The sequence below is a fragment of the Streptomyces sp. NPDC031479 genome, from assembly GCF_055581065.1.
This window is the reverse complement of record NZ_JBVIKC010000015.1, coordinates 109726-164592: the sequence shown is the minus strand read 5'-3', so window position 1 is coordinate 164592 and position 54867 is coordinate 109726. Positions and strand designations below refer to the sequence as shown.

The 54867-nt window shown below is 73.6% G+C and carries 53 protein-coding genes, 1 pseudogene and 1 riboswitch (2 of these 55 cut by a window edge); of the genes and pseudogenes, 27 read left to right on the top strand and 27 right to left on the bottom strand.

Annotation, left to right across the window (positions count from 1 at the left end; genetic code table 11):
• Window positions 1–2379: the 3' portion of a sacsin N-terminal ATP-binding-like domain-containing protein gene (locus ACZ5D2_RS19260; protein ID WP_468930693.1), read on the top strand. The gene continues 705 nt to the left of window position 1, outside the view; only the last 2379 of its 3084 coding nucleotides appear in the window; its start codon lies off the left edge, out of view; the stop codon is at window positions 2377–2379.
• A 12-nt stretch (window positions 2380–2391) separates the two neighbouring features.
• Here the strand turns inward: ACZ5D2_RS19260 and ACZ5D2_RS19255 are convergent, their stop codons facing one another.
• Together ACZ5D2_RS19255 and ACZ5D2_RS19250 are read right to left on the bottom strand one after the other, a co-directional pair.
• Window positions 2392–4851, bottom strand: coding sequence for an HAD-IC family P-type ATPase (locus tag ACZ5D2_RS19255; RefSeq protein WP_371677352.1), 2460 nt, complete (start codon window positions 4849–4851; stop codon window positions 2392–2394).
• Between the two features lie 142 nt (window positions 4852–4993).
• The gene (locus tag ACZ5D2_RS19250; protein ID WP_371677353.1) at window positions 4994–5326 is read right to left on the bottom strand and encodes a DUF2530 domain-containing protein; all 333 of its coding nucleotides are present in this window, start codon (window positions 5324–5326) and stop codon (window positions 4994–4996) included.
• 139 nt (window positions 5327–5465) lie between these two features.
• On the opposite strand from ACZ5D2_RS19250, the gene ACZ5D2_RS19245 reads away from it, so the two are divergent.
• Window positions 5466–6893, top strand: coding sequence for an NCS2 family permease (locus ACZ5D2_RS19245; protein WP_371677354.1), 1428 nt, complete (start codon window positions 5466–5468; stop codon window positions 6891–6893).
• Window positions 6894–6919: 26 nt separating this feature from the next.
• On the opposite strand, the gene ACZ5D2_RS19240 is transcribed toward ACZ5D2_RS19245, so the two are convergent.
• On the bottom strand, window positions 6920–7102 hold the full coding sequence (locus ACZ5D2_RS19240; RefSeq protein WP_030239290.1) for a ribbon-helix-helix protein, CopG family: 183 nt from the start codon (window positions 7100–7102) through the stop codon (window positions 6920–6922).
• Between the two features lie 119 nt (window positions 7103–7221).
• Here ACZ5D2_RS19240 and ACZ5D2_RS19235 point away from each other — a divergent pair, with 119 nt between their 5' ends.
• The 5 genes from ACZ5D2_RS19235 (at window position 7222) to ACZ5D2_RS19215 (ending at window position 11409) form a co-directional block, all read left to right on the top strand.
• Window positions 7222–7659, top strand: a complete 438-nt coding sequence (locus tag ACZ5D2_RS19235; RefSeq protein ID WP_030239287.1) for a MarR family winged helix-turn-helix transcriptional regulator — start codon at window positions 7222–7224, stop codon at window positions 7657–7659.
• Between the two features lie 25 nt (window positions 7660–7684).
• A complete protein-coding gene (locus ACZ5D2_RS19230) occupies window positions 7685–9064 on the top strand; it encodes an MFS transporter (RefSeq protein ID WP_371677355.1) in 1380 nt (459 codons plus the stop codon).
• Window positions 9065–9161: 97 nt separating this feature from the next.
• On the top strand, window positions 9162–9716 hold the full coding sequence (gene thpR, locus ACZ5D2_RS19225) for an RNA 2',3'-cyclic phosphodiesterase (protein WP_371677356.1): 555 nt from the start codon (window positions 9162–9164) through the stop codon (window positions 9714–9716).
• 243 nt (window positions 9717–9959) lie between these two features.
• Window positions 9960–10850, top strand: coding sequence for a dimethylargininase (ddaH, locus tag ACZ5D2_RS19220; RefSeq protein ID WP_468930622.1), 891 nt, complete (start codon window positions 9960–9962; stop codon window positions 10848–10850).
• 34 nt (window positions 10851–10884) lie between these two features.
• On the top strand, window positions 10885–11409 hold the full coding sequence (locus ACZ5D2_RS19215) for a YbaK/EbsC family protein (RefSeq protein WP_371677358.1): 525 nt from the start codon (window positions 10885–10887) through the stop codon (window positions 11407–11409).
• Here the strand turns inward: ACZ5D2_RS19215 and ACZ5D2_RS19210 are convergent.
• The 3 genes from ACZ5D2_RS19210 to ACZ5D2_RS19200 form a co-directional block, all read right to left on the bottom strand.
• Window positions 11337–12401, bottom strand: a complete 1065-nt coding sequence (locus ACZ5D2_RS19210; protein WP_371677359.1) for an MmcQ/YjbR family DNA-binding protein — start codon at window positions 12399–12401, stop codon at window positions 11337–11339. The two genes, ACZ5D2_RS19215 and ACZ5D2_RS19210, sit on opposite strands and share 73 nt — an antisense overlap.
• Window positions 12402–12581: 180 nt before the next feature.
• Window positions 12582–13571, bottom strand: a complete 990-nt coding sequence (locus tag ACZ5D2_RS19205; RefSeq protein ID WP_371677360.1) for an aldo/keto reductase — start codon at window positions 13569–13571, stop codon at window positions 12582–12584.
• Between the two features lie 59 nt (window positions 13572–13630).
• Complete coding sequence (locus tag ACZ5D2_RS19200) at window positions 13631–14323, bottom strand: GDSL-type esterase/lipase family protein (protein WP_371677361.1); 693 nt, start codon at window positions 14321–14323, stop codon at window positions 13631–13633.
• 76 nt (window positions 14324–14399) lie between these two features.
• Between ACZ5D2_RS19200 and ACZ5D2_RS19195 the strand changes: the two genes are divergently transcribed.
• Together ACZ5D2_RS19195 and ACZ5D2_RS19190 are read left to right on the top strand one after the other, a co-directional pair.
• On the top strand, window positions 14400–15467 hold the full coding sequence (locus ACZ5D2_RS19195; RefSeq protein WP_468930616.1) for a WD40 repeat domain-containing protein: 1068 nt from the start codon (window positions 14400–14402) through the stop codon (window positions 15465–15467).
• A gap of 111 nt (window positions 15468–15578) precedes the next feature.
• Window positions 15579–16547 carry an AraC-like ligand-binding domain-containing protein gene (locus tag ACZ5D2_RS19190; protein WP_371677363.1) on the top strand — a complete coding sequence of 323 codons (969 nt, stop codon included), beginning with the start codon at window positions 15579–15581 and terminating at the stop codon, window positions 16545–16547.
• Between the two features lie 185 nt (window positions 16548–16732).
• On the opposite strand, the gene ACZ5D2_RS19185 is transcribed toward ACZ5D2_RS19190, so the two are convergent.
• Entirely contained in the window at window positions 16733–18265 is a 1533-nt protein-coding gene (locus ACZ5D2_RS19185; RefSeq protein ID WP_468930614.1) for a flotillin family protein, read from the bottom strand.
• Between the two features lie 158 nt (window positions 18266–18423).
• Here ACZ5D2_RS19185 and ACZ5D2_RS19180 point away from each other — a divergent pair, with 158 nt between their 5' ends.
• Window positions 18424–18951 (top strand): MepB family protein, encoded by a 528-nt coding sequence (locus ACZ5D2_RS19180; protein ID WP_371677364.1) that lies wholly within the window; start codon window positions 18424–18426, stop codon window positions 18949–18951.
• On the opposite strand, the gene ACZ5D2_RS19175 is transcribed toward ACZ5D2_RS19180, so the two are convergent.
• Both ACZ5D2_RS19175 and ACZ5D2_RS19170 read right to left on the bottom strand, forming a co-directional pair.
• Window positions 18936–19163, bottom strand: coding sequence for a hypothetical protein (locus ACZ5D2_RS19175; RefSeq protein ID WP_371677365.1), 228 nt, complete (start codon window positions 19161–19163; stop codon window positions 18936–18938). The genes ACZ5D2_RS19180 and ACZ5D2_RS19175 overlap by 16 nt on opposite strands.
• A gap of 38 nt (window positions 19164–19201) precedes the next feature.
• A complete protein-coding gene (locus ACZ5D2_RS19170; protein WP_371677366.1) occupies window positions 19202–20122 on the bottom strand; it encodes a DUF3027 domain-containing protein in 921 nt (306 codons plus the stop codon).
• 315 nt (window positions 20123–20437) lie between these two features.
• On the opposite strand from ACZ5D2_RS19170, the gene ACZ5D2_RS19165 reads away from it, so the two are divergent.
• The 4 genes from ACZ5D2_RS19165 to ACZ5D2_RS19150 all read left to right on the top strand — a co-directional run bounded on the left by ACZ5D2_RS19165 (window position 20438) and on the right by ACZ5D2_RS19150 (window position 24118).
• Window positions 20438–21820 (top strand): MFS transporter, encoded by a 1383-nt coding sequence (locus ACZ5D2_RS19165; protein ID WP_371677367.1) that lies wholly within the window; start codon window positions 20438–20440, stop codon window positions 21818–21820.
• A 233-nt stretch (window positions 21821–22053) separates the two neighbouring features.
• Complete coding sequence (locus ACZ5D2_RS19160) at window positions 22054–22542, top strand: DUF2771 domain-containing protein (RefSeq protein ID WP_371677368.1); 489 nt, start codon at window positions 22054–22056, stop codon at window positions 22540–22542.
• Between the two features lie 12 nt (window positions 22543–22554).
• A complete protein-coding gene (locus ACZ5D2_RS19155; RefSeq protein WP_371677369.1) occupies window positions 22555–23280 on the top strand; it encodes a futalosine hydrolase in 726 nt (241 codons plus the stop codon).
• Entirely contained in the window at window positions 23267–24118 is an 852-nt protein-coding gene (locus ACZ5D2_RS19150; RefSeq protein ID WP_371677370.1) for a 1,4-dihydroxy-6-naphthoate synthase, read from the top strand. Before ACZ5D2_RS19155 ends, ACZ5D2_RS19150 begins: the two co-directional genes overlap by 14 nt.
• An 80-nt stretch (window positions 24119–24198) precedes the next feature.
• Here the strand turns inward: ACZ5D2_RS19150 and ACZ5D2_RS19145 are convergent, their stop codons facing one another.
• Window positions 24199–24582 (bottom strand): cold-shock protein, encoded by a 384-nt coding sequence (locus tag ACZ5D2_RS19145; RefSeq protein WP_356212774.1) that lies wholly within the window; start codon window positions 24580–24582, stop codon window positions 24199–24201.
• A 177-nt stretch (window positions 24583–24759) separates the two neighbouring features.
• On the opposite strand from ACZ5D2_RS19145, the gene ACZ5D2_RS19140 reads away from it, so the two are divergent.
• Window positions 24760–25014, top strand: a complete 255-nt coding sequence (locus ACZ5D2_RS19140; RefSeq protein WP_371677371.1) for a hypothetical protein — start codon at window positions 24760–24762, stop codon at window positions 25012–25014.
• A 15-nt stretch (window positions 25015–25029) separates the two neighbouring features.
• On the opposite strand, the gene ACZ5D2_RS19135 is transcribed toward ACZ5D2_RS19140, so the two are convergent.
• Both ACZ5D2_RS19135 and ACZ5D2_RS19130 read right to left on the bottom strand, forming a co-directional pair.
• On the bottom strand, window positions 25030–25689 hold the full coding sequence (locus ACZ5D2_RS19135; protein WP_371677372.1) for an HAD family hydrolase: 660 nt from the start codon (window positions 25687–25689) through the stop codon (window positions 25030–25032).
• Between the two features lie 282 nt (window positions 25690–25971).
• Window positions 25972–26991, bottom strand: a complete 1020-nt coding sequence (locus ACZ5D2_RS19130; protein WP_371677373.1) for a hypothetical protein — start codon at window positions 26989–26991, stop codon at window positions 25972–25974.
• A 133-nt stretch (window positions 26992–27124) separates the two neighbouring features.
• Here ACZ5D2_RS19130 and ACZ5D2_RS19125 point away from each other — a divergent pair, with 133 nt between their 5' ends.
• Window positions 27125–29554 (top strand): helicase C-terminal domain-containing protein, encoded by a 2430-nt coding sequence (locus tag ACZ5D2_RS19125; protein ID WP_371677374.1) that lies wholly within the window; start codon window positions 27125–27127, stop codon window positions 29552–29554.
• A 43-nt stretch (window positions 29555–29597) separates the two neighbouring features.
• Entirely contained in the window at window positions 29598–30251 is a 654-nt protein-coding gene (locus ACZ5D2_RS19120; RefSeq protein ID WP_371677375.1) for a DUF4291 domain-containing protein, read from the top strand.
• On the opposite strand, the gene ACZ5D2_RS19115 is transcribed toward ACZ5D2_RS19120, so the two are convergent.
• On the bottom strand, window positions 30236–30703 hold the full coding sequence (locus ACZ5D2_RS19115) for an N-acetyltransferase (protein ID WP_371677376.1): 468 nt from the start codon (window positions 30701–30703) through the stop codon (window positions 30236–30238). The two genes, ACZ5D2_RS19120 and ACZ5D2_RS19115, sit on opposite strands and share 16 nt — an antisense overlap.
• Window positions 30704–30977: 274 nt before the next feature.
• Between ACZ5D2_RS19115 and ACZ5D2_RS19110 the strand changes: the two genes are divergently transcribed.
• Window positions 30978–32621 (top strand): DNA repair helicase XPB, encoded by a 1644-nt coding sequence (locus ACZ5D2_RS19110; RefSeq protein ID WP_356212795.1) that lies wholly within the window; start codon window positions 30978–30980, stop codon window positions 32619–32621.
• Here ACZ5D2_RS19110 and ACZ5D2_RS19105 read toward each other — a convergent pair.
• Together ACZ5D2_RS19105 and ACZ5D2_RS19100 are read right to left on the bottom strand one after the other, a co-directional pair.
• A complete protein-coding gene (locus tag ACZ5D2_RS19105; protein WP_371677377.1) occupies window positions 32587–33426 on the bottom strand; it encodes a glycosyltransferase family 87 protein in 840 nt (279 codons plus the stop codon). The genes ACZ5D2_RS19110 and ACZ5D2_RS19105 overlap by 35 nt on opposite strands.
• A gap of 64 nt (window positions 33427–33490) precedes the next feature.
• On the bottom strand, window positions 33491–33676 hold the full coding sequence (locus ACZ5D2_RS19100; protein WP_371677378.1) for a hypothetical protein: 186 nt from the start codon (window positions 33674–33676) through the stop codon (window positions 33491–33493).
• 405 nt (window positions 33677–34081) lie between these two features.
• Here ACZ5D2_RS19100 and ACZ5D2_RS19095 point away from each other — a divergent pair, with 405 nt between their 5' ends.
• Window positions 34082–36055, top strand: coding sequence for a HelD family protein (locus tag ACZ5D2_RS19095; protein WP_468930690.1), 1974 nt, complete (start codon window positions 34082–34084; stop codon window positions 36053–36055).
• Window positions 36056–36162: 107 nt separating this feature from the next.
• Here the strand turns inward: ACZ5D2_RS19095 and ACZ5D2_RS19090 are convergent, their stop codons facing one another.
• A complete protein-coding gene (locus tag ACZ5D2_RS19090) occupies window positions 36163–36849 on the bottom strand; it encodes a copper homeostasis protein CutC (protein ID WP_371677379.1) in 687 nt (228 codons plus the stop codon).
• A 119-nt stretch (window positions 36850–36968) separates the two neighbouring features.
• Between ACZ5D2_RS19090 and ACZ5D2_RS19085 the strand changes: the two genes are divergently transcribed.
• Both ACZ5D2_RS19085 and ACZ5D2_RS19080 read left to right on the top strand, forming a co-directional pair.
• Window positions 36969–37631: an HD domain-containing protein gene (locus tag ACZ5D2_RS19085; protein ID WP_371677380.1), complete on the top strand. Its 663-nt coding sequence runs from the start codon at window positions 36969–36971 to the stop codon at window positions 37629–37631.
• Window positions 37632–37745: 114 nt separating this feature from the next.
• Window positions 37746–38966: a Cmx/CmrA family chloramphenicol efflux MFS transporter gene (locus tag ACZ5D2_RS19080; protein ID WP_468930687.1), complete on the top strand. Its 1221-nt coding sequence runs from the start codon at window positions 37746–37748 to the stop codon at window positions 38964–38966.
• A gap of 57 nt (window positions 38967–39023) precedes the next feature.
• Here ACZ5D2_RS19080 and ACZ5D2_RS19075 read toward each other — a convergent pair whose 3' ends face one another.
• Together ACZ5D2_RS19075 and ACZ5D2_RS19070 are read right to left on the bottom strand one after the other, a co-directional pair.
• Complete coding sequence (locus ACZ5D2_RS19075; protein ID WP_030232506.1) at window positions 39024–39290, bottom strand: DUF4031 domain-containing protein; 267 nt, start codon at window positions 39288–39290, stop codon at window positions 39024–39026.
• A gap of 7 nt (window positions 39291–39297) precedes the next feature.
• Entirely contained in the window at window positions 39298–39675 is a 378-nt protein-coding gene (locus ACZ5D2_RS19070; RefSeq protein ID WP_030232504.1) for a hypothetical protein, read from the bottom strand.
• 228 nt (window positions 39676–39903) lie between these two features.
• Between ACZ5D2_RS19070 and ACZ5D2_RS19065 the strand changes: the two genes are divergently transcribed.
• The 3 genes from ACZ5D2_RS19065 to ACZ5D2_RS19055 are packed head-to-tail and all read left to right on the top strand — an operon-like array spanning window position 39904 to window position 43268.
• Window positions 39904–40791, top strand: coding sequence for a MurR/RpiR family transcriptional regulator (locus tag ACZ5D2_RS19065; protein ID WP_468930684.1), 888 nt, complete (start codon window positions 39904–39906; stop codon window positions 40789–40791).
• Complete coding sequence (gene murQ / locus ACZ5D2_RS19060) at window positions 40788–41711, top strand: N-acetylmuramic acid 6-phosphate etherase (RefSeq protein ID WP_371677382.1); 924 nt, start codon at window positions 40788–40790, stop codon at window positions 41709–41711. The genes ACZ5D2_RS19065 and murQ overlap by 4 nt, the downstream gene beginning before the upstream one ends.
• 57 nt (window positions 41712–41768) lie before the next feature.
• Window positions 41769–43268, top strand: coding sequence for a PTS transporter subunit EIIC (locus ACZ5D2_RS19055; protein WP_371677383.1), 1500 nt, complete (start codon window positions 41769–41771; stop codon window positions 43266–43268).
• A 29-nt stretch (window positions 43269–43297) separates the two neighbouring features.
• On the opposite strand, the pseudogene ACZ5D2_RS19050 reads toward ACZ5D2_RS19055, so the two are convergent.
• The 7 genes and pseudogenes from ACZ5D2_RS19050 to thrC all read right to left on the bottom strand — a co-directional run.
• Window positions 43298–43711 (bottom strand): annotated as a pseudogene (locus tag ACZ5D2_RS19050) (S8 family serine peptidase); the annotation flags it as partial.
• 309 nt (window positions 43712–44020) lie between these two features.
• The gene (locus ACZ5D2_RS19045; RefSeq protein ID WP_371677384.1) at window positions 44021–44761 is read right to left on the bottom strand and encodes a LamG domain-containing protein; all 741 of its coding nucleotides are present in this window, start codon (window positions 44759–44761) and stop codon (window positions 44021–44023) included.
• Window positions 44762–44803: 42 nt separating this feature from the next.
• Window positions 44804–45418 (bottom strand): phosphoribosylanthranilate isomerase, encoded by a 615-nt coding sequence (locus ACZ5D2_RS19040; RefSeq protein ID WP_371677385.1) that lies wholly within the window; start codon window positions 45416–45418, stop codon window positions 44804–44806.
• Between the two features lie 665 nt (window positions 45419–46083).
• Window positions 46084–47706: a chaperonin GroEL gene (gene groL, locus ACZ5D2_RS19035; protein WP_266840732.1), complete on the bottom strand. Its 1623-nt coding sequence runs from the start codon at window positions 47704–47706 to the stop codon at window positions 46084–46086.
• Between the two features lie 319 nt (window positions 47707–48025).
• On the bottom strand, window positions 48026–48235 hold the full coding sequence (locus ACZ5D2_RS19030; protein ID WP_030232479.1) for a cold-shock protein: 210 nt from the start codon (window positions 48233–48235) through the stop codon (window positions 48026–48028).
• 384 nt (window positions 48236–48619) lie between these two features.
• Window positions 48620–48895 (bottom strand): MoaD/ThiS family protein, encoded by a 276-nt coding sequence (locus ACZ5D2_RS19025; RefSeq protein ID WP_371677386.1) that lies wholly within the window; start codon window positions 48893–48895, stop codon window positions 48620–48622.
• 34 nt (window positions 48896–48929) lie between these two features.
• Complete coding sequence (thrC, locus tag ACZ5D2_RS19020) at window positions 48930–50219, bottom strand: threonine synthase (protein WP_371677387.1); 1290 nt, start codon at window positions 50217–50219, stop codon at window positions 48930–48932.
• Window positions 50220–50236: 17 nt separating this feature from the next.
• Window positions 50237–50395, bottom strand: a riboswitch (SAM riboswitch).
• Between the two features lie 195 nt (window positions 50396–50590).
• On the opposite strand from thrC, the gene ACZ5D2_RS19015 reads away from it, so the two are divergent.
• Window positions 50591–51541, top strand: coding sequence for a glucosyl-3-phosphoglycerate synthase (locus ACZ5D2_RS19015; protein WP_468930590.1), 951 nt, complete (start codon window positions 50591–50593; stop codon window positions 51539–51541).
• Window positions 51542–51603: 62 nt separating this feature from the next.
• The gene (locus ACZ5D2_RS19010) at window positions 51604–53067 is read left to right on the top strand and encodes an alpha,alpha-trehalose-phosphate synthase (UDP-forming) (protein WP_371677389.1); all 1464 of its coding nucleotides are present in this window, start codon (window positions 51604–51606) and stop codon (window positions 53065–53067) included.
• On the opposite strand, the gene ACZ5D2_RS19005 is transcribed toward ACZ5D2_RS19010, so the two are convergent.
• Window positions 53040–53762, bottom strand: coding sequence for a hypothetical protein (locus tag ACZ5D2_RS19005; RefSeq protein WP_468930586.1), 723 nt, complete (start codon window positions 53760–53762; stop codon window positions 53040–53042). The two genes, ACZ5D2_RS19010 and ACZ5D2_RS19005, sit on opposite strands and share 28 nt — an antisense overlap.
• 93 nt (window positions 53763–53855) lie before the next feature.
• Between ACZ5D2_RS19005 and ACZ5D2_RS19000 the strand changes: the two genes are divergently transcribed.
• Window positions 53856–54479, top strand: a complete 624-nt coding sequence (locus ACZ5D2_RS19000) for a TetR/AcrR family transcriptional regulator (protein WP_468930583.1) — start codon at window positions 53856–53858, stop codon at window positions 54477–54479.
• An 81-nt stretch (window positions 54480–54560) separates the two neighbouring features.
• On the opposite strand, the gene otsB is transcribed toward ACZ5D2_RS19000, so the two are convergent.
• Window positions 54561–54867, bottom strand: partial view of a trehalose-phosphatase gene (gene otsB / locus ACZ5D2_RS18995; protein WP_371677392.1) — the end only. The gene runs 551 nt beyond the window's last position; the window shows 307 of its 858 coding nt (coding positions 552–858); its start codon lies off the right edge, out of view; the stop codon is at window positions 54561–54563.

Sequence of the window (54867 nt, the reverse complement as noted above, 5' to 3'; positions counted from 1 at the left end):
ACCCTGTACCGGCGCACCGAGGGCCCGTACACCGTCATCGAGGACTCCGCCTCCGGCACCCACCGCTGGCGCACCGTCCGCCACAGCGGCCCCATCGAGCGGGAACTCCTCGCCGACCGGCCCGTGGAGGAGCGGCTGCGGCCCGTCTGGACCGTCACCTGGGCCGTGCCCGTGGACCCCGACGGCGCGCCCGAACGCCCCCGTACCGCCCCCGTCGTCCACGCGCCGACCCCCACCGACGAACCCCTCGGCATCCCCGCCCTGCTCATCGCCTCCCTGCCGCTGGACACCTCCCGCCGCCACCCCGCGCCGGGTCCGCTGACCGACTTCCTCGTCGCGCGCGCGGCGGACGCGTACGCCGAACTCCTCGGCGCCTGGGACCCGGTGGGCACCGGCCTGGTCGACCTGGTGCCCGGCCCGCTCGGCAAGGGCGAACTCGACGGGGCCCTGCGCGCCGCCGTCCTGACGCGCCTGCCCCGCACCGCCTTCCTCGCCCCGGCCGCCCCCTCCGAGGAGCTGACCCGGCTGCGCCCCTTCGAGGCCGAGGTCGTCGAGGGCGCGGGCGCCGACACCGTACGGGTCCTCGCCGAGGTGCTCCCGACCCTGCTCCCCGCCGGCCTGGAGCGGCGCCCCGAGCTGCGCACCCTGGGCGTGGGCCGGCTGCCGCTCGGCGACGCCATCGAGCGGATCGCCGGCATCGAGCGCACCCCGGACTGGTGGCACCGCCTGTACGACACCCTGGCCGGGGTGGACCCCGACCGGCTGTCCGGGCTGCCCGTCCCCCTCGCCGACGGCCGCACCACGATCGGCCCGCGCCACGTCCTGCTGCCCTACGCCGACACCCCCGCGTCGCTGGCCCGCCTGGGGCTGAAGGTGGCCCACCCGGACGCCGCGCACCCGCTGCTGGAGAAGCTCGGCGCCCTCCCCGCCACCGCGCGCGCCGTCCTGACGACCCCGCAGGTCCGGGCCGCCGTGGCGGGCTCGCTGGACGCGGGCGAGATCTGGGACGAGGACGCCGACGCCCTGGACGCCGAGGAACTGGCCGAGGTGGTCCTCACCCTGGTCCGCGACTCCGCCCTGGCCCCCGGCGACGAGCCCTGGCTGGGCGCGCTGGCCCTGCCCGACGAGGACGGCGAACCGACCCCGGCCGGTGAACTCCTCCTCGCCGGCAGCCCGCTGGCCTCCGTACTGCGCGAGGACGAGATCCCGTACCTGGACGCCGACCTCGCCGAGCGCTGGGACGCCGACGTACTGGCCGCCTGCGGCGTGCTGACCGCGTTCCAGCTGGTCCGCGCCACCGACGTGGTCCTGGACCCGGACGAGCTGGAGCCCCGCGACGGGGACTTCGCCGAACCGGACGACGCGGGGCTGCTCGACGCGGTCGACGTGTGGTGCGAGGACCTCCTCGACCAGCTGCCCGAGACCCCGGTGCCCCCGGTGGCCACCGAGCTGATCGCCGTGCGCGACCTGGACCTCGTCGATGACGACCACTGGCCCCGGGCCCTGGCGATGCTCGCGCAGCCCCCGCTGCGCGACGCCCTGACCCAGCCGGTGCGGATCCTGCTCCCGGACGGCACCACGCAGTCCGTGCGCCCGTACACCGCCTGGTGGCTGCGCGACCACCCCGTGCTCGACGGCCGCCGCCCCGCCGGACTGCGCGCCGCCGGCGGCGACCCGCTCCTGGAAGGGCTCTACACCCCGGCCGACGCCGCCGGCTTCGAGGACGAGCAGGTCCTGCGCGCCCTCGGCGTGCGCACCACGGTCACCGCGCTCCTGGACGAGCCCGGCGGCGCCGCCGAGCTCCTGTCCCGCCTCGCCGACCCGGACCGCGAGGTGACCGGCCGCCAGCTGCACGGCCTCTACGGGGCCCTGGCCGATCTGGATCCCGAGCAGGTCACCCTCCCCGACGAGCTGCGGGCGGTGGTCGACGGGGAGGTGGTCGTGGTGGACGCGGCCGACGCCCTCGTCGCCGACGCCCCGGACCTGCTCCCCCTCGCCGGGGGCCTGCCGCTCCTGCCGGTCGCCCCGGCCCGCGCGGCCGACCTGGCGGAGCTCCTCCAGGTGCGCCGCCTCTCGGACACCGTCCCGGCGGAGGTGACCACCCCGGGCGAGGAGCACGAGGTACCGGAGGCCGTACGGATCCTCCTGGGCCCGGCCACGCCGCCGACGTACGTCGAGCACGAGGAACTGATCGCCGGCGGCACGGAACTGGACTGGCGCCGCACCCCGGACGGCACCCTCCACGCGGCCACGCTGGAGGGCGTGGCGGCCGGCCTCGCCTGGTCCGCGGGCCAGTGGCCCCGCCGCTTCGAGGTGGCGGCCCTCCTGGAGGACCCGTCCCGCACGGCGGAATTGGCCCGCGACCGGTGGTTCGACTGACGGGCGGCCCCGTCAGGCCGGGAACCTGCGGCCCACCCACCGGAAGGTGAACTCGATCAGGGCGGCCGCGGCCGCCGCGATCGCCACCGCGATCCACGGCATCGTGACGCCCACCAGCTTGAGCTGGAAGAACTCCTGGAGCCACGGCACGACGAGGACGATCAGGAAGGCCCCGCCCATCGCGCCGACCAGCGCCACCCGCCACCAGGTGTACGGGCGGGCGATGATCGCCAGCACCCACATCGAGGTGAGGAACAGGGTCAGCGTCGCCGCGCTGGTCTCGGCCTGGAGGGCGTCCGGGCCGCTGTAGTGGGCGCGGGCGATCAGGTAGGTGACGAAGGTGGCGACGGCCGCGATCACCCCGCCGGGGATCGCGTACCGCATGACCCGCTTCACGAAGTTCGGCTTCGCGCGTTCCGTGTTCGGCGCCAGGGCCAGGAAGAAGGCGGGGATGCCGATGGTGAGCGTGGACAGCAGGGTCAGGTGGCGGGGCAGGAAGGGGTACTCGACCTGGGAGCAGACCACCAGGACGGCGAGGAGGACCGAGTAGACCGTCTTGGTGAGGAAGAGGGTCGCGACGCGCGTGATGTTGCCGATGACGCGGCGCCCCTCGGCGACCACCGAGGGGAGGGTGGAGAAGCTGTTGTTGAGGAGGACGATCTGCGCGACGGCGCGGGTGGCCTCCGAGCCCGAGCCCATCGAGACGCCGATGTCGGCGTCCTTGAGGGCGAGGACGTCGTTGACCCCGTCGCCGGTCATGGCGACCGTGTGGCCCCTGGACTGGAGGGCGGCGACCATCTCCCGCTTCTGCTGCGGGCTGACGCGGCCGAAGACGGCGTTCTCGTCGAGGACGGCGGCCATCCCCTCGCGTTCGGCGGGCAGCTTGCGGGCGTCGACGGTGTTCTGGGCGCCCGGCAGCCCGAGCTTCCCGGCGACGGCGCCCACGGAGACGGCGTTGTCGCCGGAGATGACCTTGGCCTTGACCTCCTGGTCCGCGAAGTAGCGCAGGGTGTCGGCGGCGTCGGGGCGCAGCCGCTGTTCCAGGACGACGAGGGCGGTGGGTCTGCTGCCGGTGGCCACGGCGGCGTCGTCGAGCTCGCGGGCCGAGCGGGCCAGCAGGAGGACCCGCAGGCCCTGCTCGTTGAGGCCCTCGATCTCCTCCAACGCCGGGTCCCCGGCGGGCAGCAGCACGTCGGGGGCGCCGAGCAGCCAGGTGTTGTTCTCGCCGTCGCCCTCGCTGAAGCTGGCGCCGCTGTACTTGCGGGCGGAGGAGAAGGGCAGGGACTCGGTGCAGCGCCACTCGGCGCTGTCGGGGTAGGCGTCGATGATGGCCTGGAGGCTGGCGTTGGGGCGCGGGTCGGACTCGCCGAGGGCGCCCAGCACCTTCCTGACGTAGGCCTGGTCCGCGCCGCCCAGGGGGCGCAGCTCGGTGACGTCCATGCCGCCCTCGGTGAGGGTGCCGGTCTTGTCGAGGCAGACGACGTCGACGCGGGCGAGGCCCTCGATGGCGGGGAGCTCCTGGACGAGGCACTGCTTGCGGCCGAGCCGGATGACGCCGACGGCGAAGGCGACGGAGGTGAGGAGGACGAGCCCCTCGGGAATCATCGGGACGATGCCGCCGACGGTGCGGGCGATGGCGTCCTTGACGTTGTTCTGCTTGACGACGAGCTGGCTGACGATCAGGCCGATCGAGGTCGGGATCATCATCCAGGTGACGTACTTGAGGATGGTGGAGATGCCGCTGCGCAGCTCGGAGTGGACGAGGGTGAAGCGGGAGGCCTCTTCGGCCAGCTGGGCGGCGTAGGCCTCGCGGCCGACCTTGGTGGCGGTGAAGGCGCCGCCCCCGGCGACGACGAAGGACCCGGACATGACCTGGTCGCCGGGCTTCTTGAGGACGGGGTCGGCCTCGCCGGTGAGCAGGGACTCGTCGATCTCCAGTCCGTCGGCCTCGCCGACGGTCCCGTCGACGACGACCTTGTCGCCGGGGCCGAGTTCGATGACGTCGTCGAGGACGATCTCGGAGGTGGAGATCTCCGCCGTGGCGCCGTCCCGGCGGACGCTCGGTTTGGCCTCGCCGATGACGGCCAGCCCGTCGAGGGTCTTCTTGGCGCGCATTTCCTGGATGATGCCGATGCCGGTGTTCGCGACGATCACGAAACCGAAGAGGCTGTCCTGGATGGGCGCGACGATGAGCATGATCACCCAGAGGACGCCGATGATGGCGTTGAAGCGGGTGAAGACGTTGGCGCGGACGATCTCGGCCGTGGAGCGGGAGGAGCGGACGGGCACGTCGTTGACGTCGCCGCGGGCGACCCGCTCGGCTACCTCGGCGGTGAGGAGGCCGCCCGGCTTGAAGCGGGGGGCGGGGGGCTTCACCGGGTGGACGGGATCCAGCTCCGCTCCCGCGTCGATGGCGGGGCCGGCGCCGGAGCGCTCCGGCCCGTCATGGTCGATCTTCGCCCGCTGCGTCATGCTTTCGACGGTAAAGGGCGCCGGGACGGTTCACCCGCCGAGAAGTCGGAAGATCCGACTTCAGGATGAGTGGAATCGTCCCTTGGTCGGGGTCGGGGTCGGGGTCGGGGTCGGGGTGGAGGCCGGGGCCGGCGTCCGGGCCCTAGCCCTCGGAGCCGGGCGCACCACCGGGCGTGCCGGGGGACGCGGGGTCCGCTCCGGCGCCCCGGGCGGCAGCAGCGGCCGCCTGCTCGGCGGCGTGGCGCTTGAGGGCGGCGTCGCGGCCCCGGACGTACCAGATGCCGATGAGACCGAGCCCGCCGCCGGCCGCGCAGGTCCACACCCACCACAGCAGGTCCCGGTCCGAGAACCACCCGTAGAAGGGCAGCTGGACGAGGAACATGGCGAACCAGAGGATCGTGCCGCCGGTGATGGTGGCGACCACCGGGCCCTCAAGGGGCTCGGGCGCCTCGTGCTGAGCAGTCCACTTCGCCATGGGGACCAGTCTAGGTGGCCGGATTTGGGGTCTACGCGCGGAGATGGACTGCCTCTCGTTCATGTGTTCATACTGAAACGGTTTGCCTACGGCCGGTTTCGTTCGTATGAACCACCCAATCAACCCGTTTGAGGACCGCATGAGCACCTCGGCACCCGCCGCGGCCCCCACCACCAGCCTCGACCGCTACTTCAAGATCTCGGAGCGCGGTTCGACCGTGGCCCGGGAGTTCCGGGGCGGCTTCGCGACCTTCTTCGCGATGGCCTACATCATCGTGCTGAACCCGATCATCCTGGGCAGCGCGAAGGACATGTACGGCCACCAGCTCGACAGCGGCCAGCTCGTCACGGCCACCGTGCTGACGGCGGCCTTCACCACCCTCCTCATGGGCGTGATCGGCAACGTCCCGATCGCCCTCGCGGCCGGCCTCGGCGTCAACACCGTCGTCGCCCTCCAGCTCGCCCCGCGGATGAGCTGGCCCGACGCCATGGGCATGGTGGTCCTGGCGGGCTTCGTGGTGATGCTGCTGGTCGCCACCGGCCTGCGCGAGCGGGTCATGAACGCGGTCCCGCTGGGGCTGCGCAAGGGCATCGCGATCGGCATCGGCCTGTTCATCATGCTGATCGGCCTGGTCGACTCCGGCTTCGTCACCCGCATCCCGGACGCCGCGCACACCACGGTCCCGCTCCAGCTCGGGAGCAACGGCCACCTGCACGGCTGGCCGGTCCTGATCTTCGTGGCCGGGGTCCTGCTCACGCTCGCCCTGCTGATCCGCAAGACGCCCGGCGCGATCCTGATCTCCATCGTGGTCATGACCTTGATCGCCGTCGCCGTACAGGCGGTCGCCGACCTGCCGGACCTGGCCTGGGGCCTGACCGTGCCGCAGTGGCCCGGCAACCCGGTGGCCGCGCCCGACTTCGGCCTCGTCGGCCAGGTCAGCCTGTTCGGCGGCTTCGGCAAGGTCGGCGTGCTGACCGGCGTGCTCTTCGTCTTCACCGTGCTGCTGTCCTGCTTCTTCGACGCGATGGGCACGATCCTCGGCGTCGGCGACGAGGCCAAGCTGACGAAGCCGGACGGCACCTTCCCCGGCATCAACCGGGTCCTGCTGGTGGACGGCCTGGCCGTCGCCGCCGGCGGCGCGACCTCCTCCTCGGCCACCACCTGCTTCGTGGAGTCCACCGCGGGCGTCGGCGAGGGCGCCCGCACCGGTCTGGCGAACATCGTGACCGGCGGCCTCTTCACCGTCTCGCTCTTCCTGACCCCGCTGGCCACCATGGTGCCCTCGCAGGCCGCCACCCCCGCCCTCGTGGCGGTCGGCTTCCTGATCCTGGCCGGCTCGGTCAGGGACATCGACTGGAACGACTTCACCATCGCCGTCCCGGCCTTCCTGGCCATGGTGATGATGGCGTTCACCTACTCGATCACCAACGGCATCGGCATCAGCTTCATCAGCTTCAGCGTGCTGCGCCTGGCGACCGGCCGGGGTCGCGAGGTCCCGGCGGCGATGTACGTCGTCTCGGCGGTGTTCGCCTTCTACTACGCGATGCCGGCCCTCGGCCTCACGTAGCCGCCCCTTCACCGCGGGCGGTCAGGTCAGGTCAGACCGTAGAACTTCTCCGTCTCGTCGACCGCGGTCTTGAACCGCTCGTCGAAGTCATCGCGAATGAGCGTCCGGACGACATAGTCCTGGACGCTCATTCCGCGTTTGGCGGCATGGTTCCGGAGCCGCTCCAGCAGCTCCCCGTCTATGCGCACGCTCAGCACATGTGTCCCCATGCCGAAAGGGTCGGGCCAGACGGCGTGGACGCGTGTCACTTTCCGCCGCCGACTCACCCGTACGAGTGACGACCCCCACCCGGTGTTCCTTAGGAAAAGTAATGAGTTATTCTAAGTACATGCCTGACCTCTCCCATGGCGACGACGCTGCCGCCGTGAACGACCTCCGCTCCGCCGTCATGCGGCTGGGCCGGCGCCTGAAGCACCAGCGCGTCGACGAATCGCTGAGCCCGACCGAGATGTCGGTCCTCGGCACCCTCGCCCGCTGCGGCCAGGCCACCCCCGGTGAGCTGGCCCGGCGCGAGCACGTCCAGCCCCCGTCGATGACGCGCATCGTCGCCCTGCTGGAGGCCAAGGGACTGGTCAGGCTGGAGCCGCACCCCGAGGACCGCCGCCAGAAGGTGGTCAGCCAGACCGAGGAGGCCGAGGCGATGCTCGAAGAGAGCCGTCGCAAGCGCAACGCCTTCCTGGCCGGGCTCGCGGCCGAGCTCACCGAGGACGAATGGGCCAAGCTCCGCGAGGCCGCACCCGTCCTGGAGAAGCTCGCGCACCTATAGGAACGACGCCAGGAGGCGAACGCTTTTGAGTACGGGAACCGGAGCAGACTCCGCACCCGGCCACACATCCACCCCCTCCAACGCAGTCCCCCCGGGCAGGAACCCGGGAACGCCTCCCGGCGCCGGCCGGGGGATGTTCAGCTCGCTGCGGATCCGCAACTACCGGCTCTTCGCGGCCGGCCAGGCAGTCTCGAACACGGGCACCTGGATGCAGCGCATCGCCCAGGACTGGCTGGTCCTCTCCCTGACCGGCTCGGCCTCCGCGGTCGGCATCACCATCGCCCTGCAGTTCCTGCCGATGCTCGTGTTCGGCCTCTACGGGGGCGTCCTCGCCGACCGGCTGCCCAAGCGGCCGCTGCTCCTGGCCACCCAGGGCGCCATGGGTCTGACCGGCATCGCGCTCGCCGTCCTCACCCTGGCCGGACACGTCCAGGTCTGGCACGTCTACCTCGCGGCCTTCCTGCTCGGCCTGGTCACCGTCCTCGACAACCCGGCCCGGCAGACGTTCGTCTCCGAGATGGTCGGTCCCGCGCAGGTCGCCAACGCGGTCAGCCTGAACTCCGCCAACTTCCAGTCCGCGCGGCTGGTCGGCCCGGCGATCGCCGGCGTGCTCATCACCGCCGTCGGCTCCGGCTGGGCCTTCCTGCTGAACGGGCTGTCCTTCGCGGCGCCCATCGCGGGCCTGCTGATGATGCGGACGCGCGAACTGCACCCCGTCACACCGCAGCCGCGCGCGAAGGGACAGCTGCGGGAGGGCCTGCGGTACGTCGCGGGCCGGCCGGAGCTGGTGTGGCCCATCGTGCTGGTCGGCTTCATCGGCACCTTCGGGTTCAACTTCCCGATCTGGCTGTCGGCCTTCGTCGGCGACGTCTTCCACGGCGACGCCGACACGTACGGACTGTTCAACACCCTGATCGCGGCGGGCTCCCTGGTCGGCGCCCTGCTGGCCGCGCGCCGGGGCCAGGCCCGGCTGCGGGTGCTGGTGACGGCCGCGGTCCTCTTCTCCGCCCTGCTGCTGGTGACGGCGATCGCACCGTCCTTCTGGCTGTTCTCGGCGCTGCTGGTGCCCGTCGGGATGTTCGGCCTGACCGTGAACGTGGTGGCCAACTCCAGCGTCCAGATGGCCACCGACCCCGAGATGCGGGGGCGGGTCATGGCGCTGTTCATGATGGTCTTCACCGGCGGCACCCCGGTCGGGGCGCCGCTCGTGGGGTGGATCACCGACACCTACGGAGCCCGCCTCGGCATGGCCGCCGGCGGCCTGGTCTCCCTCGCGGCGGCGCTCGGCGTCGCGGTGGTCCTCTCCCGGGTCGGCAACCTCCGCCTGAGCGTGAACCGCCACGGGATCGCCTTCGTCCCCGCCGCCCGCACCGACCGCGCCCGCGCACTGGTCAAGGCGGCGTAGCCCTTCCCCCGGCCGGGGCCCGGCCGGGGCCCGGTCGGGGGCCGGCCGGGGCCCGGTCGGGGGCCGCGGAGCCCGCGCGCGGGGATATCGTCGGGGCATGAGGCTGTTCGCCGCCGTGTTGCCGTCCGACGGGGCCGTCGAGGAACTGCGGGCCGCGCTCGCCGGGGTGCCCCGCGGGGACGGGCTGCGGTGGACCGCCGAGGAGGGCTGGCACTTCACGCTCGCCTTCCTCGGCGAGGTCCCCGCCCGGCTCCTCCCCGACCTGCACGCCCGCCTCGCCCGCGCGGCCACCCGTACCGAGCCCTTCGCGCTGCGCCTGCACGGCGCGGGCCACTTCGGCGACCACGCCCTGTGGACCGGAGCCGCCGGCGGCCTCGACGCCCTGCGGCTGCTCGCCGAGCGGGCCGACGCCGCCGCCCGGCGGGCCGGGATCCCGATGGAGCAGCACCGCCGCTACACCCCCCACCTCACCCTCGCCCGCAGCCGGGGCGCCGCCGACCTGCGGCCGTTCCTCGACGCGCTCGCGGGCTTCGAGGGCACGCCCTGGCGGGTCGACACCCTCAGCCTCGTCCGCAGCAACCTCCCCACCAGCGGTGTCCCCGGTGAGCAGCCTCGGTACGAGGTCGTCGAGGCCTGGCCCCTGACGGGCTGAGCGGGCCCCGTCCCCTGGCGCCCCGTCCCGCCCGGCCCCGTCGCGCCCCGCCCCACCCCCGGGCCGGTGAAGCGCAGGGTTCCGGGACGGTTCATGTTCCGGTGGCCCGGACTTCGGGGCGCGGAATCCGGATTCCGGTGAAAAAGGAGCAGTAGAGGCGATCCCGGCATGCTCACGCCGAGTACCCGCCCGCCTCCGCCCGCTGACGCACCGTGCCCCGATGACGGCCGCCCACCCCATCCCATGGGCGGCCCGGCCCCTCCAGTCACCCTTGAAGGAGTCCCCGTGCCGTTCACCGAGCCCACCGCCACCCTCCCGGTCCCGTCCCGCGTCGCCACCCGGCGGAGGCTGCTGATGTGCCGTCCCCAGCACTACGACGTCACGTACTCGATCAACCCCTGGATGCACCCGGAGCAGCGCACCGACACCGCCCTCGCCCTCCGCCAGTGGGAGCGGCTGCGCGACCTGTACCTCGACCTCGGCCACCTCGTGGAGGAGATCGACCCGGTCGGCGGCCTCCCCGACATGGTGTTCGCCGCCAACGGCGCCACCGTGGTCGACGGCAAGGTCTACGGGGCCCGCTTCCGGCACGCGCAGCGCACCGCGGAGGGTCCGGCGTACCTCGACTGGTTCGAGCGCCGGGGCTACCGCGAGGTGCTGTGGCCCGAGTTCATCAACGAGGGCGAGGGCGACATCCTCACCGTCGGCCGCCGGCTGCTGGCCGGCACCGGCTTCCGCACCGATCCGCGCTCGCACGCCGAGGCCCAGGAGTTCTTCGGCCTGCCGGTGACGAGCCTGACCCTCGTCGACCCGGAGTTCTACCACCTGGACACGGCACTGGCCGTGCTCTCCGACGACGAGGTCATGTACTACCCGGCCGCCTTCTCCGAGGGCAGCCGGTCCGTGCTCCGCACGATGTTCCCCCGGGCGATCCTCGCCACCGCCGAGGACGCCGCGGTCTTCGGGCTGAACGCCTTCTCCGACGGCCGCCACGTGCTGCTGCCGGAGGCGGCGACCGGTCTGCGGGCCCAGCTCAGCGAGCGCGGCTTCGAGCCGATCGGGGTCGACCTCTCCGAGCTCCTCAAGGCGGGCGGCAGCGTCAAGTGCTGCACCCTGGAGCTGCGCGACCGCTGAGTCACCGCCAACGAAGTTTCCGGAAAGGACCGTTGTGACCTCTGCGACCGCGATCGCGGACAGCTACACCCGCCTGCTCGACCTCCTGGGCGACGGAGGGGCCGACTACCGGCTGCTCCACCACGCCCCGGAGGGCCAGACCGAACTCGCCAGCCTCATCCGCGGCCACCGCCTCGAAGAGGCCGCCAAGTGCCTGGTCATCAGAGTCGCGCTGGGACGCAAACGACGCCGCTACGTCATCGCCGTGGTGCCGGGGCACCGGCGCGTCGACCTGGAGGCGGTGCGGGCGGCGTACGGGGGCACGAACGCCTCCTTCGCCGTGCGGGCGGTCGCCGAGGAGCTGACGGGCTGCGCCAGCGGTTCGATCATGCCGGTGAGCTTCGACCCGTCGGTGGAGGTGGTGGTCGATCCGGAGCTGCTGGAGCGGGAGGAGATCTGGTTCAACGCGGGCCGGCTCGACGTGTCGGTGGCCCTGCGCACGTCGAGCTACGTCGCGTTGGCCCGGCCCCGGCCGGCCCGGATCACCGAGGAGCCCGCACTGGTGACCGCGGCCGGCTGAGCGCGCCCGGCCGGGTCGGGGGCGTCGCCGCCCCGGTGGCTGAGGGTGACGTACAGGTACTCGTCGAGGACCTTGGCCAGCGGGAGTCCGGGCCGGCCCAGCCAGGCGGTCAGCGCGTCCTCGTCCAGGCCGCTCCCGGCGAGCGCGGCCTGCGCCCAGGCCCTGCCGGTGCGCAGGTGCCGGTCGAAGGCGGCGGCGTCCCGCGCGCCGTGCATGCGGGTCGCGATCGCCGCGTCCCAGGGCATCACGGTGCGCGGCCGCAGCGCGAACAGGGCCTTGGCGGCGGCGGTCGGCCCGAGGGTGCGGCGGCCGAGCGGGAGCGCGGCCAGGTCCCCGTACGCGGCCGCGAGCCGGGCGACGTCCCGGTCGGCCAGCGCCGCGAGCGGGGCCCCGGGCAGGCTGTGCCGGCCCCACCAGGCGTCGAGCCCGGTCCCCAGCGGGTCGGGCTCGCCGTCCCGGGGGTAGCGGATGCGGCAGCCCCAGGCGTTGAGCCAGCGGTGCAGGGCGGTGCGGTGCGCGGCCCGGGACAGGTCGAGGCCGGGGGCGGTGTCGGCGACCAGCGCCCGCCAGCTGCGGTCGACTCCGGGGAAGGCCCCGAACACCGCGGCGGCCTCCCGCAGCCCGTCGAGGCCGGGCGCGGGCGGCAGCCCGCCCTCCAGGTGGGCGCGGGCCACCTTCGCCGGTACGCACATCCGCCAGGCGTCGGTGACCAGCTCGGCCAGCTCCCCGTGGCCGAGGGCGGACATCCGGGCGTGCACCCAGTTGTAGCGCAGGTCACCGGCGCCGGGCAGGGAGAACTTCGCCGGCTCGGACGCGACCAGCGCGGCCCGCTCCTCCTTGGGAAAGGCGAACCCGAGCTCGCTCTCGTCCCGGGAGAGGGCGAGGTAGACGATCCGCCCGATCCGGAACTTCACCCGGTCGCGGACGAGGTGCTCCTCGGTGCGCGGCAGCGCGAGCGCGAGCCGCCGTACGTCTTCCACGGTCACCACCATGGCGAAAGTCTCGCAGCCCCCGGCGCCGGGGGCGGGGGCGGTCACGTTAGTCTCGACGGGTGGACCCGAAGACCAGAAACCGTGTCATGGCCGGTGTGCTCGTGCTGATGTTCGTCGTCGTCGCCGTGGCGGCCGCCGTCGGACAGTAGGACCCGCCCGGCGGCCGCCCCGGCCGGCCCGCTACCAGGCGAAGGCCTCCGGCGAGGCCCCCGGCCCCGGGAAGACCTCGTCCAGGGAGGCGAGGAGTTCCCCGGAGAGTTCCAGCTCCACCGCCCGCAGCGCGGAGGCGAGCTGCTCGGCGGTACGGGGACCGACGATCGGTCCGGTGACGCCGGGCCGGGTCAGCAGCCAGGCCAGGGCCACTTCGCCGGGCTCCAGGCCGTGCTTGTCGAGCAGGTCCTCGTACGCCTGCACCTGCGCCCGTACCGAGCTGTTGGCCAGCGCGTCCGCCGACCGGCCGGAGGCACTGCGCCCCGACTCGGCCGCCTTGCGGATCGCGCCGCCCAGCAGGCCCCCGTGCAGCGGGGACCAGGGGATGACGCCGAGTCCGTACGCCTCGGCGGCCGGGATGACCTCCATCTCGGCGCGCCGCTCGGCGAGGTTGTAGAGGCACTGCTCGCTGACCAGTCCGAGCCGACCCGTGCGGGCGGCGGTCTCGTTGGCCTGCGCGATCTTCCAGCCGGGGAAGTTGGAGGAGCCCGCGTAGAGGATCTTGCCCTGCTGGACGAGGACCTCGATGGCCTGCCAGATCTCCTCGAAGGGGGTCTGCCGGTCGACGTGGTGGAACTGGTAGACGTCGATGTGGTCGGTCCGCAGCCGCCTGAGGCTGTCATCGACGGCGCGGCGGATGTTCAGGGCCGAGAGCCGGTCGTAGTTGGGCCACGCCGCGCCCTCGGGGGCCATCGAGCCGTAGACCTTGGTGGCGAGCACCGTCTTGTCGCGGCGGCCGCCGCCCTGGGCGAACCAGGTCCCGATGATCTCCTCGGTGCGGCCCTTGTTCTCACCCCAGCCGTACACATTGGCGGTGTCGAGGAAATTGATGCCGGCGTCGAGGGCCGCGTCCATCAGGGCGTGGCTTTCGGCCTCGCCCGTCTGGGGGCCGAAGTTCATGGTGCCGAGGACGAGTCGGCTGACCTTGAGTCCGGTGCGTCCGAGCTGCGTGTACTTCATGGGCCCCAAGCCAACTGCTTCGAGTCCACTCCAGGCAAGACCCCGCCGGTGTCGGCGTGTTACGGCTCGCGGGCGGGGCGGTAGGGGCCGCCGATGCCCCAGGCCTGGTGCAGGACGGCCGCGAACTCGCCCGCCAGGCGGTGTTCTCCGGAGGCGTTGGGGTGGGTGCCGTCGTAGGTGTCGTGGGCGATCTCGTACGCCTGCGGGCGCGCGGCCAGCAGGACCGGCGAGGCGTCGGTCGTGAGGTCGGCGACCGCCTTGGCGAGCAGTTCGTTGAACCGGGTGACCTCCGCCGCGAAGGGCGGGTCCTCCTGGGCGCGGACGTTCGGGATGACGGGCAGGAACACCATGCGGATCCCGGGGCGCGCCCGGCGCGCCGCGTCGACGAAGAGGCGCACGTTGGCCGCGGTCTGCTCGGCCTTGGTGTAGAAACCGAGGTCGATCAGGCCGAGGGAGACGAGCAGGACGTCGGCGCGGCCCTCGTGGGCGGCGGGGCCGATGAGCGGGGCCATGTGCTGCCAGCCCTCGCCCCAGCCGGCGAGGTGGCGGCGGGCGTCGGCGGGGAAGCCGGGGGCGGCGTAGGCGTGGCTGGTGCCCGCGCCGGTGGCGGCGTCGTAGAGCGCGGTGCGCGGGCCGACGATCTCGAAGGGGCCGTCCAGGGTGGCGGCCAGGTGCTGCCACATCCGGTAGCGCCAGGTGTAGTCGCCGGCGCGTCCGATGGTCATGGAGTCGCCGACGAACATGAAACGCATCCGGTCATCATCGCGGATCACGCGACAGGTATTCCTGTGATGCCGGACACGCCGGACGGGCTGGCAGGCTGGGGGAATGCGCCTGTTGCCCGTACGGACCGCCCTTCCCTCCGTCCCCGCCGTTGCGGCCGCCCTGCTGTGCGCGGCCCTGCTGGCGGGGACCGCCGCCCCGGCCGTGGCGGCCCCGGCGGACGACCGGCCCGGCGCGTCCGGGTTCACCATCACCGATCCGCGGATCACGGAGTCGAGCGGACTGGCGGCGAGCCGGATCCACCCCGGCGTCTACTGGACGCACAACGACAGCGACGACGGCCCGTACGTGTACGCGGTGGACTCGGCGACGGGCCGGACCGTGGCCCGGGTGACGATGAGCGGCATCGGGACCCCCCGTGACGTCGAGGCCATCTCGCTCGGCCCCGACGGGCAGTTGTACGTCGGGGACATCGGGGACAACCGGGACGGCACCTGGGACCACGTGTGGATCTACCGCTTCCCGGAGCCGAAGGAGCTGCGCGACACCACCGTCAAGGCCGAGCAGTTCACGGTGACCTACGCCGACGGGCCGCGCAACGCGGAGGCCCTGATGGTGCATCCGGTGACGGGCCGGGCGTACATCGCCAGCAAGAACGAGCAGCGGGGCGGCCTGTACGAGGGTCCGGAGCGGCTGTCGGCGGACGGTCCCAACGTCTTCCGGCGGGTCGCGGACGTGCCGTGGGTGACGGACGGGGCGTTCTCGCCGGACGGCGGGCGGCTGACGCTGCGCGGCTACTTCACGGCCCGTACCTACCCGTGGAAGGACGGCCGGCCCGAGGGCGGGGGCGAGCGGGTGGACGCGCCGTGGCAGGGGCAGGCGGAGTCGGTGACGTACACCCCGGACGGGAAGACGCTGATGTTCGGGGCGGAGGGTGCGAACAGCAGGGTGGTGGCCGTTGCGGTGGTCCCGCCCGGACCGGCCGCCGGGGGCGGTCCCTCCGCCTCCGGTCCGGCCCCCTCCGGTGCGGCGGGCGGCGGGAACGGGGACCGGGCGGACGGCGGGCCGGCCGGCCGGGGCGGCGGCTACGGCAAGGGCGTGCTCGTGCTGGCGGCGGCAACGGCCCTGGTCGTCGGGGGAAAGCGGCTGTTCAGGCGGCGGTCCGGCAGCTGAACACGAGGGGAACCGGCGGGAGTCGGGCCGCGTCCCTGCCCACGGAACGGGACTGGTCATGTCCATGGCCGCCGTGACGTGGTGGGAGGGGTACCGGAAATGAGAGCGGCGATGTCCTCGGCCGCCGTGGCGCCGCGGGACAGGTTCGACCGGTTCACGGACGTCGTGGCGCGCTCCCTCGCGCCGACCGCGATCCGCTGCGTGGACCCCGGCGGTTTCCGCGCCGACGCCGCCGTTCTGGACCTGGGCCCCGTCCGGGTCTCCACCTTCCACTACGCCCCGCTGCGCTCGCGCCGCACCCCGGGCCACATCCGCCGGGGCGACCCCGGGCAGTACCAGCTGGCCCTGGTCACCGGCGGCCCCATGTGGGTCGACCGGCACCGGGCCGACTCGGGGCCGGTCGACGGAGACCTGGTGCTGTGGGACACCTCCCACCCCTACGAGGCGGGCGCCCCCGGCGAGGACGACGCCCTGGTCCGCGCCGTCGTCCTGCAGATCCCCCGCACCGCGCTGCCGCTGCGCCCCGACCGGGTGGACCGGCTGCTCGCCCAGCGGATCCCGGCCGGCCGGGGCACGGGCGCGGTCCTGGCCCGGTTCCTCGGCTCGGTCGACGCCCACGCGGAAGGCTGCGGGGAACGGGAGCTGGCCCACCTGGGCACCGCCGCCCTGGGGCTCGCGGCGGCCTGCCTCGCCGAACGCCTCGACGTGCACGACGACCTCCCCGCCGAGGCCCGCGAGGAGGTGCTGCTGCGGCAGATCGACGCCTTCATCGAGCGCAACCTCGGCGACCCGGAGCTCACCCCCGGGATGGTCGCCGCCCGCCACCACATCTCGCTGCGCCGCCTGCACCTGCTCTTCCAGGGGCGGCCGGAGGGGGTCGCCGCCTCCATCCGGCGCCGCCGGCTGGCGGGCTGCCGCGCCGACCTGCTGCGGCCCGCGCTGGCCGGGCGGCCCGTCCACGCGATCGCCGCCCGCTGGGGGTTCACCAGCGCGGCCGTCTTCAGCCGGGCGTTCCGGCAGGCCTACGGGACCAGCCCGTCGGAACTACGCCGGACCGGCCCGGCCGGACGGCTGCCGTGACGGGGCCGGCGGCTGATCGGGCAGGGGGCGTTGCGCGCAAGGTCAACGATCCTTGCGCGCAGCGCACGGGCCGGTGCCCGGCCACGCCCTAAGCTCGATTTCCGGCCACCGCCGGGGCAACCCGGCAGGTGCCGCCCGCCGGGCCCCAGGGGCCCCGGGCATCGCGGCCCCGGGCCGGGCCGGGTTCAGGCCCGGTCGTCGATCGGGATCTGCTGGTGCGGGCCCTTGCCGTTCACGGGGGTGACGGCAGGGGCTTGCGGGGCTTCCGGCGCCTGCCGGGGCTCCGGCGACGGCTGGGCCATCGAGGCCAGCATCTGCCGGGCCATGCCCAGGCCCGCGCCGCCCATCGTGAGGGCCTTCGCGAACATCTCGGACATCCCCTCGGCCCCGTTGAGCAGCACCATGTGCTCGACGTTCCCGAACGCTCCCGCGCCCGCCTCGACGATCGCCGGCCAGTTCTCGGCGAGCTGCTGCGCGACCACCGCCTCCTGGTTCTCCGCCAGCGCGGCGGCCCGCGCCTTGATCGCCTCGGCCTCGGCGAGGCCCTTCGCCTTCGCCGCCTCCGCCGCCGCCAGGCCGTTCGCCCGCGCCGACTCGGCCGCCGCGAGGCCCTTGGCCTGGGTGGCCGCCGCCTCCGCCTCACCGCTCGCCCGCATCGCCGTCGCCGCCGCGAGCCCGCGCGCCTCGGTGGCCTGGGCCTCGGCGGACGCGGCCGTCCGCACCCGGGTCGCCTCGGCGGCCGCCGCCAGCTCCGTCTCCTTCGCCTTGGCCTGCGCCGCCGAGATGCGGGCGTCGCGCTCCGCCTCGGCGAGGGTCCTCGTCTGGTACGCCGCCGCGTCCGCGGGCTTGCGCACGTCGGCCTGGAGCTGCTGCTCGCGCCGGTGCGCCTCCAGCTCCGCCACCCGGGTCTCCTGGACGACGACCTCCTGCTTGGCCGCGGCCTCCGACAGCGGGCCCGCCTGGCGGGCGGTGGCCGCGGCCTTGTCCCGCTCGGCCTGGTAGCCGGCCTGGAGGATCTCGCTGTCGCGGGTGGCCTCCGCCATCCGCGCGAAGGCCGTCTGCTCGGCCTCGGTCGCCAGCCGGTTCGCCTCGGCCTGCGCGATGCGCGCGTCCCGCTGCACAGCGGCCGCGTGCGGCATGGCCAGGTTCTTGATGTAGCCGGTCGGGTCCTCGATCTCGTGGATCTGCAGCGAGTCCACGATCAGACCCAGCTTCTCCATCTCGGTCCCGCAGGCCGCCCGCGTCTGCCCGGTCAGCTTCTCGCGGTCACGGATCATGTCCTCGACCGTCAGGCCGCCGACGATGGAGCGCAGATGGCCCGCGAAGACGATGTGCACCCGCTCCGGCATCATCTTCTGCTGGTCCAGGAACCGGCGCGCGGCATTGGCGATGGACACCATGTCGTCGCCGATCTTGAAGATCACGACGCCCTTCACCCGCAGGGGGATGCCCTGGTGGGTGACGCAGTCCACGTTCAGCTGGGTCTCGTTCAGATCCAGCGAGAGTTTGCGGACCGCCTGCACCCCGGGCAGCACCAGCGTTCCGCGCCCGGTGACGATCCGGAAGCCCATGCCCTCGCCGATGCCCTCGGTCTTGTGCGTGGAGCCGGAGATGACGAGCGCCTCGTTCGGTTCGGCCACCCGCCACATGAGCTTGAACAGGCCGATCAAGGCAATGATTGCGGCGAGTACGATTCCCGCCACGACGCCGATAGCCATCGGCAACGCCCCCTTATCGCGGTGCCGTTCGACACCGACGAGGGCGAGTCTGCGCCTGGTGGGGCCGCCGGAGAAGTGGCGGGATCATTCTTGTCGCCATCTTGATACGCACGGGTGCCGCGGACCGGACCGGCCGGTGGACATGACAGGGTGGACGGATGACGGCGCACCCTTCCCGGCCCCCTGCCGACCTGCTCGCAGCGCGTGAGCGCGTCTACGTTCCCTGCGGGTTCGACTGCTCGCCGCCGGTCCCCGAGGCCGAGAGCGCCGCGTACGACGCGTGCGCGTTCACCCTGGACGGCCTCGCCGTCCGCTTCCGGTCGGCCAGGACGACGCCCACCAAGGCGGGCCAGTTCGTCACCGTCTGGAAGAGGGCCCCGGGCGGAGGACCCATCGCGCCCTTCGACGTGTCGGACCCGGTCGACCTCTTCGTCGTCAGCAGCCGGGACGGCGAAGGCTTCGGCCAGTTCGTCCTGCCCCTCGGCGTGCTCCGCCGCCGGGGCGTCGTCTCGGTGGACGGCGCCGGGGGCAAGCGGGCCTTCCGGGTCTACCCGCCGTGGGTGACCACCACCAGCCGGCAGGCGGAGCGTACGCAGGCCTGGCAGCTGGAGCACTTCCTGTCGCTGGACGGCCCCGTCGACACCGCCCGCGCGCGGGAGCTGTACCGCGCTCAGCCGACCGGATAGGCGGCCATCACGTACACCGTGCGCGGCGGAAGGTGCTCGACGACCGTCACGAGGGTTCCGACCGTCAGCAGGCCCTCGCCCGGGGCCGGATGGGCGAGGAAGTGCTCGGCCCCGCCCCGGATCCGCACGATGACCTCTCCGACCAGGCCCGGCCCGACGGTCCCGGTCACCCGGCCGGTCATCCCCACCATGTCAGCGTCCGTCTCCCCCATTCCCCGAGCGTACGCGGGGAACGGGTCCGGGGGACGGGTCAGGAGTGGCCGAGGTCGGCGGACGGGAGGTCGGCCTCCGGGACCGAGCCGGTCCCCGCCGCGGGCCGCAGCGGGAACTCGTCCGTCGCCATCGAGTCGAGCACCGGCGGCGCCGGCCGGAGCGGCTTCGGCATGACGGCGGCCTCCGAATGGCCCCCGCACCCGTAGGAGAGGGACACCAGCCGGCCGTCGGCCGGTCCGAACTCGTTCGCGCAGATCCCGAAGGCCTGGCCCAGCGACCCGCCGATCGCGACGAGGAAGCCGCAGGAGACGCACGACGCGGGCGCCGCCTGCGCCATCGGGGTCTTCGCGCCGAAGGACTCGTCCCAGCGGTCGGCCGCGCTGTGCAGCCCGTACCGCGAGAGCACCCGTGCCCGCCGCATGCCCAGTTCCTCGGCGACGGCCGTGATGGAGCCGCGCGCGGGGACGACCACCCGGTCGGTGACGTCGGCGTCCTCGGCCTCGACCAGTTCGGCCATCTCGGTGGAGACCACCGCGTTCGGCGGCGGGGCGTCCTCACCCGAGTAGCCCGGCTCCAGCCGCAGGTCGTCCGCGTCCGTGGGGAGCAGGTCCCCGGGGCCCATGTCCCCCGGCCGCAGCCGCTCGCTCCACGGCACCCACTCGGGTGCCTGCAGGGCGTCCTCGCCGGGCAGCAGCACCGTTTCGTTGAGGGTGACGTTCTTCGCGCGGGAGGCGCGGGTCACGGTGACGGCCCAGCGCCAGCCGCGGTAGCCCGGTTCCTTGCACTCGAAGAAGTGCGTGACGACCCGGTCGCCCTCCGCTACGGCGGAGACGTGCTCGCCCACCACGCCGGGGAAGGCGGCCTCCTCGGCCGCCGCGCGGGCGAGTTCTACCGCCTCGACGCACAGGCGGTCAGGGGTACGCGGGGTACGGCTTCGCGTCGTCGTCGCAGCACTCACAGGTCTCGTTCTCTCCTACGCCGTCTCACGAGTGCGCCGTCCGTACTGTCGTCCACAACGACCCGTCGGTCTCGTCCGTACGTAGCGCGGGCGGAGCGGACCAGAGGGCCGCGTCGACGTCCGCGCCCGATCGGCCTCGGGCGCACCCCACTGCGATCCATTCTGCGGGATCGCGAAGAGGCGCGCGGCCAAGAGCAACCGCCGGTGGCGCGCTACGCACGCTACCTCCTCCGAAGCCTTCGGCCCACATGCGAGGTCCGATTCGCGGACATCCCGGTGGCCCGCGACGCGCCGGGGCGGCCCCGGGAGGGCCGAGTGGGGCACTATGGCCACGTGGCACCCGTACGGTCGTCCGTCGACGGCTCGGGACCGGCCAGACGGGCCGGCCGGGCCGTCGGGCGTGCCCTGCACCTCCCCATCACCGGTACGGCGCGCGGAATCCGGCGCGCCACGCACGCCCACGGGGCGGGTGAATCGGGCCTCGGCCGGCTGATCGAACTGCACGCCATCAACGGCGCCGGCGATGTGATGATCACCGTCGCGCTGGCTTCCACGGTGTTCTTCTCCGTTCCCACGGACGAGGCGCGCGGCCGGGTGGCCCTGTACCTGGCCATCACCATGGCCCCTTTCACCCTGCTGGCCCCCGTGATCGGGCCGCTGCTGGACCGGCTGCCGCACGGGCGGCGCGCGGCGATGGCGTGCGCGATGCTGGCGCGGGCCCTGCTGGCGGTGATGATGTCCGGCGCGGTGGCCACCGGCGGCCTGGAGCTGTACCCGGCGGCGCTGGGGGTGCTCGTCGCGTCGAAGGCGTACGGGGTCGTGCGCAGCGCCGTGGTGCCGCGGCTGCTGCCGCCGAAGTTCTCACTCGTCAAGGCGAACTCCCGGGTCACGCTCGCCGGCCTGCTCGCGACGGGCGCCGCCGCGCCGGTGGCGGCCGGGCTGCACGCGATCGGACCGCCGTGGCCGCTGTACGGGGCCTGCGCGATCTTCGTGTGGGGGACGTTCGCGGCGTTCCAGCTGCCGCACAAGGTGGACGAGGCGAAGGGGGAGCGGCGGGCACGGCTGTCCACCCACGAGGCGCACTCGAAGCGTCCGGGGCTGCGGACGGTCAGCCGGCCGGTGCTGTGCGGGCTGCTGGCGAACGCGGCGATGCGCGCCCTGTCGGGGTTCTTGATCTTCTTCCTGGCGTTCCTGCTGCGCGAGCACCCCCTGGCGGGGCAGAGCGCGGCGGTGTCGCTCGGGATCGTCGGCGTGTCGGCGGGAGTGGGCAACGCGGCGGGGACGGCCGTGGGCGCGTGGCTGCGGGCCCGGGCCCCGGAGGCCATCATCGCGGCGGTGCTGGCGGTGACGCTCACGGTGGCGGTGCTGGCGGCGGTGCTGTTCAGCGGGCTGCTCATGGCGGTGCTCGCCGGGACGGCGGGGTTCTGCCAGGCGCTGGCGAAGCTGTCGCTGGACGCGATGATCCAGCGGGACGTGCCGGAGGCGGTGCGGACGTCGGCGTTCGCGCGGTCGGAGACGGCGCTGCAGGTGGCGTGGGTACTGGGCGGCGGGATCGGGATCGTGCTGCCGCTGAACGGGGTGCTGGGGATGGCGGTCGCCGCCACGATGGTGGCCGCGGGCACGGTCATGGCCTTCCGCGGCCTCCTGGCGACCCCGCGCCCGCACCGTCCGGGCTCCGCCCGCACCCGCGTGGCGTAGCGCCCGCCGCCCGGCGGAACCCGGCCACGCCGTCGTGTGGGGCGCGGGGCCCGGGGGCCGGCCCCCCGATCCGGCGCCGCACACGAACGCGCCGGTGCGGGGGCCCGGCCAGGGCCCCGAGGGGGTCGGGGCGGCTGCGCGCGCGTGGTCCCGTACCGCCCGGCCAGGGCCGCGGCGTGGCCGAAGACCCCCCGTGCGGCGGCGCGGGCCGGTGGCCCGATAGCCTTCGGCTCATGACCGCACCGCTTTTCCCGGGTAGGGCCCGCCGCAGCGTCGCGGCCCTCGGAGCCGTCTCTGCCGGCCTCCTCCTCCTGTCCGCCTGCGACAAGCCGACGCCGCTCGCGACGGTGACCGTCGGCAGCTCGTCGGTGTCCGCCGAGTCCGAGTGCCGCGGCGACGGCAAGGACCTCTCCATGGACAAGGTCCAGGAGTGCCTCACCGGCGTCAAGAACGCCAAGACCATCGAGTACGGCCGTGGCGACACGCTGCGCCTGGGCGTCGAGCCCGCCGTCGTCGAGGACGGCAAGAAGTGGCAGGCGGTCCTCGACGGGCAGCCGATCACGGAGCCGTCCGGCAACACCTACCGCAGCTTCCAGGGCGCCGACGTCTTCGCGACCGGCGGCCAGGGCGAGGCGCCGGCCTCGAAGATGCTCGGTTTCGTCCAGGTCGGCGAGGACGGCAAGCCGCTCGCCGTCTGGTCCTTCAAGCTCAAGCTGAAGTAAGCCGGGACCGCCGTGCGCGCGCTCGTCGTGACCGCGGTGGCCGCGGAGGCCGACTCCGTGGCCACCGGTCTGACCCCTCATCCGGACCCGGTCACCCCCGAGCCGCGCCGGCTGCGCGGCGGGTACCTCATCACCCGCCGTGACCTGCCCGGCGCCGCCGTCGACGTGCTCGTCGGCGGTGTCGGCCCGGCCGCGGCCGCGGCCGCCACGGCCACCGCGCTCGCGCTGGCCGACTACTCCCTCGTCATCTCCGCCGGCATCGGCGGCGGGTTCGTGCCCGCCGCCCCGCTCGGCTCCCTCGTGGTCGCCGACGCGATCGTCGCCGCCGACCTGGGGGCCGGCACCCCCGACGGTTTCGTCCCCGTCGACGCGCTCGGCTTCGGCCGGAGCGTGCACCTGCCGCCCGCCGAACTCGCCGCCCGGGCCGCCGAGGCCGCCGGGGCTCTGCTCGCGCCCGTGCTGACCGTGTCCACCGTCACCGGCAGCGCCTCCCGCGCCGCCGAGCTGGCGGCCCGCCACCCGATGGCCGGGGCCGAGGCCATGGAGGGGTTCGGGGTGGCGGAGGCCGCCGCCGCGTACGGGCTGCCCGTGCTGGAGGTCCGCGCCGTGTCCAACGCCGTCGGGCCGCGCGACCGGGACGCCTGGCGGATCGGGGACGCGCTGGGCGCGCTCGCCGCCGGATTCCGCGCGCTGGGCCCCGTACTCGTCTCCTGGGGAGAACGCCATGAGCACCGTTGAGCCGATCGCGATCGCCTACTCGCCCTGCCCGAACGACACCTTCGTCTTCGACGCCTGGGCGCACGGCCGGGTCCCGGGCGCGCCCGCCCTCGACGTGACCTTCGCCGACATCGACATCACCAACGGCATGGCCGAGCGCGGCGAGCTGGACGTGCTGAAGGTGTCCTACGCGGTGCTCCCCTGGGTGCTGGAGGAGTACGCGCTGCTCCCCTGCGGCGGCGCCCTGGGCCGGGGCTGCGGACCGCTGGTGCTGACGCGCGAGCCGGGCCTGGACCTGGGCGGGAAGACCGTCGCGGTGCCGAGCGAGCGCTCGACGGCGTACATGCTGTTCCGGCTGTGGGCGGCGGACGTGCTGCCCGCGGGGGTCGGCGAGGTGGTCGTGCTGCCGTTCCACGAGATCATGCCGGCGGTGCGCGACGGGCGGGTGGACGCCGGGCTGGTCATCCACGAGGCCCGGTTCACCTACCAGGACTACGGGCTGCACTGCCTGGCCGACATGGGCGAGCACTGGGAGTCCACGACCGGTCTGCCGATCCCGCTCGGCGCGATCATCGCCAAGCGCTCCCTGGGCGCCGAGACGCTGCGCGCGCTGGCCGGGTCGGCGCGGGCGTCGGTGCGGATGGCGTGGGAGGACCCGGAGGCGTCACGGCCGTACGTCCGCGCGCACGCGCAGGAGCTGGACCCGAAGGTCGCCGACCAGCACATCGGCCTGTACGTCAACGAGTTCACCGCCGACCTGGGCGAAGCCGGGTACGCGGCGGTCCGCGGGCTGCTGACCAGGGCCGCCGCCGAGGGGCTGGTTCCGGCCATCGGGCCCGACGCGCTGCGCTTCCCGTAGCGCAACGGCACGGCCGGCGCCGGACGCGCGCGTGCCCCGCGGCTCCGGGGAGCGGCGGGGCACGCGCGGACGCGACGGGATCAGACGTCGAGCTGGTCGGCCACCGCGCGGAGCAGGCCGGCGATCTTCGTGCCGTGCACCTTGTCGGGGTAGCGACCGCGCTCCAGCATCGGGGTGATGTTCTCCAGCAGGGTCGTGAGGTCCTGCACGATCGAGGCGAGCTCGTCGGGCTTGCGGCGCTGGGCGGCCGCGACCGAGGGTGCCGGATCCAGGACCGTCACCGAAAGTGCCTGGTCACCGCGCTGTCCTGCGACGACTCCGAACTCGACGCGCTGCCCGGGCTTGAGGGCCTCGACCCCGTCGGGAAGCACCGACGAGTGGACGAAGACATCGCCGCCGTCGTCGCGGGAGAGAAAGCCGAAGCCCTTCTCGCTGTTGAACCACTTGACCTTGCCGGTAGGCACGTCCGTCCTCTGTCCTTGTGCTCGTCGGGTCCGGTGGGCCGGGATGAACGGCTCCGGATAGCAGTGCAGCGGGTCCTTCGACCCGCCCCCTCCAGGCTAGTGGTCCGGAAACGGGTGACAAGACGTTCCCCGGTCCTTCCCGCTTCACGGCTTCGGCCAGGGAACTACCCTGGTGGGGTGACTGTTACTCCTCATCCCGACGACGCGCGGCCCGGCGACGGCCTCGTCAAGGCCGGCGGCATCGTGTTCGCCGTCGGCGCCGTGGCGACCCTCGTGACGATGGCCCCGCTGTTCCTCGGCACCGATCCGTTCCCCTCGTACGCGTGGGCCGTCTGCATGCTCATGGGCGTCGGGTTCGCCGTCTCCGCTGCGGGCGTGCTGCGTTCCGCCGCCGCGCAGCGCAAGGCGGCCCGGGCGTCCCAGGCCGCCTGACGGCGCGTACGGTGCTCAGACCTCGCGGGTGGCGACGTACTCGGCGAGCCACTGCGGCAGCGCGGTGAGGTCGGGCAGCACCACGTCGGCGCCGGCGGCGCGCAGTTCGGCTTCGGGACAGGGGCCCGTGGGAACCGCCACTGAGAGCGCTCCCGCGGTGCGGGCGCCGCGGACGTCGCCGACGTGGTCGCCCACGTAGATCTGGGCTCCGTGCTCGCGCAGGGCGCCCGCCTTGGCCTCGGCCCACAGCCAGCCGATGACGGCATCGGGTTCGATGCCGAGGTGTTCCAGGTGGTGGATGGCGTTCGGGGTGTTCTTGGCGGTGACGACGATCGCGCGGCCGCCGAGCGCCTGGACGGCCTTGATCGCCTCGCGGGCGCCGGGCATGGCCGGGGTCGGCTCGATGGCGTGCGAGGGGTACATCTGCCGGTACCGGTCGGTCATCTCCGGGATCTCCTCGGGGGTGAACCAGTACGCGAGTTCCTCCTCCAGCGGCGGGCCGAGGCGCGTGATCGCCTGGTCGGCGTCGATGAACCTGCCGGTGGCGGCGGAAAGGGCCTGGTAGGCGGCCTTGATGCCGGGCCGGGAGTCGATGAGCGTCATGTCGAGGTCGAACCCGACGGTCAGCTGCGCGGGGACGGTGGGCTCTGGGGGGGTGGAAGTCATGGTTCCCATTTTGCAGAGGCCCGGCAAAGTCCAGGGAACCTACATTGATTCGCTTCTTGCCGGGCGGTGAAATTTAGCGAAATGTCAGCTCGGCGCTTGGTGATTCCTCCAGGCAGTCTCCAACGGCGCGTAGGACCGTCTCGACGGCAGGGACCACCCGGACGGTCCGGAAGGCCCCGCCGGGACTGCCCGGACGGTCCGGGAGGCGCGGAGGGCACTGCCCGGACGGTCCGGGGGGATGGCCCGGACCGATCCGGACGGGACGGCCGGGCGCCACTGTGCGGACAGGGCCTAGCGGCGGCGGGAGCGCCAGGCCAGGTAGGCGGCCGTGGTGATGCCCGCCGTACGGGCCAGGGCGGGCCACAGGTCGCGGAAGGCGGCGCCCATCTGCTCGCGCGGCAGCTGCTCGCCCCAGTTGCCGGCGGCGCGGCCCCACACCCACAGCATCCCGGCCGTGAAGACGGCCGCGGGCAGCCCGAGGACGACCCACTTGCGCTCGGCGGGGCCGAGGACGCGGGAGGCGTAGGCCAGCAGCACGCCGGCTCCGAGCAGGGGCCAGTACGCGGTGATCGTCCCGGCGACGAGCAGCAGGGCCGCCAGCAGCAGGAAGACGTGCGGGCGCCGGCGGGCCGCCGCCGGGGCGGGGGCCTCCTCCGGCCCGGCCGCCGCCTTCCGCCGCTCGTTCCGCTCCCGCAGGAACCGCACGAGCCGACGGCCCGGGGAGCCCTCCGGCGCGGGGGCCGTCCCGGGGGCCGGCGGCTCCTCTTCCGCCCCCTTCTCCGGCTCCTTCTCCGGCTTCCTGAAGAGGTCCGGGATCTCGATGCCGCCCGCGAAGCCCTCCACCTGCGGCCCCGCCCCCGACGCGCCCGGGGCGAAACTCCACCAGTCGGGCTCGACGCCGTCGGCGGGGCCGAGTTCGTCGAGTCCGGCGAGGTGGGGCGGGACGTTCTGCGGCTCCTTCGGAGGCGTCGGGGCCGGCTTGCGCCACAGTCCGCCGCCGCGCTGCACCGGGACCGCGGGGACCGACGGCGCCGAGGGGGCCGAGGGGGCCGCCGCCGGGGCGGGCGGGCGGGCGGGGCGGGTCAGTTCGCCCAGGGTGTCCAGGACCTCCTCCGGCGTGCCGATCCGCTCCAGGATCCGCCGCACGGCCGCCGGCGTCTCCGGTTCGTACTTGGCGCGCCGACGGTCGATCTCGTCCCGCAGCCCCGACACCAGCCTCATCCGGTCGCCCGACGACAGCTGCCTGCGCTGCGCCAAGTCCCCGACCCGGCTCAGATATTCGTAGACCAGATGGTCGCTCTCGATCCCCACGCCCCGGCTCCTCACGTCCCGCCTGACAGGAAGGTAGCGCGTGCGTCCATGGAGCAGCCGACGGCACAGCGGATACCGTTGACCGGATGGGGACCGGCCGACGACCGGCCGACGTGACCAGGAGGCGACCACCGTGCCCGAGGCAAGCACCGGCAGTGCTACGGCGAACCCCCCGCGCTCCCTCGCCGAGGCGCTGCGCGCCCGCGACGACGTGGCGCTCGCCGCCCTGCTGCACGCACGCCCGGACCTGCTGAACCCGGTGCCCGGCGACGTCACCCAGCTGGCCACCCGGGCCGGCACCCGCGCGTCGGTGGTGCGGGCCCTGGACCGGCTGGACCGGTTCGCGCTGCAGACGGCCGAGGCCCTCGCGGTGGCGCCCGACCCGTGCCCGTACCCGGTGCTGGAGTCGCTGCTGACCGGCGGCGAGGACGAGGCCGCCCGCGCCGCCCTCCCCCGGGCGCTGGGCACCTTGCGCGACCAGGCCCTGGTGTGGGGCGACGAGGAGCGGCTGCGTCTGGTCCGCACCGCCCGCGAGTTGCTGGCCCCGTCCGCGCAGCGGCCCTCGCCGACCGGGCTGGGGCCCACCGTCGCCGAGGCCACCGCCGGGATGTCGCCGACCCGGATCCAGGAGATCGTCGCGGCGGCGGGGCTGCCCGCCACCCATGACCCGGTGTCGGCGGTGACGGCCCTGACCGGGCTGTTCACCGACCCCGTGCGGATGTCGGCGCTGCTGGACGAGGCCCCGGCCGAGGCCCACCAGGTGCTGGAGCGGCTCGTGTGGGGGCCGCCGTACGGGGAGGTGACCCCGAATCCGACGCCGCCGGTGCGCTGGCTGCGCGACCGGGGGCTGCTGCTGCCCGCGACGGCCCGGACGGTGGTGCTGCCCCGCGAGGTGGCGCTGCACCTGCGCGGCGGGCTCGCGCACCGGCGGACGGCGCCGCTGGCCCCGGAGGTCGGCGCGCACCGGGAACACCGTCCACAGCTTGTGGACGCGAACGCCGCCGGGCAGGCACTGGCCGCGCTGGGGACCGTCGAGGAGCTGGTGAAGTCCTGGGAGCACGCCGGGCCGCTGGTGCTGCGGGCGGGCGGGCTCGCCGTGCGCGACCTCAAGCGGGCGGCGTCCACGCTGGACACCACCGAGGCGTCGGCGGCGTTCTGGGTGGAACTGGCCTACGCGGCCGGGCTGCTGGCCGGCGACGGCGAGGCCGACGAGCGCTACGCGCCCACCCCCGCCTTCGACGACTGGTGCGAGCTGCCGCCCGCCGAACGGTGGTCGGCGCTGGCCTCGGCCTGGCTGCCCGCCACCCGTACGGCCGGGCTGGTCGGCGAGCAGGACGCCAAGGGCCGCACCCTGTCCGCGCTCGGCCCCGACCTGGACCGCTCCGCCGCGCCCGAGGTCCGCCACCGGGTCCTGGACCTGCTGGCCGACCTGCCCGAGGGCGGCTCCCCCGACCCGGACGCGCTCCTGGACCGGCTCGCGTGGGAGCGGCCCGTGCGCGGGGCGAGCGACCTGCGGGCCAGGCTCGCGCACTGGACCCTGACCGAGGCGGAGGTCCTGGGCGTCACCGGCCGGGGCGCGCTCAGTGCCTTCGGGCGGGCCCTGCTGCGCCGCCTCGACCCGGCACCGCTGCTGTCCCCGCTGCTGCCGGAGCCGGTGGACCACGTCCTGCTCCAGGCCGACCTGACGGCGGTCGCGCCGGGGCCGCTGAGACGGCCGCTCGGCGACACCCTGGCGGTCCTGGCCGACGTCGAGTCCAAGGGCGGGGCGACGGTGTACCGCTTCACGCCCGGGTCGGTGCGCCGGGCCCTGGACGCCGGGCACACCGCCGTGGACCTGCACGCCTTCCTCACCGAGCACAGCCGGACCCCGGTGCCCCAGCCGCTGGCGTACCTGATCGACGACGTGGCCCGGCGGCACGGGCACCTGCGGGTCGGGGCGGCCTCCTCGTACGTGCGCTGCGACGACGACGCCGTGCTGGGCGAGATCCTGGCCGACAAGCGGTCGGCCGGGATGGGGCTGCGCCGCCTCGCGCCGACCGTGCTGGCGGCCCAGGCCGAACCGGGTGCGCTGCTGGAGGGGTTGCGGGCGATGGGCTACGCCCCGGCCGCGGAGTCCCGTACCGGCGACGTACTGGTGGCGCGGGCCGACGCGCACCGGACCCCGGCGCGGTCGGCGCCGGTGCCGGTCCCGGACGGGCCGCCGGTGCCGGACGCCACGCTGCTGGGCGCGGCGGTACGGGCGATCCGCGCGGGCGACCTCGCGGCGACGGCGGTCCGCAAGGAACCGGCCCCCGCGGGCGGCGCCGACGTGCCGGCCCCGGGTGAACTCCCGCGCACGAGCTCGGCCGAGACGCTGGCGACGGTGCAGGCGGCGGCGCTGACCGGTTCGGCGGTGTGGATCGGGTACGTGAACGCGGAGGGGGCCGCGAGCCAGCGGGTCATCGCCCCGGTGCGGGTAGAGGGCGGCTTCGTCACCGGTTACGACCACACGGCGGACGAGGTGCGCACGTACGCCCTCCACCGGATCACGGGGGTCGCGGAGCTGGCGGAGGACCAGGTCTGAAATCCGCTGGCCGACGGGCCTGCGGGCAGGGCAGTCTGACGGCATGTCCGCACTTCCCGCCGCCCCGGGCACACGCGGCGCGCCCGGCACGCCCGGCACGCCCGCGCCGGCCGCCGAGCCCGCGCACCGGATCCGCGCGGCCCACACCGACACCACGATCACGGTCTACCAGGCCTACTCCCCCGCCCTGGGCCTCCCGGCGGCCCGCGACGGCCGCTTCCCGCCCGCCTGGAAGCGCGAGCGGATGACGTGGATCAAACCGTCGTTCCTGTGGATGATGTACCGCTGCGGCTGGGCCACGAAGACCGACCAGGAGACCGTGCTCGCCGTCGAGATCACCCGCGCGGGCTTCGACCGGGCCCTCGCCGGCGCCTGCCTCTCGCACTACGTCCCCGGCGTGCACGCGGACCGCGACGCCTGGAAGGAGTCGGTGCGCAGCACGTCGGCCCGGGTCCAGTGGGACCCGGAACGCGACCCGCACCTGAACCCGCTGCCGTACCGCTCGCTCCAGCTCGGACTGTCGGGCCCCCTCTCGCGGGCCTACGCCGACGAGTGGACGGTCTCCATCCGCGACGTCACCCCGCTGGCCCGGGAGATCCACGGACTGCTCCGGACCGGCGACACCGGCGCGGCCCGGGCCCTCCTGCCCGTCGAAACCCCGTACCCGGCGGGCCCGCTGCCTCACCTGGGCGCGTAGTCGACCCGCCCGGCGTCGAAGGGCCACGCCTCGGCGAGCCAGCGGGACACCGTCCGGTACACCTCGGCGTCGAGGTGCGCACGGTCCTCCCGCACCCAGGAGCTGACCCGCACCCGCTCGGGGTCCTCCTTGCCGGGATGGATGTAGAGGCACCCGATGACCTCGTCCGGCCCCTCCAGCACGCTGTACGCGAACGCCTGCCGCTCGGCGAACTCCCGTGCGTGGCGCTCCAGGTCCGCGAGGTTGGCCGCGGCCGACATGCCCTCCACCGGCGGCCACCCCCGCCCCACGAAACCGGGCGTGGCCCGCACGTGCGCGATGCTGCCGGTCCAGGCGGCCAGATCCCTCGCGTTGTGCTCCGCCCCGAGCGGCTCCAGCCGGAACCCGCCCGCGTCCAGTCCCACCGGCACGACGAACCCGTCCGGCACGAAATCCCGCTGATCATCACTCATGCCCCGGACGGTACGCACCGCCTCCCCGGCCGCGCACCGCTTTTCCCCGCCCGGAGCCGGGCGGGCACCGGGCGGGCACCGGGCGGCCGCCGCAAGGGCACCGGGCGGGCACCGGGCGGCCGCCGCAAGGGCGCCGGGCGGGCGCCGGGCGGCCGCCGCAAGGGCGCCGGGCCGTCCGCGCGGCGCAGAACCCTCCCGCCCGCCCGGCGATACGGCAGACTGGAGGTTTGCCCGTCCTCGTCCGGACGGGCACCCACGCCGGAAAGGGGCGTTTGTGAACGGGCCTCTCATCGTCCAGAGCGACAAAACCCTCCTGCTGGAGGTCGACCACGAGCTCGCCGGTGCCGCGCGCCGGGCCATCGCGCCCTTCGCCGAGCTGGAGCGGGCGCCCGAGCACATCCACACCTACCGGATCACCCCGCTCGGGCTGTGGAACGCGCGGGCCGCCGGGCACGACGCCGAGCAGGTCGTCGACGCGCTCGTCGAGTTCTCCCGGTACCCCGTCCCGCACGCCCTGCTCGTCGACGTCGCCGAGACCATGGCCCGCTACGGGCGCCTGACCCTCTCCAAGCACCCCGTCCACGGACTGGTCCTGACCAGCACCGACCGGCCCGTGCTGGAGGAGATCCTGCGGTCCAAGCGGATCGTCCCGCTGGTCGGGGCCCGGATCGACGCCGACACCGTGGCCGTGCACCCCTCCGAGCGCGGGCAGATCAAGCAGACCCTGCTGAAGCTGGGCTGGCCCGCCGAGGACCTCGCCGGGTACGTCGACGGCGAGGCCCACGCCATCGACCTCGTCGAGGACGGCTGGGCGCTGCGCCCGTACCAGCAGCAGGCGGTCGAGGGCTTCTGGCACGGCGGCTCCGGTGTGGTCGTACTTCCCTGCGGCGCCGGAAAGACCCTGGTCGGCGCGGGGGCCATGGCCAAGGCCAAGGCGACGACGCTGATCCTGGTGACCAACACGGTCTCCGCGCGCCAGTGGAAGCACGAGCTGATCAAGCGGACCTCGCTGACGGAGGAGGAGATCGGCGAGTACTCCGGCACCCGCAAGGAGATCCGCCCGGTCACCATCGCCACGTACCAGGTCCTCACCACCAAGCGGAAGGGCGTCTACCCCCACCTGGAGCTCTTCGACTCCCGGGACTGGGGGCTGATCCTCTACGACGAGGTGCACCTGCTGCCCGCCCCCGTCTTCAAGTTCACCGCGGACCTCCAGGCCCGCCGCCGGCTCGGTCTGACCGCGACCCTGGTACGGGAGGACGGCCGCGAGTCGGACGTGTTCTCGCTCATCGGGCCGAAGCGGTTCGACGCGCCCTGGAAGGAGATCGAGGCGCAGGGCTACATCGCGCCCGCCGACTGCGTGGAGGTCCGCGTCAACCTCACCGAGTCGGAACGGCTCGCGTACGCGACCGCCGAGACCGAGGAGAAGTACCGCTTCTGCGCGACGACCGCGACGAAGCGCAAGGTCACCGAGGCGCTGGTGCGCAAGCACCAGGGCGAGCAGACCCTGGTCATCGGCCAGTACATCGACCAGCTCGACGAGCTGGGCGAGCACCTGGACGCGCCCGTCATCAAGGGCGAGACCTCCAACGCGCAGCGCGAGAAGCTCTTCGACGCGTTCCGCGAGGGCGAGATCAGCGTGCTGGTCGTCTCGAAGGTCGCCAACTTCTCCATCGACCTGCCCGAGGCCACCGTCGCCATCCAGGTGTCCGGCACCTTCGGCTCGCGCCAGGAGGAGGCACAGCGCCTGGGCCGGGTGCTGCGGCCGAAGGCGGACGGGCACGAGGCGCGGTTCTACTCGGTCGTCGCGCGCGACACGATCGACCAGGACTTCGCCGCGCACCGCCAGCGGTTCCTGGCCGAACAGGGCTACGCCTACCGGATCATGGACGCCGACGAGCTGCTGGCGAGTGACTGACCTCCCGCTCCAGGGGTGAACGCGGCCCGGGGAGCGCGCCCGCGGGGAGCGGCCGCGGGCGCGTACGCCCCGGCCGCCGCCGTCGGGCGGCCGCCCCGGTCAGGACGGCGAGCAACGGTACGCACCACACCCACAGGTGCGGCCGGTCCAGCAGCAGGGCCCGCCCGGCCGCCGACAGGTGGCGGGCCCAGAAGTCGGCGGAGGCCTGCGGGAGGACCAGCAGGCCGAGCAGCGCGGTCCCGGCGAAGCCGGCCAGAGCGGTCAGCCCCGCCCGGACGCGGCCGGTGAGCAGCAGGTACGGGATGAAGACCGCCGGGGTCAGGGTGATCCCGGCGGCGGTGCCCAGCGCGAAGCCCTTGCCGAGCGCGGCGCGCGGCCGGCCCAGGTCCCAGACCGCGAGGCAGGCGAGCGCCAGGTTGATCTGGCCGGGCAGCGGGCTCTGGAACAGCGGCTCCAGCCACAGACCGGCGATGGTGGCGGCGAGGACGGCGCCCGGCCGGGCCCGCAGGCCCGCGAGGCGGCAGGAGAGCAGGACCAGCAGGGCGAGCAGGCAGCCGTTCCCGAGGACGAGCACGGCCTTGAGCACCCCGGCGGGCAGCCAGGCGGCGGGCGTGAACAGGATCGCCGCGAACGGCGGATAAGCGGCGGGCGGACGCCATTCGGCCCCGGAGAAGCCGTACAGCAGGGCGTCGGCGGTCGGGATGCGCAGGACCACGCACAGCACGCCCAGCGCGAGCAGCGAGCCCGTGACCAGCACACCGACCAGGGGCGACGGCGAGCGGACGGAATCGGAGCTGCGGGTCACGCGCGTGACCCTAGTGGATCAGCGCAGAGGTGCCGCCGGTATCAGGCCATCGCGGGCCGACCGGTCAGCGGCGTATGACGCCGGCGTCCTCGGAGTACTCGCCCAGCACGACGACGCTCACGGCGGTCGTGGCGAAGACCTTCGCGGCGCGCAGCACGTCGCCGAACAGGTGACGGTGCCGGGATTCGGAGGTGGCGGTGGCGCCGCTCGGACGGCCGCCCTGAAGTGGGGTGAGGGTTGCGGTGCTCATGTATCCATGGTGCGCCTGCGCCTCCCGCTCCACATCGCCCTGCGGGCGGAACCGCACGGGCCCCGGCGTCCTCCTCACGGCCCATGCCGAACCCTGATGTCACCCCCGAGGTCTGACACTCCCCCGTATGACACCCGTACGGAGGTCCTGCCCCCACGGGACCTCGGACCCGGTAATCCGTTCGCGCCGGCCCGCCCCGCTGACTACAATCGCCGCTCTTGCCGCCTCCCGCCGCCGTACCGGGGAGAGCCACCCGCCGGACGGCAACCGGCGGGCTTCTGTTGCCGCACAGCTGGAGGCAGTCCCGTGTCCGCGCACGCCCCTGAAACCACCCCCGACGCCGCAGCCGACCCGCTCGGCCGGGAACGCGGCCACCTGAGCGCCTCGCGCGCCGCCCTGCGCGCCATGCGCGAGGACGTGGAGGCCCTCGACATCCGCGACGTCACCGCGAACTGGGTCAACGCCGTCGTCCTCCAGGCGCAGATCGACGACCGCATCAAGGCACTCGCCGACCTCACCCACACCCCGCTCTTCTTCGGCCGCCTCGACTACCTGCACGCCCCGGGCGCGGACCTGGCCGAGGGCGCGGAGGGCGAACAGTTCTACATCGGCCGCCGCCACGTCCACGACGCCGACGGCGACCCGATGGTCATCGACTGGCGCGCGCCCGTCTCGCAGCCCTTCTACCGCGCCTCGAAGAAGGACCCGCAGGACATCGCGCTGCGCCGCCGCTTCGGCTACACAGGCGGCGAGCTCACCGCGTACGAGGACGAGCACCTGTCCGACCCGGCCGAAGCGGCCGCCGTCAGCAAGCTCCTCCAGCAGGAGATCGAGCGCCCGCGCGTCGGCCCCATGCGCGACATCGTCGCGACGATCCAGCCCGAACAGGACGAAATCGTCCGCTCCGGCCTGTCCGGCTCGGTCTGCGTCCAGGGCGGCCCCGGCACCGGAAAGACCGCCGTCGGCCTGCACCGCGTCGCCTACCTCCTCTACGCGCACCGCGACCGCCTGGCCCGCACCGGCACCCTCGTCATCGGGCCGAACCGTTCCTTCCTCCACTACATCGAGCAGGTCCTGCCGGCCCTGGGCGAACTGGAGGTCAAGCAGGCCACCGTCGACGACCTCGTCGCCCGCGAGGGCCTGGAGGTACGCGGCGGCGACACGGCCGAAACCGCCGTGATCAAGGGTGACGCCCGGATGGCCACGGTCCTGCGCCGTGCGGTCCGCTCCCACGTCACCGAGCCGGCCGAACCCCTCATGGTGGTCCGCGGCTCGCGCCGCTGGCGCGTCCCGGCGTACGAACTCGCCGAGATCGTCGCCGAACTCCAGGAACGCGACATCCGCTACGGGGCGGCCCGCGACGCCCTCCCGCAGCGGATCGCCCACGCGGTCCTCGTCCGCATGGAACAGGCGGGCGAGGCCCCCGACGACCGGGTGCAGGACGCGGTGGCCCGCAACGCGGCGGTGAAGGCGGCCGTCAAGGCGGTCTGGCCGCTGGTGGAACCGGCGAAGCTGGTGCTGCGCCTCCTGTCGGACCCGGAGTTCCTGGCCGCACACGCCGACGGGATCCTCAACGCGGACGAACAGAAGCTCCTGCTGTGGCCGAAGCCCTTCCGCAGCGTGCGGTCGGCGAAGTGGTCGGCGGCGGACCTCGTCCTCATCGACGAGGCCTCCGACCTGGTGGAACGCACCCACTCCCTGGGCCACGTGGTCCTCGACGAGGCCCAGGACCTGTCCCCGATGCAGTACCGGGCCGTCGGACGCCGCTGCACGACCGGCTCCGCGACCGTCCTCGGCGACCTCGCCCAGGGCACCACCCCGTGGGCCACCCGCAGCTGGGACGAGGCCCTCACCCATCTCGGCAAGCCGGAAGCGGCGGTGGAGGAGCTCACGGCGGGCTTCCGCGTACCGCGCGAGGTGATCGCGTACGCGTCGCGGCTGCTGCCGTCGATCTCGCCGGGCCTGGCCCCGGTGTCCTCGGTCCGCGAGACCCCGGGGTCCCTGGTGGTCTCCGAGACCGCGGACCTGACGGCGGCCGTGGTGACGGCCTGCCGGGACTCCCTCGCGCACGAGGGCTCCATCGGCCTGATCGCGGCGGACGCGCGGATCCCCGTACTGGCGGAAGCCCTGCTGGCGGCGGGGCTGCCGTACCTGTCTCCCGGTGAGGAGACGACGGCGCAGTCGCGGCTGACGCTGGTACCGGCCTCGCTGGCCAAGGGCCTGGAGTACGACTACGTCGTCCTCGACGAGCCCGCCGCCATCGTCTCCGGCGAACCGGACGAACGCACCGGCCTGCGGCGCCTCTACGTCTGCCTCACCCGAGCGGTCTCAGGCCTCACAGCCCTCCACACGGCCCCCCTCCCCCCGTCCCTGAGCTGAAAGCCCCTGGGGCTCCGCCCCAGACCCCGCGCCTCAAACGCCGGCGGGGCTGGGGTCGGCTGCGATGCCCCGGCCGGGGGCGGGGACGGGGTGGGGTGGGGCAAGGGCTAGCCCAGCGCCTCCCGCCACCGCGCCACCGCCGCCGCCGAGACCGGGTGGTCCCAGCCCGACGGCCGCGCCGCGCCACCGATGTGGAAGGCGTCGACGCCCGCCTCCCGCAGCACCGGCACGTGCGCGAGGCCCAGCCCCCCGCCGACCAGGATCCGCGCCCCGTACCCCGGCTCACCCGCCCGCGCGGCCTCCGCCAGCAGCACGGGCAGCCCCTCCGAGACCCCGGCCGCCGACCCCGCCGTCAGGTAGGTATCGAGCCCCGGCAGGTCGGCGAGCGCCTTGCGCAGCTGGTCGCGGTCCGCGGCCCGGTCGATGGCCCGGTGGAAGGTCCAGCGGCAGCCGTCCAGCTCCGCCACGACCGCCTCGACCGCCGCCAGGTCCGGGCCGCCGTCCGGGTTCAGGAACCCGAGGACGAACTCCGTCGCCCCCTCCGCCCGCATCCCCCGCGCCGCCTCCACCAGCCGGGAGACATCGCCGGCCGCGAACCCGTCGGCCTTGCGGAGCATCACGCGCAGCGGGATGTCGACCGCCGAGCGGATCGCCGCGAAGGTCTCGCGCGACGGCGTGAGCCCGTCGGCGGCCATATCGGTGATCACTTCGAGTCGGTCCGCCCCACCGGCCTGCGCGGCGACCGCGTCCGCCGCGTCGAGGGCGATCACCTCCAGGAGCGCACGGTTGCTCATTCGATGCCGTCCTTTGTTCCGCTTGTTCGGATATGGAAAATAGGTCTAGTCCAATATCCAGGGTACGGGCCCACCACCGCACTCCACCAGCGCTATCACGCCACCCCCACAATGTGCGCATGAACGCAGCCACCCCGCACAGCGGCGCCGCCGCCGACACCACCGCCCTGCGCGCCCGCTGGCGGGCCACCGCCACCGCCGCCGGAGCCGCCCACGACCCCGACCCCTACGCCGACCGCCTCCTCGCCGCCTGGGCGGAGCCCCACCGCCGGTACCACACCACCGCACACCTGGCCCACGTACTGGACCGCGTCGACGTACTCGCCCCGCACGCTGCCGACCCCCGCGCCGTCGAGCTCGCCGCCTGGTTCCACGACGCCGTCTACCGCCCCGACCGCTCCGAGAACGAGGAACGCAGCGCCGCCCTCGCCGAGCGCGCCCTCGCGGAACTCGGCGTGGACCCCGCCCGCACCGCCGAGGTCGCCCGCCTGGTCCGGCTCACCGTCACCCACGACCCCGCCCCCGGCGACACCGACGGCGAGGTCCTCTGCGACGCCGACCTCGCCGTCCTCGCCGGCGCCCCGGAGGCCTACGCCGCGTACGCCGCCGCCGTCCGCGAGGAGTACGCGTTCGTCCCCGACGAGGCCTTCCGCACCGGCCGCGCCGCCGTACTGCGCCAGCTGCTGGCCCTCCCCCGCCTCTTCCGCACCCCCCACGGCGCCGAGCACTGGGAGGCCCCGGCCCGCGACAACCTCACCGCGGAACTCCGGCAGCTCACCTGACCCGGCCGGGCCCCCGGCGCCTCCCCCGACCTGACACACTCCGCCCGGCCGGGAATGCGCCCTCCGCCCCGACGGTTCGTGACTGACATGCCCGCAGCCCCCGTACGCCCCCGCATGCCCGTTGCCGTCTACGTCCTCGGCCTGTCCGTCTTCGCCCTCGGGACCAGCGAGTTCATGCTGTCCGGGCTGCTGCCGCCCATCGCCGAGGACATGCACGTCACGATCCCGCAGGCGGGACTGCTGATCTCCGCGTTCGCGATCGGCATGGTCGTCGGGGCCCCGCTGCTGGCCGTCGCCACCCTCCGCCTGCCGCGCCGCACCACGCTCGTCGCCCTCATCAGCCTCTTCGGCCTCGGGCAGGTCGCGGGCGCGCTGGCCCCCACGTACGGGCTGCTCTTCGCCTCCCGCGTGGTCTCCGCCCTCGCCTGCGCCGGGTTCTGGGCCGTCGGCGCGGCCGTCGCCATCGCCATGGTGGACCGGGACCAGCGGGCTCGCGCCATGGCCGTCATGATCGGCGGCCTCTCCATCGCCAACGTCCTCGGCGTCCCGGCCGGCGCCTTCCTCGGCGAGCGGTTCGGCTGGCGGGCCGCGTTCTGGTCGGTCGGAGCGGCCTCCGCCATCGCCCTCGCCGGCATCCTGGCCCTGATCCCGAAGATCCCGCTGCCCGCCGAGAAGCCCCGCCTCGGCCGCGAGCTGCGCATCTACCGCGACCGTCAGGTGTGGCTGTCCATCGGCATCACCGCGCTGGCCGCGGGCGGCGTCTTCTGCGCCTTCAGCTACCTGTCGCCGCTGCTCACCGACGTGGCCGGGCTGGACGCGGCGTGGGTGCCGTGGATCCTGGCCCTCTTCGGCGTCGGTGCGCTCGTGGGCACGACCATCGGCGGGCGGATCGCCGACGCGCACCTGTTCGGGGTGATGGTCTGGGGCATCACCGCCTCCACGGTGTTCCTCGCGGCGCTCACGGTCCTGGCCTCCAGCGCGGCGGCCGCGATCGCCCTGTCGTTCCTGCTCGGCGTCTCGGCGTTCTTCACCGCCCCCGCCCTCAACGCCCGCATGTTCAACGTCGCGGGCGCCGCCCCCACCCTCGCCGGAGCCACCACCACCGCCGCGTTCAACCTCGGCAACACCGGCGGCCCCTGGCTCGGCGGCGCCGTCATCGACGCCGGACACGGCTTCGCGAGCCCCGCCTGGGCGGGCGCCGCCATGACCCTCACCGCGATCGCCCTCACCGTGATCGCCCTGCGCCTGGACCGCCGTACGCCGCCCACCGCCAGCACGGTGATCGCCTCGGGCACCGCCACCCCGGCCACCGCGCCCCAGCCGGCCGGGGCCTGACCGACCCCGGCCGTCCCGGCCCGCGGCCCGTAACGGCGCCGGGCCCGGGGCCCGGCCTCAGGCCGGGCGGCCCTTCGGTCGCCGCAGCCCCGCATCCGTGAGCCGGCGCACCAGCTCCTTGCTGCCGATCTCCACCGCCCCCGCCCCGACCGCGTCCGCGTACCGGTGCGAGGGCACGTCGTAGTGGTCCCGCTCGAAGGCCCGCGGCGGGCACCCGATGCCCGCCGCGAAGGCGTGCAGCTCCTCGTACGAGACGTCGCTGACCAGGTGCGACCACATGCGGCCGTGCCCCGGCCAGACCGGCGGGTCGATGTACACCGTCACGGGCGGCTCACCGGCCCGGGTGGAAGACGGGTCCGAGGCCGCCCACCGCCGCCACCCGTACGCCCGCCTCGGAGCACACCCAGTGCGGATCGGGCCCCAGCTCCGGCTCCACGTCCAGCGCGTGCGGCTCCCCGTGCGCGCACACGGGGCACAGCGGCCAGCGCCCGTACTTCTCCAGCAGCGCGTCCTTCACGTCCTGCGCGACGAGTCCGGCAAGGTAGTCGACCCCCTCGGGCCACTGCTCCACCCACCACCGGCGGTGCGTGACCGAGTCCTCGACGAGGGAGACGACGTCGGCATCGGCGACCTCGCCGGCGGCGAGGTCGGCGAGAACAAGTGCACGGGCGACATGCAGCGCCTGTTCCAGGGGGGTCGCGTGGTCCATGCGCCCATTGTGGACCCGTACCGGGCCAGTGGCTAAGGCCCTTCTCCCGGGGGTCCGAAGTCCCGGCGCGCCGGGACCCCATGGCACCTTGACGCCCACAGCCCGCGAAAATAGCTTTCAAGGGTGAGCCAGAACGCGAAAGAAACCTTCACCTCCGCACCGGCACCCTCACCGGCCAACGATCCGGCCCCCGACCCGGCCCCCGCGCCCGCGCCCACCCCCGCCGCCCTGCGGGCCCGGATCCGCGGGCTCGGAGCGTCCATGACACCGTCCGCGCAGGTCGTCGCCGAAGCCGTCGCCGCCGATCCCGCCGGGTGCTCCCGGCTCACCGTCACCGCCCTCGCCGAACGCACCGGCACCAGCGAGGCCACCGTCGTCCGCACCGCCCGCCTCCTCGGCTACCCCGGCTACCGCGACCTGCGCCTGGCGCTGGCCGCGCTCGCGGGCCGGCAGGAGTCCGACGAGGCCCCCGCCGTCACCGCCGGCATAGCCGTCGACGACCCGCTCTCCGACGTCGTCGCCAAGCTGGCCCACGAGGAGGCGCAGACCCTCGCCGACACCGCCGCCGCACTCGACCTGGCGCAGCTGTCCGCCGCCGTCGACGCCCTCACGACCGCCCGCCGCATCGACGTCTACGGCGTCGGCGCCTCCGCCCTCGTCGGCCAGGACCTCGCGCAGAAGCTGCTGCGCATCGGCCTGATCGCGCACGCCCACCCCGACCCCCACCTCGCCGTCACCAACTCCGTCCAGCTCCGCCCCGGGGACGTGGCCGTCGCCGTCACCCACTCCGGCGGCACGGGCGACGTCATCGACCCGCTGCGCCACGCCTTCGAACGGGGCGCGACCACCATCGCCGTCACCGGCAGCCCCTCCTCCCCCGTCACCCACTACGCCGACCTCGTCCTGGCCACCTCGGCCGCCCGCGAGAGCCGGCTGCGCCCGGCCGCCATGTCGAGCCGGACCAGCCAGCTCCTCGTCGTCGACTGCCTGTTCGTCGGCGTCGCGCAGCGCACCTACGAGACGGCCGCGCCCGCGCTCGCCGCGTCCTACGAGGCCCTCGCCCCCCGCCACCGCGCCACCGCGCCCCGTACCACCCGCCAGGAGTCCCGCCCATGACCGCGTACGCCGCCCTCCGCGCCCAGCTCGACAGCCTGACCACCGAGGCCTTCCGCCCCGAACTCGCCGACATCGACCGGCTCCCCACCCTGGAGATCGCCCGCGTCATGAACGCCGAGGACGCCACCGTCCCGGCCGCCGTGGCCGGCCGGCTGCCCCAGATCGCCGCCGCCGTCGACGGGATCGCCGCGCGCATGGCCCGTGGCGGGCGCCTGGTCTACGCGGGCGCGGGCACCGCCGGCCGCCTCGGGGTCCTGGACGCCAGCGAGTGCCCGCCCACCTTCAACACCGATCCGGAGCAGGTCGTCGGCCTGATCGCGGGCGGCCCCACCGCGATGGTCAAGGCCGTCGAGGGCGCCGAGGACTCCGCGGAGCTGGCCGCCGCGGACCTCACCGCCCTCGGCCTGACCGCCGACGACAGCGTCATCGGCATCTCCGCCTCCGGCCGCACCCCGTACGCGGTCGGCGCCGTCGAGTTCGCCCGCTCCCGCGGCGCGCTCACCGTCGGGCTGTCGTGCAACGCCGGCTCCGCCCTCGCCGCGGCCGCCGAGCACGGGATCGAGGTCGTGGTCGGCCCGGAGCTGCTCACCGGGTCCACCCGGCTGAAGGCGGGCACCGCCCAGAAGCTCGTCCTGAACCTGATCTCGACCGTCACGATGATCCGCCTCGGCAAGACGTACGGGAACCTCATGGTCGACGTGCGCGCCTCCAACGAGAAGCTGCGCGCCCGCTCCCGCCGCATCGTCGCCCTGGCCACCGGCGCGCCCGACGCGGAGATCGAGGCCGCCCTCACCGCCACGGACGGCGAGGTCAAGAACGCCATCCTGGTGATCCTCGGCGGAGTCGACGGCCCCACCGCCGCCACCCTGCTCACCGCCTCCGGCGGCCACCTGCGCGCCGCACTCGCCGCGACCCGCTGAACCCCACCCGTACCGCTGGACCCTGCCCGCTCCCCCGACGCAAGGCGAACCACCACCATGTCCACTGACAAGAACCGCGCCACAGCCGCCGCGATCCTTCCTCTGGTCGGCGGCCCGGACAACATCACCTCCATCGCACACTGCATGACCCGCCTGCGCATCGCGCTGCGCGACCGTTCGCTCGTCCGGCACGAGGAACTCAAGGCCCTCCCGGCGGTCATGGGCGTGGTCGAGGACGACACGTACCAGATCGTGCTGGGGCCGGGAACCGTCGCCCGCGTCACCCCCGAGCTCGAGGCCCTGGTCGCCGAGGCCCGCACCGAGGCCGCCCCGGGAGCCGCCGCGGCCCCGCACCCCTCCGTCACCTCGGCCGAACTCGCCGACCGGGGAACGGCGCTGAAGGACGCCCAGAAGGCCCGCAACGCCACCCCGTTCAAACTGTTCCTGCGCCGCGTCGCGAACATCTTCGTCCCGCTGATCCCCGCCCTCATCGGCTGCGGGATCATCGCGGGCCTGAACGGCATGCTCACCAACCTCGGCTGGTTCCCGGCGCTCGTCCCCGCCCTCGCCGCGATCGCCTCCGGCTTCATGTCCCTGATCGCGGTGTTCGTCGGCCACAACACCGCCAAGGAGTTCGGCGGCACCCCGGTCCTCGGCGGCGCGGTCGCCGCGATCATCGTCTTCCCCGGGGTCGCGAAGATCGACGCCTTCGGCCAGCACCTCTCCCCCGGCCAGGGCGGCGTCCTCGGCGCGCTCGCGGCGGCGCTGCTCGCCGTCCAGGTGGAGAAGTGGTGCCGCAAGCGGGTGCCCGAGGCCCTGGACGTGCTGGTCACACCCACCCTCACGGTGCTGGTCTCCGGCCTGGTCACCCTCTTCGGCCTGATGTTCCTCGCCGGCTCGGTCTCCAACGCCATCGGCACCTTCGCCACCTGGCTGCTGGCCACCGGCGGCGCCTTCGCCGGGCTGGTGCTGGGCGGGCTCTTCCTCCCCCTGGTGATGCTGGGCCTGCACCAGGCCCTGATCCCCATCCACACGACCCTCATCGAGCAGACCGGCTACACGGTGCTCCTGCCCATCCTGGCCATGGCGGGCGCGGGCCAGGTCGGCGCGGCCATCGCCGTCTACTGCCGGCTCCCGCGCAACCGCTCGCTGCGCACCACCATCAAGTCCGCGCTCCCGGCCGGTTTCCTGGGCGTCGGCGAGCCGCTGATCTACGGGATCTCCCTGCCGCTGGGCCGCCCCTTCATCACCGCCTGCGTGGGCGGCGCGGCGGGCGGGGCCTTCGTGGGCCTCTTCAACCAGCTCGGCATCGGCTTCGGCTCCACCGCGATCGGCCCCTCGGGGTGGGCCCTCTTCCCGCTGCTGGACGGCACGGCGGGCATGGGCGCGACCGTCGCCGTCTACGCGGGCGGCCTCGCCGTCGGCTATCTGGTCGGCTTCGCCGCGACCTACTTCTTCGGCTTCACCCGGCAGATGCTGGCCGAGCTCGACACCGACCCGGACCAGGCGGCGGACACACCGGCCGCCGGTCCGCAGAAGCAGCCGGTGCCGGCGTAGAAGGGGCGCCGGGGCGGCGGCGCTCATGCGCCGCCGCCCCGGACGTTCAGGACCGCGGGCTGCCGGGCGTTGTTCGCCACCCAGTCGAAGCCCGCGATGATCCCCGACCAGGCTCCGCGGTTGTCACAGCCCAGGACGCGGACGCTCACCAGGTTCACCTTGCGCGCGACCCCGAAGGTCGTGCCGCCCACCGTGCCGGCGACGTGCGTGCCGTGGCCGGCGCAGTCCGCGCCGTTGCGGCCGTCGCCGACCGCGTCGAAGCCGCGCACCGCACGGCCCCCGAAGTCGGGGTGCCCGAAGTCGATGCCGCTGTCGACGATGTACGCCGTCACGCCCTGGCCGCTGGTGTTGGCACTGAAGTCGTTGTCGAGCGGCAGGCGGCGCTGGTCGATCCGGTCCAGGCCCCAGGAGTGCGCGGGATCGGCGGGGTGGGCCGCGCCCGGCACCGGCGGGGGTTCCCGGGGGGCGGCCCCCGGTTCATCGGGTCGCCCCCGGAGCCGGCTCGAGCCGCCCGCCTCCGCGTGGCCGAAGGCCCGCGCCGCGCGTCACGGGCCCGCCGCACCGACTGCCGAAACGATCATCCGCCGCTGTCGCCCCCCGTCCGCGCCCCCGCGCACGGCCCTGAAGAATCCACCCGTACGGGCGACCCGGAGCACCCTGTGCCGAGGTCACGGCCCGCTCCGGCGCGGTGGTCCCCGCGCGCACCGGGTCCCGGCACCGGACGCCCCTACGGGTCCGCGTTCCCCGCCTCTTCAGCCCCGGTACACCTGCAGCTGCGAGACCTCGTAGGACATCCGCGTCAGCTCCGGGCCGGGCGCCGGGTGGTACCGCCCGGCGGACACCGACAGGTTCACGATGAGGTACGCGCGCCAGCTGCGCCCCACGCCCCGGCGGTCGGAGAAGACGCGCGTGCCGTTGACCCACCAGACGACCGAGGTCCTGCCGAACTCGACCTTCAGGTCGACCCAGGCTCCGGGCCGGACGGCGGGGTCGCGGTAGTAGCGGTGTGCCTCGCGGACGTGGTTGGAGAGTTCGAGCAGGTCGGGGTTGTCCGGGTGGTACTCGAAGACGTCGATCTCCTGGCCGCCGTCGCGCCAGGTCCAGATCGCGGGCCAGGCCCCCGTCTCGGCGGGCAGCCGCACGCGTGCCTCCAGCACGTCGCCGGTGCGGACCATGAACCCCTCGTCGCTGCCCTCGGTGGTGAGCAGTCCGGTGTCCCAGTTCCCGTCGGGGCGCAGGGTCGCGAGGAAGGTCCCGCCGCGGCTGTAGGCGGGGTCGGCGACGAGGTGGTCGAGCTTGTTGTCGCCCGGGTTGACCGGGCCGCCGTTTGGATAGGCCCAGGAGCGGCCGGCCACCCACTGGGTGGTCGAGGTGAAGTCGGCGGTGAAGGCGGGGGCACGGCGCGGGGCGAGCCCGGGCAGCCCTCCGCCTCCACCTCCGGGAGCGAGGCGGCGCGTCAGGCGCCGCAGCCATCCGAACGTTTCCGGTTCCATACAGGCGTTGTGCCCGCTCAGAGGCAACTCACACTGGCATTCTCACGCAGAGTAATCATACGATCGCACTGCGCTGATGAACTCGCGGACCAACTCCGGGGACTTCACCCCGCGCTCCGCCTCGACCCCGCTGGAGACGTCCACGCCCCAGGCCCCGGTCGCCGCCACGGCATCGCGCACGTTGCCCGGGTTCAGCCCGCCGGCCAGCAGCCAACGGCCCTCGGGGGCCGCGAATTCCGCCGAGCCCCAGTTCCAGGGCTTGCCGGACCCCGGGTCGGGCGCGTCGATCAGCAGCAGGTCCTCCCCGTACTCGCCGCAGCGCTCCACCCGCGCGGCCGTGGCCCGCAGCAGGGTCCGGCCGGGCGCGCGCAGCGCCTCGTAGTGCGCCGGCGGCTCGTCCCCGTGCAGTTGCACGCCGCGTACGCCGCTCTCCTCGGTGAACCGGCGCACCTCCTCGACGGACTGCCCCCGGAACACCCCGACGGTGAGCACCCCGGCGGGCACCCGCGCGGCCAGCTCGCGCGCCGCGCCCGCCCCGATGGTCCGGGGGCTGCCGGGCGCGAACACGAACCCGACGGCATCGGCCCCGGCCTCCACGGCCACGTCGACGTCGCGGGCCGTCTTGAGCCCGCAGATCTTCACGAAGAGATCGCTCATACCCCCAGTCAACCAAAGCCCCCCGATCGGCGGCGCCCCGTCTCGACACCCGGGCGCGACCCGGCCACGCCCCACTAGGGGGTGTCTGACGCCCAGTGCACGGCCTCGCACGCGGAGGAGAACGGTGACGACCATGACCGAACGGGCCACGCCGATACAGCGGGCGGCACCGCAGACGTTCGAGACGCTCCTGCGCACGGTCGAGGAGATGGACACGCCGGACGGCTTCAAGGCCGAGCTCATCCGCGGGAAGATCATCGTGTCGCCGTGGTCCAGGCTGCGTTACCTACGGGGCATGCGTTCGTTGCGGGAACAGCTCCAGATCCACGCACCCGACCGGCACGTCGCGGAGACCGCGCCCTTCCTCTTCCGCTTCTCGGCAGCGGAGGGCGCCTACGCACCCGGCCTCTTCGTGGCGGACGAATCGGCCTTCGAACCTGGTCGTCACCATGTAGGACTCCGAGATCACCTGCTTCCGGGATCCTTCCCCGCCGGATACCGCTCCCGTAGGACGGTGACCTTCGGCGAGGCCCTGCCCGTACCCCGGCCGTTCGGCTTCGCGATCGACACGAGCGGCTTCCAGGCCACCGGGAAACGCCCGAGGGCGGCACCCCCCGCAGGGAGTGCCGCCCTCGTTCGAGAACAGCCGATCAGCCGGGGGCCGATCAGAAGTCCATGTCACCGCCCGGCATGCCGCCGCCCGCGGGGGCACCGGCCTTCTCGGGCTTGTCGGCGATGACGGCCTCGGTCGTCAGGAACAGCGCGGCGATCGACGCGGCGTTCTGCAGCGCGGAGCGCGTGACCTTCGCCGGGTCGATGATGCCCTCGGCGATCATGTCGACGTACTCGCCGGTGGCGGCGTTCAGACCGTGGCCGACGGCCAGGTTGCGCACCTTCTCCACGACGACGCCACCCTCGAGACCACCGTTGACGGCGATCTGCTTCAGCGGGGCCTCCAGCGCGAGCTTCACGGCGTTGGCGCCGGTCGCCTCGTCACCGGTGAGCTCCAGCTTCTCGAAGACCGAGGAGGCCTGCAGCAGGGCCACGCCACCACCGGCGACGATGCCCTCCTCGACGGCCGCCTTCGCGTTGCGAACGGCGTCCTCGATGCGGTGCTTGCGCTCCTTGAGCTCGACCTCGGTCGCGGCACCGGCCTTGATGACGGCCACGCCGCCGGCCAGCTTCGCGAGGCGCTCCTGGAGCTTCTCGCGGTCGTAGTCCGAGTCGGAGTTGTCGATCTCGGCGCGGATCTGGTTGACGCGGCCCTGGACCTGGTCGCTGTCACCGGCACCGTCGACGATGGTGGTCTCGTCCTTGGTGATGACGACCTTGCGGGCGCGGCCGAGCAGGTCGAGACCGGCGTTCTCCAGCTTGAGGCCGACCTCCTCGGAGATGACCGTGCCGCCCGTGAGGATGGCGATGTCGCCGAGCATGGCCTTGCGGCGGTCACCGAAGCCCGGGGCCTTGACGGCGACGGACTTGAAGGTGCCGCGGATCTTGTTGACGACCAGGGTCGACAGGGCCTCGCCCTCGACGTCCTCGGCGATGATCAGCAGCGGCTTGCCGGACTGCATGACCTTCTCCAGGAGCGGCAGCAGGTCCTTGACCGAGCCGATCTTGGAGTTGACGATCAGGATGTACGGGTCGTCCAGGGACGCCTCCATACGCTCCATGTCGGTCGCGAAGTAGGCCGAGATGTAGCCCTTGTCGAAGCGCATGCCCTCGGTGAGCTCAAGCTCCAGACCGAAGGTCTGCGACTCCTCGACGGTGATGACGCCTTCCTTGCCGACCTTGTCCATGGCCTCGGCGATGAGCTCGCCGATCTGGGTGTCGGCGGCGGAGATGGAGGCCGTGGAAGCGATCTGCTCCTTGGTCTCGACGTCCTTGGCCTGCGCGAGCAGGGCGGCGGAGACGGCCTCGACGGCCTTCTCGATACCGCGCTTGAGGGCCATCGGGTTGGCACCCGCGGCCACGTTGCGCAGACCCTCGCGGACGAGAGCCTGGGCGAGGACGGTGGCGGTGGTCGTACCGTCGCCGGCGACGTCGTCCGTCTTCTTGGCGACTTCCTTGACCAGCTCGGCGCCGATCTTCTCGTACGGGTCCTCGAGCTCGATCTCCTTGGCGATGGAGACACCGTCGTTGGTGATCGTGGGGGCGCCCCACTTCTTCTCAAGGACGACGTTGCGACCCTTGGGGCCAAGGGTGACCTTGACGGCGTCGGCGAGCTGGTTCATGCCACGCTCGAGACCGCGCCGGGCCTCCTCGTTGAACGCAATGATCTTGGCCATCTGAAGTGGTCCTCCCGGACAGGGGTGGATTGCTCCGGACCGCGCCCGCGCCCGCGACGGACGGCCTGCGGAGCCGGCGGTTCCTTCCCGCCGGACCCGTCGGGCCTCACCGACCCGGTCCTCGTCTTAGTAGCACTCTCACCGGGAGAGTGCTAACGCCAATGATTAGCACTCGACCCCCGCGAGTGCAAGCGGCTTCGGGCAATGCCGGGCGGCTTCCGGCCTGGTTCGCGGGGCGACGCACGAGGGGCCCGCATCCCGTGTCCGGGATGTGGGCCCCTCGTGCGTCTGTTGCGTCGGTGGTCGATCGCGCTCGGTCTCAGCCGGCAGCAGCGAGCTTGACCATGTCCGCCTGCGGACCCTTCTGGCCCTGCGAGATCTCGAACTCGACCCGCTGACCCTCTTCAAGGGTGCGGTACCCGTCCATCTGGATGGCGCTGTAGTGGACGAACACATCCGCACCACCGTCGACCGCGATGAAGCCGTAGCCCTTCTCCGCGTTGAACCACTTGACGGTGCCCTGAGCCATGCCTAACTCCCCTATTACTGGCCCTTGCGCGGTACCGCACTTCGCGGTCCCGGGTCAGAACTTGCGCCGGAACGCCTCGACCGGGGCTGAATGTATCCGCACCGCTGCTGTCTGCAACAGGTCAATCCGACGAGAATTCTGGACACGCGGAAACATAGAAATAGAGTGAAAATTTGGCATATGGCCGGGCAACTCGGGCCAGACAATCTTCGCCAAAGCCCCAAAGGGCGCACGCATGTTGACTCAATGTCAACCCTCACGGGGCCGGCTCATATGCGGCGGGCAAGAGCACCGGAGGGGACTTCCCCAACTCTACCGCGCCCAATCAAGCAGAATTGCCCCCTCCGCTTATTAGCGGAGGGGGCAATTCTGCTTTTCGGGGTCTCAGCCGCCCGCGACGGCCGGAATGATCGAGACGCCGGCGCCGTCCGGCGTCGCCGCCTGCAGTCCGCCCTCGAAGCGCACGTCGTCGTCGTTGACGTAGACGTTCACGAAGCGGCGCAGCTTGCCCTGGTCGTCCAGGACGCGCGCGGCGATGCCCGGGTGGTTCTTCTCCAGGGACTCGATGACCTCGGCCAGGGTCGAGCCCTCGGCCGGGACCTCGGCGACGCCGCCGGTGTAGGTGCGCAGGATGGTGGGGATGCGGACGTTGACGCTCATGGCGCTACCGCCTTTCCGGGAGTCGTGGGAAGGGTCAGGCCAGGCCGGCGGCGCGGAACGCGTCCAGGCTCGGGCGGATGGTGGCGGTCTGACCGCTGTCCGCGGCCACCGCCTCCAGGGTCTTGAGGCCGTCACCGGTGTTCAGGATCACGGTGGTCAGCGCCGGGTCGAGCTGCCCGTTCTCGATGAGCTTCTTCGTCACGCCGACGGTCACGCCGCCCGCGGTCTCGGCGAAGATGCCCTCGGTCTGCGCCAGGATCTTGATCGCCTCGACGACCTGGGTGTCGTCGACGTCCTCGACGTAGCCACCGGTGCGGCGGGCGATGTCCAGGACGTACGGGCCGTCCGCCGGGTTGCCGATGGCCAGCGACTTGGCGATGGTGTCCGGCTTCTGCGGGCGGACCACGTCGTGGCCGGCCTTGAAGGCGGTGGAGACCGGGGAGCAGCCCTCGGCCTGGGCGCCGAAGATCTTGTACGGCTTGTCCTCGACCAGGCCGAGCTTGATCAGCTCCTGCAGGCCCTTGTCGATCTTCGTCAGCTGGGAGCCGGACGCGATCGGGATGACGATCTGGTCGGGCAGCCGCCAGCCGAGCTGCTCGCAGATCTCGTACGCCAGGGTCTTGGAGCCCTCGCCGTAGTACGGGCGGAGGTTGACGTTGACGAAGCCCCAGCCCTCGCCCAGCGGGTCGCCGATGAGCTCGGAGCAGAAGCGGTTGACGTCGTCGTAGTTGCCCTCGATGCCGACGAGGTCGCCACCGTAGACACCGGCCATGACGACCTTGCCCTGCTCCAGGTCGTGCGGGATGAACACGCAGGAGCGGAAGCCGGCGCGGGCGGCCGCGGCACCGACGGCGCCGGCCAGGTTGCCGGTGGAGGAGCAGGACAGGGTGGTGAAGCCGAAGGCGCGGGCCGCCTCGACGGCGATGGCCACGACGCGGTCCTTGAAGGAGTGCGTCGGGTTGCCGGAGTCGTCCTTGACGTACAGCTTGCCGGTGACGCCCAGCTCCTTGGCCAGGTTCCGGGCGTCCACGAGCTTGGTGAAGCCGGGGTTCAGGCTGGGCTTGGAGGCCACGTCGGCGGGGACGGGCAGCAGCGGGGCGTAGCGCCAGATGTTGTTCGGGCCGGCCTCGATCGCGGCGCGCAGCGCCTCGGGGTCGCCGAGCGGCAGGTCGTAGGCGACTTCCAGCGGGCCGAAGCACTCGACGCACGCGAAGATCGGGCCGAGCTCGAAGCGGGTGCCGCACTCGCGACAGGAGAGGCCGGTGGCGGGTCCGAGATCGACGGAACCGAGGTCGGTAGAGGTGGCGACAGTCTGTGCAGCCATGACGGCGAGGCCCTTTCTCCTCATCTTCCCCATGGCGCACTTCGCCATGAGACGGAATTGGCACCTTCCCTAGCCGGGGACCTCGCGGGGGTGCGTGTGAAAACGCATCGCGAGAACCGACTGGAGGGTTGCCGGGGCTTCAACGGGCCGTGTCCCTCTGCCCCTCTGGATGAGCGGTATGGCACCGGCACACGCGCTCTGAGGCGCGCCGGTGCGTTTGTGCGCGGGGACCCCGGCATGCCGTGGTCCGTCGCGTTGTTCAAGACTGTAACCGAAGGGCAGGGCGGTTGAGACAGCCGTCCGAACCGCGAGATGGATCGCATATCGGCCGATATCGCCGAGGGCCACCGAGGAACCAGGGAGTGCTGAGGGTGCTGGATGAGGTGGAGCGCTGGCTGGCAGACCGCTCCTGGTCCGCCGCCGACCGACCGCTCGACCAGCTGCTCGACCGGAAACGGGCGGCCGGGACGACGGTCAGCGTGGTGCTGCCCGCGCTCGACGAGGAGGCGACGGTCGGGGAGATCGTGGAGGTGATCCGGCGCGATCTGATCGACGGCCTGCCCACTCCCCTGGTCGACGAGCTGGTGGTGGTCGACTCCGGATCCACCGACCGTACGGCGGAGGTCGCGGCCAAGGCCGGTGCCCGGGTCGTGCACCGGGACGCGATCCTGCCGCGGATCCCCGCGCTGCCCGGCAAGGGCGAGGTGCTGTGGCGTTCGCTGCTCGCCACCACCGGTGACGTGGTCTGCTTCGTCGACGCCGACCTGCGGGACTTCTCGTCGTCTTTCGTCTCCGGGATCGTCGGCCCGCTGCTGACCGATCCGCAGGTGCAGTTCGTCAAGGCCATGTACGACCGCCCGCTCGCGGACGCCCCCGGCCAGGGCGGCCGGGTGACCGAGCTGGTCGCGCGCCCCCTGCTCAACCTGCACTGGCCGCAGCTGGCCGGCTTCGTTCAGCCGCTCGGCGGCGAGTACGCCGTACGGCGCTCCCTGCTGGAGCGCCTCCCCTTCCCCGTCGGCTACGGCGTCGAGCTGGGCCTGCTGGTGGACGCGCTGCACACGGTCGGGCTGGACGCGCTGGCCCAGGTCGACGTCGGGGTCCGGCTGCACCGGCACCAGGACGGGCGGGCGCTGGGCCGGATGGCCGCCGCGATCTACCGGACGGCGCAGGTCCGGCTCTCGCGTGCGCACCTCGTGCGACCGGAGCTGACCCAGTTCGAGCGGGGGCCGGACGGGTTCGTTCCGCGCACCTACCCGGTGGACACCGAGGAGCGGCCGCCGATGGCGGAGATCAAGGAGTACGCGGGCCGCCGCGTCGCTTGACGGCCGCCGGAGCGGTGCCGCACACGAGTTTGAGCAGGGGCGGGCCGGGCTAGGTTCGCCCCATGGCTTCTCAGGTACTCGTCGCCGCGAACCGCGGCCCGCTCTCCTACGTCCTCTCCGACGACGGCACGCTCAGCGCCCGGCGCGGCGGGGGCGGGCTCGTCTCCGGCCTGTCGGCGGCCCTCGCGAAGCAGCCGGAGGCCCTCTGGATCTGCGCGGCCCTCTCCGGCGCCGACCGGGAGGCGGTGCGCCGGGGCACCTCCGAGCCGGGGGTGCGGATGCTGGACATCGACCCGGCCGTGTACGACGGCGCGTACAACGGCATCGCCAATTCGGTGCTCTGGTTCACCCACCACCACCTCTACGACGTCCCGCGCGAGCCGGTCTTCGACGCGGCGTTCCGCCGGCACTGGGAGGCGTACGTCGCCTACAACCGGGCCTTCGCCCGGGCGCTGGCCGAGGAGGCCGCCGAGGGCGCGCGCGTCCTGGTGCAGGACTACCACCTGGCCCTGGTCCCGGGGCAGCTGCGCGAGCTGCGCCCCGACCTGCGGATCGCGCACTTCACGCACACCCCGTGGGCGTCTCGCGAGTTCATGGACATGCTCCCGGACGACATCCGCTCCCAGCTGGTGTGGGGCATGCTCGGCGCGGACCAGCTGGGCTTCCACGCCTGGCGCTGGTCGGTGAACTTCATCACGGGGGCCAACGCGGACGACGCGACCGGCATCGCGGAGTCGTCCCTGCCCAGCGGGGTCCCGGAGCGCGGGGTCTGGCACCGCAGGGCGGTCGCCGACGGGCGCTACGGCCCGAAGCGGTTCACCGAAGTCCGGCAGTACCCCCTCGGCGTGGACGCGGACGACCTGCGCGCGCTCGCGCACCGGCCGGTCGTGGACGAGAGGCTGGCCGCGCTGCGGGCGGAGGTCGCGGGCCGCATGACGATCGTCCGCGTGGACCGCACCGAGCTGTCGAAGAACATCCTGCGCGGGCTGCTGGCCTACCGGGAGCTGCTCGTCACGCACCCCGAGTGGCGGGAGCGGGTGGTGCACCTGGCCTCCGCGTACCCGTCCCGGCAGGACCTGGCGGTGTACCGGGCGTACACGGACTCGGTGCGGGAGCTGGCGGCGGAGATCAACGAGGAGTTCGGGACGGCGGACTGGCAGCCGGTGCTGGTGTCGGTCGAGGACGACTTCGCGCGCTCGCTGGCGGCGTACAGGATGGCGGACGTGGCGCTGGTCAACCCGGTGCGGGACGGCATGAACCTGGTCGCGAAGGAAATCCCGGTGGTCTCGGAGGACGGCTGCGCGCTGGTGCTGTCGACCGGGGCGGGGGCGCACGAGGAGCTGAAGGGCGACGCGATCACGGTGAACCCGTACGACGTCACCGCGACGGCCGAGGCCCTGCACGAGGCGCTGTCCATGCCCCGGGCGGAGCGGGCGGAGCGGACGAAGCGGCTGGCCGCGGCGGCCACGGCGCTGCCCCCAGCGGCCTGGTTCGAGGCTCAGCTGGCGGCGCTGGCCGGGGCCTGAGCGGGGGCGGGCGCGGTCGCGGGCCGCGGGCCCGGGAGGCACAGGGCGAGGGCTCCGAGGAGGAATCCGTAGCAGGAGACCAGGCCGTGGCCGTTGGCCTGGGCGAACCACAGGACGAGGCCGAGGACGGGCACCCCGGCGGCGAGCAGCAGCTCCTTGGCGCGGCCGGCGCCCGCAGCGTCCGCACGGCGGGCGCGCAGGGCGCGGAGCAGGAGGGCGGCGGCGAGGGTGGCCCCGAGGAAGTAGGTGGCGCCGGAGCTCCCGGCGAAGTTGCGGGGGTCGGTGCTGTGGTGGCCGCCCACGCCGAGCAGGGCGTCGAGGTGCTCCGGCAGGAGGATCCCGGCGAGGAACAGGGCCAGGGTGCGGGGCGCTCCCCAGAACCAGTCGGCCAGCGCGGCGACGGCGGCGAGGGTGGCGATGTTCCAGGCGCCGCCGAGGAGGCCGCCGTTCTGCATGAACACGGCGGTGACCACCCGCCACCACCCGCTCTTCGCGGGGTCGTCGTCGAGGGCGTCCATGGCCCCGGACCAGCACAGCTGGGTGAGGACCCCGGCGAGGGCGAGTGCGGTCAGGGCCACCGCCGCCCAGGGGGTACGGCGCCCGCGCAGGGTGTCCCGGCCCAGGAGGTCGAGGCCCCCGTTGAACATCATCACCATCAATGCCGCCGTGGTCGCGTTGAACACGATCGCGCCCATCGCCGCCACCCCCCTCCGGTCGTCGTGGGATGACAGTAGCGCTCCGGACGGGCACTTTCAAACAGTGTTAGAAAATGGGCGTAGGCTGTCCCCGTGAAGCTGACGAAGGAACGCATCATCGACGCGGGCATGGCGGAGTTCGCCGAGTCCGGCTACCACGGCCTGTCCATGCGGCGCGTGGCCCAGCGGCTCGACGCGAAGGCGGGCAGCCTCTACTACCACGTGCCCAGCAAGGGCGTCCTGGTCCGGCTGATGGCGGACCGGGTGGCGCGGCAGGCCTACAATGCCGGCACCGCCGCACTGGCCGCGCTGGATCCCGGCGCGGGCTGGCAGGAACGGGTGGAGGCCCAGGCCCTCACCTTGCGCGACGGCATCCGGCGCCACGCCGGGGGCGCGGTGATGTTCGCCGACAGCCCGAAGGTGCTCAGCACCGGGGCCCTGTCGGTGATGGAGCGGCTGCTGGAGACCCTGCGCGCGGCCGGCGTGCCGGAGGCGGACTGCGCCGTCGGGGCCGACGCGCTGCTCAGCCACCTCACGGGCTTCGTGCTCCAGGAGCAGAGCGACTCCCCGGAGGCGCCCGTCGGGCCCGAGGACGTCGCCGCGCTGCTGGAACGCTTCCCGCTGACGGTGGCCGCCGCCTCGGCCCACGGGGAGGACGAGAAGTTCCTGCTCAGCGTGCGCCTGATCTGCGCCGGCCTCGCGACGCTGATCCCCTGATCCGCCGGTCCCTTGGTCCCCTGATCCCCCCGATCCCCTGGTCCCGTACTGCCCGCACGGGCGGCTCCCGGGCCCGGCGGGTCAGGGGGTGGGGAGGGCCCCGGCGAGGGTCGCGAGGAAGGCCGTCACGGCGGCCGGGCCCGGGAGGACGAGGTCGGCGCGTGCGGCGAGTTCCGGGACCTCCGCGGAGCCGCTGCACACCAGCAGCCCCGGCAGCCCGTCGGCCCGGCGCTTCTCGACCGCCGAGAACGCCGCGAGGTCCCCGAGGTCGTCCCCCGCGTAGAGCACGGCCCCGGCCTGCCGCTCCTCCAGGAACTCCGTCAGGGCGACGCCCTTGTCCATGCCCGGCGGACGCAGCTCCAGCACGGCCCGGCCGGGCTCGACCATC

What these genes read in the sequence shown, in the direction of transcription:
- ACZ5D2_RS19255 (WP_371677352.1), bottom strand. Translation starts at nt 4,851, where the DNA reads ATGACGCAGCGGGCGAAGATCGACCATGACGGGCCGGAGCGCTCCGGC.
- ACZ5D2_RS19250 (WP_371677353.1), bottom strand. Translation starts at nt 5,326, where the DNA reads ATGGCGAAGTGGACTGCTCAGCACGAGGCGCCCGAGCCCCTTGAGGGC.
- ACZ5D2_RS19245 (WP_371677354.1), top strand. Translation starts at nt 5,466, where the DNA reads ATGAGCACCTCGGCACCCGCCGCGGCCCCCACCACCAGCCTCGACCGC.
- ACZ5D2_RS19240 (WP_030239290.1), bottom strand. Translation starts at nt 7,102, where the DNA reads ATGGGGACACATGTGCTGAGCGTGCGCATAGACGGGGAGCTGCTGGAG.
- ACZ5D2_RS19235 (WP_030239287.1), top strand. Translation starts at nt 7,222, where the DNA reads ATGCCTGACCTCTCCCATGGCGACGACGCTGCCGCCGTGAACGACCTC.
- thpR (WP_371677356.1), top strand. Translation starts at nt 9,162, where the DNA reads ATGAGGCTGTTCGCCGCCGTGTTGCCGTCCGACGGGGCCGTCGAGGAA.
- ddaH (WP_468930622.1), top strand. Translation starts at nt 9,960, where the DNA reads ATGGGCGGCCCGGCCCCTCCAGTCACCCTTGAAGGAGTCCCCGTGCCG.
- ACZ5D2_RS19210 (WP_371677359.1), bottom strand. Translation starts at nt 12,401, where the DNA reads ATGGTGGTGACCGTGGAAGACGTACGGCGGCTCGCGCTCGCGCTGCCG.
- ACZ5D2_RS19205 (WP_371677360.1), bottom strand. Translation starts at nt 13,571, where the DNA reads ATGAAGTACACGCAGCTCGGACGCACCGGACTCAAGGTCAGCCGACTC.
- ACZ5D2_RS19200 (WP_371677361.1), bottom strand. Translation starts at nt 14,323, where the DNA reads ATGCGTTTCATGTTCGTCGGCGACTCCATGACCATCGGACGCGCCGGC.
- ACZ5D2_RS19195 (WP_468930616.1), top strand. Translation starts at nt 14,400, where the DNA reads ATGCGCCTGTTGCCCGTACGGACCGCCCTTCCCTCCGTCCCCGCCGTT.
- ACZ5D2_RS19190 (WP_371677363.1), top strand. Translation starts at nt 15,579, where the DNA reads ATGTCCTCGGCCGCCGTGGCGCCGCGGGACAGGTTCGACCGGTTCACG.
- ACZ5D2_RS19185 (WP_468930614.1), bottom strand. Translation starts at nt 18,265, where the DNA reads ATGGCTATCGGCGTCGTGGCGGGAATCGTACTCGCCGCAATCATTGCC.
- ACZ5D2_RS19180 (WP_371677364.1), top strand. Translation starts at nt 18,424, where the DNA reads ATGACGGCGCACCCTTCCCGGCCCCCTGCCGACCTGCTCGCAGCGCGT.
- ACZ5D2_RS19175 (WP_371677365.1), bottom strand. Translation starts at nt 19,163, where the DNA reads ATGGGGGAGACGGACGCTGACATGGTGGGGATGACCGGCCGGGTGACC.
- ACZ5D2_RS19160 (WP_371677368.1), top strand. Translation starts at nt 22,054, where the DNA reads ATGACCGCACCGCTTTTCCCGGGTAGGGCCCGCCGCAGCGTCGCGGCC.
- ACZ5D2_RS19150 (WP_371677370.1), top strand. Translation starts at nt 23,267, where the DNA reads ATGAGCACCGTTGAGCCGATCGCGATCGCCTACTCGCCCTGCCCGAAC.
- ACZ5D2_RS19135 (WP_371677372.1), bottom strand. Translation starts at nt 25,689, where the DNA reads ATGGGAACCATGACTTCCACCCCCCCAGAGCCCACCGTCCCCGCGCAG.
- ACZ5D2_RS19120 (WP_371677375.1), top strand. Translation starts at nt 29,598, where the DNA reads ATGTCCGCACTTCCCGCCGCCCCGGGCACACGCGGCGCGCCCGGCACG.
- ACZ5D2_RS19115 (WP_371677376.1), bottom strand. Translation starts at nt 30,703, where the DNA reads ATGAGTGATGATCAGCGGGATTTCGTGCCGGACGGGTTCGTCGTGCCG.
- ACZ5D2_RS19100 (WP_371677378.1), bottom strand. Translation starts at nt 33,676, where the DNA reads ATGAGCACCGCAACCCTCACCCCACTTCAGGGCGGCCGTCCGAGCGGC.
- ACZ5D2_RS19095 (WP_468930690.1), top strand. Translation starts at nt 34,082, where the DNA reads ATGCGCGAGGACGTGGAGGCCCTCGACATCCGCGACGTCACCGCGAAC.
- ACZ5D2_RS19090 (WP_371677379.1), bottom strand. Translation starts at nt 36,849, where the DNA reads ATGAGCAACCGTGCGCTCCTGGAGGTGATCGCCCTCGACGCGGCGGAC.
- ACZ5D2_RS19085 (WP_371677380.1), top strand. Translation starts at nt 36,969, where the DNA reads ATGAACGCAGCCACCCCGCACAGCGGCGCCGCCGCCGACACCACCGCC.
- ACZ5D2_RS19080 (WP_468930687.1), top strand. Translation starts at nt 37,746, where the DNA reads ATGCCCGTTGCCGTCTACGTCCTCGGCCTGTCCGTCTTCGCCCTCGGG.
- ACZ5D2_RS19070 (WP_030232504.1), bottom strand. Translation starts at nt 39,675, where the DNA reads ATGGACCACGCGACCCCCCTGGAACAGGCGCTGCATGTCGCCCGTGCA.
- murQ (WP_371677382.1), top strand. Translation starts at nt 40,788, where the DNA reads ATGACCGCGTACGCCGCCCTCCGCGCCCAGCTCGACAGCCTGACCACC.
- ACZ5D2_RS19055 (WP_371677383.1), top strand. Translation starts at nt 41,769, where the DNA reads ATGTCCACTGACAAGAACCGCGCCACAGCCGCCGCGATCCTTCCTCTG.
- ACZ5D2_RS19045 (WP_371677384.1), bottom strand. Translation starts at nt 44,761, where the DNA reads ATGGAACCGGAAACGTTCGGATGGCTGCGGCGCCTGACGCGCCGCCTC.
- ACZ5D2_RS19040 (WP_371677385.1), bottom strand. Translation starts at nt 45,418, where the DNA reads ATGAGCGATCTCTTCGTGAAGATCTGCGGGCTCAAGACGGCCCGCGAC.
- groL (WP_266840732.1), bottom strand. Translation starts at nt 47,706, where the DNA reads ATGGCCAAGATCATTGCGTTCAACGAGGAGGCCCGGCGCGGTCTCGAG.
- ACZ5D2_RS19030 (WP_030232479.1), bottom strand. Translation starts at nt 48,235, where the DNA reads ATGGCTCAGGGCACCGTCAAGTGGTTCAACGCGGAGAAGGGCTACGGC.
- ACZ5D2_RS19025 (WP_371677386.1), bottom strand. Translation starts at nt 48,895, where the DNA reads ATGAGCGTCAACGTCCGCATCCCCACCATCCTGCGCACCTACACCGGC.
- thrC (WP_371677387.1), bottom strand. Translation starts at nt 50,219, where the DNA reads ATGGCTGCACAGACTGTCGCCACCTCTACCGACCTCGGTTCCGTCGAT.
- ACZ5D2_RS19010 (WP_371677389.1), top strand. Translation starts at nt 51,604, where the DNA reads ATGGCTTCTCAGGTACTCGTCGCCGCGAACCGCGGCCCGCTCTCCTAC.
- ACZ5D2_RS19005 (WP_468930586.1), bottom strand. Translation starts at nt 53,762, where the DNA reads ATGGGCGCGATCGTGTTCAACGCGACCACGGCGGCATTGATGGTGATG.